Origin of the sequence: Salipiger aestuarii (genome assembly GCF_003259905.1) — a bacterium.
GTDB classification, from domain to species: Bacteria; Pseudomonadota; Alphaproteobacteria; order Rhodobacterales; family Rhodobacteraceae; genus Salipiger; species Salipiger aestuarii.
On the sequence record NZ_QLMG01000006.1, the window covers coordinates 1 to 56478 of the forward strand.

A 56478-nucleotide genomic window follows, 5' to 3' on the forward strand; every position below is an offset into this window, starting at 1 on the left:
ATCCTCGGTGGACAGGATCTCGATCCGGGGTGTGACCGTAAGGTCGACCATAACGTCGGACTTATCATCGCCTCCAACGCCCCGTCAGACGGCCCCCGCCGGAGGGATACAAAGGAAGGCTGCCCCGGTGCGCATCGCACCAGGGACTTGCGCCGCCCCACGCCGCAAGAGACGCGCGGGGCAGCCACGGGCAATTCGGGTCTCCGGTGTCCGGCGCGCCACGGTCCGGGCGGTCGGCGATCCGCACTTGCGCGATCAGCGGCGCATGGTCGGTGACGCGGCGCAGCAGGTCGCCTTGCATGAACGACACATGATCGCGATCGAACGGGATTCCGGGGTTCGGTCAAACACCCGCGGGCGGCGGGGTCTCGGCCTGTTCGACGCGGCCAAGATGATAGCCGGACAGATCGCGGGGGGTATCGGTTCAATCCGGATGGCGATGGCGTCGCGCGCCGCCAGATCGCAGCTCGGGTCGCGGGGCAGGGCGAGGTTGCCGCGCAACGCGTCCTCGGCACCGGAATCCCCGTTATTGCGTCCGGCGTAAGGTGGATCCGTCCGGCCCCGGTGGCTGGCGCATGATCCACCGCGCGCGATGGCGTCGCGCCCCTGCGGACGGCAAGGCGCCGCGCGGCAAGCCCGACCGGATGGGCGTCCGGATCGCCCGGCGTGGTGTTTGTCGCCAGCGTCGAAAGGCCGGTGTCGGGCTGCACCGTCGCACCACCGCCGACGGGCCGGGCTGGCTGCCGGTGCTGCGTGCGCGTCAAAGTCCCTCGGGGGCAGAGGGCACCAACGCCCCCGGCGACTGGATCACCCGCGACGCCAGCCGCATCGCCTGCACTGCCGAATCGGACAGCGTCTTGCCCGTCGCAAGGCCCGCCAGCAGCCCGGCGGCGAAACTGTCGCCCGCCGCCGTGGTGTCGACGATGGGGTCGACCGGATGCGCCCGCACCCGCGATTCGCCCGCCTGCGCCTGCCAGAGCACCAGGTCTCCGCCGCCCTGCTTTACCGCGACCAGATCCGCGCCGTGGTCCCGGTAGCGCCGAAGTGTCTGCGCGGGGTCGGTGTCGCCGAACAGGATCTGTTCCTCGTCGAACGACGGCAGCACGATGTCTGCGGTGCGCGCGCCCATGGTCAGCCCCGCGCGCATCGCCTCGGGGCTTTCCCACAGCTTGGGGCGCAGGTTGGTGTCGAACACGACGATGGCGCCGCGCTTGCGGGCCTTGGCCAGCGCCCCGCAGAACACCTCGCGGCTTTTGGGGGGCAGGATGGCCAGGGTGATGGCCGAGAAATGGATCACGTCGCGCCCCCTGAGCGCCCCGTCGAGCCATTTCAGATCGTCGCCAAGCGTGCGCGCGGCGGACTCGCCGCGCCAATAGGAAAAGCTGCGCTCGCCGTTCTCGGTGGTGATCATGTACAGGCCGACCGTCCGGTCGGGCACCCGGCGAATGGCGGACACGTCGATGCCTTCGCCCGCAAGGAACGCCAGCATCGCATCCGAAATCGCGTCGGTGCCGACGCAGGTGGCATAGCCCACCGTCCAGTCCTGCGGCAGCAGCCGCCGCATGTACCACGCGGTGTTGAACGTATCGCCCGCGAAACCCCGGCGGTACAGCCCGTCGCCCGCATTGGACAGTTCCACCATGCATTCGCCAAGGGCCAGAAAGGCGCTCATTCGTCAGTCTCCGTTCTTGCCCGAAGGCGCAATCGTTTCTGGCAGCATCTTTCCGGGGTTGAGGATGCCGGCAGGGTCAAAGGCTTCCTTGATCCGTGCCATCCAGTCAAGCGCGGGCCCGTGTTCGGCCGACATGTATTTCTGCTTGCCGATGCCGATGCCATGCTCGCCGGTGACCGTGCCGCCAAGCCGCAGGGCGGTTTGCGCGAGGATGCCGGAATAGTCCATGACCTTTGCCACCATTGCCGCATCGGCGGGATCGTAGCGCAGCCCGCAATGAAAATTGCCATCGCCCACATGGCCCACGATGGTGCACAGCAGACCGCGCGCCGCCGCTTGCGCGCGCGCGACGCTGACTGCCTCGGCCAGGCGCGAGATCGGCACGCAGACATCCGTGGACAGGGTCTTTTTGCCTGCGCCGGGATCAAGCGCGGATATCGCGGGCAGGGCGCTGTGGCGCAGGGCCCAGAGTGCGGTGCGGGCCTCGGGGGTGTCGGCCTCTTGCCAGTTGCCCGCCCCGCTGTCGGCGGCAATCTCGCGAAAGCGGGTGACCTGACCGCGCACCGCCTCGGGGGCGCCGTGAAATTCCAGGAACAGATGCGGCTTTTCCGGCAGTCCGGCGTCTTGAGCCAGGTTGAACCCGCGCACCATCATTTCGTCCACCAGCTCGATGCGGGCAAGGGGCAGGCCGCTTTGAATGGTCAGGATCACGCAATCCACCGCATCCGCCACGGTTTCGAAATGGCAGGTGGCGCTGGCGATGGCCTCGGGGATGCCGTGCAGTTTCAGGGTCAGTTCGGTGATCAGGCCCAGCGTGCCCTCGGACCCCACCAGCAGATGGGTCAGATCATAGCCCGCTGACGATTTGCGCGCCGCCGTGCCGGTACGGATGACCGACCCGTCGGCCATCACCGCCTCTAGCGCCAGCACATTGTCGCGCATGGTGCCGTAGCGCACGGCGGTGGTGCCGCTGGCGCGCGTCGCCGCCATGCCGCCCAGCGACGCATCGGCGCCGGGGTCGATGGGAAAGAACAGACCCGTGGCGCGCAGGCCCTGGTTCAGTTGCTTGCGGGTCAGGCCCGGCTGGATCACCACGTTCATGTCCTCGGGGCGGACCTCAAGCAGCTTGTTCATGCGGGCGAAATCGACGCTGACGCCGCCTTGTGTCGCAAGGTGCTGTCCCTCCAGCGAGGTGCCAGCGCCGAAGGCGACGATCGGCACTGAGTGGGCGGCGCAGATGCGCACGATCTGCGCAACCTCCTGGGTGTCTTGGGGAAAGGCGACCGCGTCGGGCAGGATTTCGGGGTAGTGGCCATCGTTCTGGCCGTTCTGGCAGCGCGCGGCATCGGCGGTGGTAAAGCGCGGGCCAAGCAGCTGGGCGAGGGCCTCGAAAGCGGACATGGGGGCCTCCGGGGCCGTTGGGAAGGGGTCTTGCAATCGGGTATACCAAGCCCGAAGAGTGGTGCAAGCAGGCGGAGGGGATAAGGCATGGCGCAGAGGGTTGCGCAGAACATGGCGCAGGGCATCGTGATCACGGGGGCGGGCAGCGGCATCGGGCGGGCCTGCGCGCAGGCATTCCTGGGGGCGGGCTGGCGTGTGGCGCTGGTGGGGCGGCGCGAGGCCAACCTGCGCGAGACGGCGAACGCGGATGCCAATGCGCTGATCGTGCCGTTCGATGTGGCCGATCCGGGCGCGGTGGATGCGGGGTTCGCCAGCATCACCGACAACTGGGGGCGCATTGATGCGTTGTTCAACAACGCGGGCATTTTCAACAAGGGCGCGCCGATTGATGAGATCGCGGTGGACGACTGGCTGGCGCTGTGCGGCGTGAATATCTCGGGGATGTTCCTGTGCGCGCGCGCCGCGTTCGGCCAAATGCGGCGGCAAAGCCCACAGGGTGGGCGGATCATCAACAACGGGTCGATCTCGGCCCATGTTCCGCGCCCCGGATCGGCCCCCTATACCATGTCGAAACATGCGGCCACCGGGCTGACCAAGTCGCTCAGTCTTGACGGGCGGCCCTTTGGCATCGCCTGCGGGCAGATCGATGTGGGCAACGCGATGACGGACATGGCCGCCCCCATGGCGACGGGCGTCACGCAGGCCAACGGCGACACCGCGCCCGAAGCGGTGATGGACGTGGAACACGTCGCGTCGACCGTGCTGCACATGGCGTCGCTGCCCCCGGATGCCAATGTGCAGTTCGTCACGGTGATGGCGACGGCGATGCCGTACATCGGGCGCGGCTGAAACGTGAACGACGCGCCGGTCCTTGCCCAGCAGATCGCCGCGCGGTTGCGCCGGTCGATCCTGCGCGGCACGCTGCCGCCGGGGGCGCCGCTGAAGGAACGTGATACCGCCGCCGCGATGGGGGTCAGCCGCACGCCGATGCGCGAGGCGATCCGCGTCCTGGCGCAGGAAGGGCTGGTGGTGCTGCGCCCCGCGCGCAGTCCCATCATAGCCCGGCCCACCATCAAGGAGGTGTGCGACCAGATCGTCGTCCTGCGCACGCTGGAAACGCTGTCGGCCCGTCTGGCCTGCGCGGCGGCGACCGGGGACGATCTGGCCGACATCGCCCGGCTGCACCGCGCGCTGGCCGAAAACTGCGACGCACTGGATGCGCTGGATGCCTTCGAGCTGGACATGGGGTTTCACCGGCGCATCGCTCAGGCCTCGGGCAATGCGGCGCTGGCCGAAACCCACGACGCGTATCTGGCCCGGCTGTGGCGCGCGCGCTATCTGTCTGCCCGGATGCGCCGCAACCGCGCGCGGGTGGTGGGCAACCACAGCGACTTGCTGACCGCGCTGCTGGCCCGGGACGAGGCCGCCGCGGTGGCCGCCGCCCAGGCCCATCTGGCCGGCATGGAAGACGACATCGTCACGGCGTTGCGCGCCGAGAACCAAGATCAAGGCAAGGAGAACGAGACATGAAACTGATGCGCATCGGCCCCAAGGGGCAGGAACGGCCCGTGGTGATGGACGCGAACGGCGGGCTGCGCGATCTGTCGGGCGTGGTGCCCGATTTCGCCGGGGCCGGCGTGTCGCTGGCCGCGATCGACGCGATCCGCGCGCTGGACCTCACCACGCTGCCCGAACTGCCCGCGGGTGCGCGCATCGGGTCCTGCCTGGCGGGGGTGCCGAATTTCTACTGCATCGGGCTGAACTATGCCAGGCACGCCGCCGAAACCGGCGCGCGGATTCCTGCCGAACCGATCCTGTTCACCAAGGCGGTGTCGTCGCTGTCCGGGCCGAATGACGCGGTCAGCATCCCGCCGGGGTCGACGAAATCCGATTGGGAGGTCGAACTGGGCGTGGTGATCGGCGCGCCCTGCTGGCAGCTGTCCGAGGCTGACGCGCTGTCGCGCGTGGCGGGCTATTGCGTGGTCAACGACCTGTCGGAACGTGAATGGCAGATGGAACGCGGCGGCCAGTGGATCAAGGGCAAATCCGCGCCGGGTTTTGGCCCCTGCGGGCCGTGGCTGGTGACGGCGGACGATGTGCCCGATCCGCAGGCGCTGGCCCTGTCGCTGGATCTGAACGGGGCGCGGGTGCAGGACAGCGACACCTCGGACATGATCTTTGGCGTGGCGCAGATCGTATCGTACCTGAGCAAATTCATGGAACTGCTGCCCGGAGACCTGATTTCCACCGGGACGCCGTCGGGCGTGGGGCTGGGCATGAAGCCGCCGCGCTTCCTGCGCGCGGGCGACACCATGGCGCTGCGGGTCGAGGGCCTTGGCGAACAGCGCCAGGACGTGGTGGCGTAACGCGCGACACAGATGAAAACGCCGCCCCGACGTCGGGGCGGCGCCGAAAGCGCGGCCTACATCGAAAAGCTGGTGCCGCAGCCACAAGAGCTGGTGGCGTTCGGGTTCTCGATCACGAACCGCGCGCCGATCAGCTCATCGGTGAAATCAATCACCGCGCCGGTGAGAAAGGGCAGCGACACCTCGTCGATCACCACGCGCTGGTCGCCCCGGGACAGGACAAGGTCGTCCGACGCGCTGTCGTCGAGCTTGATTTCGTACTGAAAGCCCGAACAGCCGCCGCCCTCGACCGCGACCCGCAGGGCCTTGCCCTGGGCGCCGGCGCCGATTTCTTCTAGCCGCGCATAGGCGCGTTCCGTAACGGTAGGAGGAAGGTTCATGGCCAGTCTCGCAAGTGTTTAATTCCTGACGTAATGGCAATATAGGGATGCGCGCAGCACGCGGCAACCGGGCGTCTTCGGTCGTGCTGTCAGGAAAGGGCATATCATGGCGATCTACGCTTGCGATCCGCAACAGGCGCGCGGACGGCGCGTGCCGGAAGAGGAAAGCGCCTTTCGGTCGTGCTTTCAACGTGACCGCGACCGGATCATCCATTCCTCGGCGTTCAGACGGCTCAAGCACAAGACGCAGGTGTTTGTCGAACACGAGGGTGATTTCTACCGTACGCGCCTGACCCACACGATCGAGGTGGCGCAGGTGGCGCGCACCATGTGTGGCGCTTTGGGGCTGAACACGGACCTGACCGAAGCGGTGGCGCTGGCGCATGATCTGGGCCACACGCCGTTCGGCCACACCGGAGAGGATGCGCTGGCCGCGCTGATGGCCCCTTACGGCGGGTTCGATCACAACGCGCAGGCGCTGCGCATCGTGACCTCGCTGGAACGCCACTATGCGCAATTCGACGGGCTGAATCTGACCTGGGACACGCTGGAAGGCATCGCCAAGCACAACGGCCCGGTGCTGCCGCTGACGCCGGGGGCGGTGCTGCCGGCGGCGCTGGCCGATTACAACGCGCTGCACGATCTGGAACTGCACACCCATGCCAGCGCAGAAGCACAGGTGGCGGCGCTGTCTGACGACATTGCCTACAACAACCACGACCTTCAGGACGGGCTGCGCGCCGGGCTGTTCACCGAAGACGAGATCGCCGAACTGGCCCTGATCGGTCCCGCCTATGCGCAGGTCGACCGGCTTTACGTCGGGCTTGATCCCTATCGCCGCCGTCACGAGGCGCTGCGGCGGGTGTTCGGCTATATGGTGTCCGACGTGATCGACACATCGGCGGCGCGCCTCGCGGCGGCGGCGCCGGACGGGCCGGACGCCATCCGCACCCTCGGGCATCCGGTGATCGCCTTTTCCGACGGCATGCGGGGCAAGATCCGTGAAATCCGGCAGTTCCTGTTCACCCGCATGTACCGCGCCCCGTCGGTGATGGAGGTACGCCAGAAGGTGACGCAGGCGGTGGACGAGCTGTTTCCGCTATACATGGCCGACCCGTTGCTGCTGCCCCAGCGATGGCAAGCCGACATCGCCGCCTGTGCGGGGCAGGCGGCGCTGGCGCGGATCGTCGCGGATTACATCGCCGGGATGACCGACCGCTACGCCTTGCAGGCCCACGCCCGGCTGACCGGAACCGACGTGCTGCACGACCGCCATTGACGGCCCGGTCTGGAGCCCGCGGCGTGATTTCGCGTCATGCCCGGGCGGGCGCTGCCCCCCGCCGCGCCAGTGCCGGGCTAATTCGTGTCCTGCCCGCACCGTGCTCTTGCGCGGGGGGGCGAAACATGCAGCCTCTGGCGCCGGGGCTCCCGGTCAAGGGGTCGTCAGGGCAGGCAAGGGAGCAGGGGTGACGCGCCTTTTCGGAGTGTCGGTGTTTACGGGCAAGGTCGTGCTCGTGTCGGGGGCGGGGCACCCGCTGGGCCGCGCCATGGTGCGCCGCCTGTCCGGTTTTGGCGCCCGCATTGTCGCCATCGATACCGAGGCCCAGGCGATGCACCGGCTGGCCGCGCACCGGCCCGACCGCATCGAACCGCTGGCGCTGGACCTGACCGACCCCGAGGCCTGCATGATCCTTGGCGAAAGCTGGGGGGGCGAACCGTTGCACCTGGTCTACGATTTCTCGGCGCTGAACGCGGGCAAGGGCGGCATCGGGCAGGTGGCCGCGCGCAGCGACGGCCTGCTGACATCCATCGCCCGGGGGCTTCGGGCCGGGCCGGGCCGGGCCATCGTCGGGCTGCCCGACGACGAGGACGGCGCGGTGTCGGGGATGCTCGCCGCCATGGTGCGCCAGTGGAATGCGGCCCTTGCCCCGGCGAAATTGCACGGCGTGACGATTTCCGGGGCGACGAAGCACTGGACAGCGGCGCGTCTCACATCATCTGGTGACCTGATGCTGGCGCTGTCGCACCCGGTCACGCGCGCTCTTGCCGGGGGCGTCGTGATGAAGGATGGCGCCTGGGCCGAGGCCACTGGAAAGGACGACGATGGCGGTTGCTGAAACCGCGGGGCTGGACCCCGTGCTTGGATTTGCTTTGGTGGGCGCGCTTGGCGTGGGGTCGCAGTGGCTGGCGTGGAGGCTGCGGATGCCGGCGATCGTGCTGATGCTGGCCGCGGGGCTGGCGGTCGGGCCGGGCCTGGGCGTGCTGGCCCCGTCCGAACAGTTCGGCGATCTGATGCAGCCGATGCTGGCCATCGCCGTCGCCATCATCCTGTTCGAAGGCGGCATGACGCTGAATGTGCGGTCGTTGTCGGATGCCGCTGTCGGCGTGCGGCGGCTGGTGTTCATCGGCGGCCCGTTGGGATGGGCCGCCTCGGCGGCGGCGCTGCATTGGGCGGCGGGGCTCAGCTGGCAGACCTCGGCGGTGTTCGGCGGCATCATGATTGTCACCGGCCCCACCGTCATCGCGCCGCTGCTGCGTCAGGCACGGCTGCGCAAGCGGCCCGCGGCCCTGCTGCAATGGGAAGCCATCGTCAACGACCCGGTCGGCGCGCTGGCCGCCGTTCTGGCGTTCGAGGTGGTCGTGGTGTTCGGCAACGGCGCCTCGGCGGGGGGCGCGATATTCGACATGGTGACGGGCATCGCCATCGCCGCCGCGCTTGGCGCGGCGGGGGGCTGGGGGCTGGCACAGGCGTTTCGCAACGCGCTGGTGCCGGAATACATGAAGGTGCCGGTGCTGTTCACCCTGCTGCTGGTGGTGTTCGCGGTATCGGATGCGATCCTGCACGAATCCGGCCTGCTGGCGGTCACGGTCATGGGGCTGTGGATCGCCAACGCCGATCTGCCCAGCTACGCCGAGCTGCGCCGGTTCAAGGAACACGCGACGATCCTGCTGGTGTCGGGCGTGTTCATCCTGCTCGCCGCCAACATGGATCGCGCCACGCTGCTGGCGATGGACTGGCGTACGCTGGCTTTCGTGGTGACGGTGATCCTGATCGCGCGGCCCCTGCCGGTTCTTGTCGCGCTGGCCTTTTCCGACATCCCGTTGCGTGAACGGCTGCTGGTGGCCTTTACCGGCCCGCGCGGGGTCGTGTTGGTCGCCGTGGCTGGTCTGTTCGGCGACCTGCTGGTCGATGTCGGGGTCGAGGACGGGGCGCAGGTCACCATGCTGGCCTTTGCGCTGGTGGCCGCGACCGTGGTGCTGCACGGATTCACGCTGACGCCGATGGCGCGCTGGCTGGGGCTGACCGCGACCGAAACGCCCGGCGTGCTGATCGTGGGGGGATCGCGCTGGGCAACGGCGCTGGGGCTGGCTTTTGCCAAGCTCGACCTGCCGGTGATGGTGGCCGATCCCAATCTTGCGCATCTGCGCAGCGCGCGCGACGCGGGTCTGGACACGTTCTGGGGTGACATCCTGTCCGAGGTGGCCGAGCACAAGCTGGACCTTGTGACCTATGACAAGGTCATCGCGGCATCCGACAACGACGCCTACAACACGCTTGTCGCCACCGACCTTGCGCCGGAATTCGGGCGCGAGCATGTGTTCCAGCTCAGGCGTCTGCGCCAGTCGTCGCGCCATGCGCTGCCATCCACCCTGGGCGGGCAGGCCATCGCCGCCGACGAGACCTATTTCGAGGCCAATGCCCGGCTTGCCGACGGCTGGGAATTCCGCGTCACCAAGCTTTCGGATGAATTCACGCTGGAGCAATGGCGCGACAGGCACCCCGACGCGGTGCCCGTCGCAGATCTTGGGCCCGGCGGCACGCTGAGGCTGCTGGGTCCCGACACCAAGGTGAAATCCACCGATGGCACCCGTCTGCTGTTCCTGGGTCCCAAACGCGAGGAACGCAAGGAGGACCGGCGCGATGAGAATGGGCAGGACACGCTGAAAAGTGCTTGAAATCAGAGCAATTACCATTTTAATCGAATATCAGGGTTCCTGACGTCACAAAGGGGTGTGTTGATTGGCCGTGCTAACTGTCGCCACGATCCATGGACCGGTCCTTGCCGGGCGATCCGGTCTCCGCCAGCAGCCTGCGCGGCACACAAGCCGTCGCTGTCGACAGGACGTAAGACGCATGGTGTGGGCCCAATACGCCGCCGTGCTCGTGCTGGCGCTGTCCGGAACGGCGCAGGCCGTAACCGTTTCGCCCGTGGCGCAGTTGCTTGATCCGGCGGGATCTGCGCAGCTACAGGACTGGATCGGCCTTGGCGATCAGGGCTTTACCCGGATCTGGCAGGGCGAGGCCGGGGTTGCGACCGCCGCCGGCTTTCACGCTGCGGTCGACGGGGCCGGGCCGACGGTGTCGATCTTTCGGATCACGCTGCACGACGGCAGCGCTTCCCTGATCGGTGGGCATTCGACCATAGACTGGGGCACGGCGAGCGGCTTTCATGCGGACCCCGACGCTTTTGTGTTCAACCTGACCGCGACCGAGATCCAGCGCCCGCATTCCGGCGTGACGGGCGCGCAGGCCATCTATGTCGACCCGGCGTATTTCCCCACCTTTGGCGGGGGGCACGACCTGATTGGCGGGATCGGCACGCTGGGCGTCGCGGTGCGCGGCAGCAATGTCCAGCAGGACGGGTACAGCTATGCCTACAGCTACGATCCGGGGCAGGGCCAGATCGCGCTGGTTGGCGACAGCGGGTCGGGATGGGGCAATTCGGGCTATGGTTACGACGCCTGGTCGGTCGACGCGCTTGAGGTTTACAGCTATATGCCCCGGATCACCGACCCGACCCCGGACGCCACGCCGGTGCCGCTGCCGGCGGCGCTGCCGCTGCTGGCCGGGGCCGTGCTGGCGGCGGCAGCGTTGCGCCGCCCGGGCTGACCGCGCGGGGCGGGTTTTCCGCCTTTTCCGGTGCGGTGTTTGACCTTGCAGACCGGCGTGATAAGGAACGCCGATGCCAAGGAGACAAGACCGATGAACCTCTTCACCGACATTCGCGCGCTCGTGCTTTCCGCGATCGGAGCGCTTCAGGCCGAGGGCACGCTGCCCGAGGGGCTGAACACCGCGCCCGTGACGGTGGAACCCCCCCGAGACCCCCTGCATGGCGACATGGCCACCAACGCCGCCATGGTGCTGGCCAAGCCCGCCAGACTGAAACCGCGCGACATCGCCGAGGCGCTGGCCACCCGCATCGCCTCGGATCCGCGGGTGAGCTCTGCCGAAGTGGCGGGGCCGGGGTTCCTGAACCTGCGGCTGGCGCCGTCGCTGTGGCAGGCGCTGCCGCGCGCGGTGCTGGATCGGGGCGCGGATTTCGGACGCTCGGGGATGGGGCAGGGCGCGAAGGTCAATGTCGAATATGTGTCCGCCAACCCGACCGGCCCGCTGCATGTGGGGCATACGCGTGGCGCGGTGTTCGGCGATGCGCTGGCCAGCCTGCTGGATTTCGCCGGCTATGAGGTGACGCGCGAATATTACATCAACGACGGCGGCGCCCAGGTCGATGTGCTCGCGCGGTCGGTGTACCTGCGCTATCTCGAAGCGCATGGGCAAGCGGTCGAATTCGCCGATGGCACCTATCCGGGCGAATACCTGATCGCGGTCGGCGAAAAGCTGAAAGAGCGGGTCGGCGACAGGTTCCTGAACACCGGCGAGCAGGTCTGGCTGGAGGAGGTGCGCGATTTCGCCACTGCCGAGATGATGGATCTGATCCGCGAGGATCTGGCGATGCTCGGCGTCCGGATGGACCGGTTCTTTTCGGAAAAATCGCTGTATGGGACGGGCAGGATCGAAGCGGCCATCGAGTCGCTGAAAGACAAGGGACTGATCTATCGCGGCGTGCTGGAGCCGCCCAAGGGCAAGACCCCCGAAGACTGGGAGCCGCGCGAACAGACCCTGTTCAAGTCGACCGAGCACGGCGACGATGTCGACCGTCCGATCATGAAATCCGACGGAGCCTGGACCTATTTCTCGCCCGACATCGCCTATCACTACGACAAGGTGCAGCGTGGCTATGACCAGCTGATCGACGTGTTCGGTGCCGATCACGGCGGCTATGTCAAGCGGATGAAGGCGGCGGTTTCGGCGCTGTCGGACGGCCAGACCCCGCTCGATGTCAAGCTGATCCAGCTGGTGAAGCTGTTCAAGAACGGCGAGCCGTTCAAGATGTCCAAACGCGCGGGCACCTTCGTCACCCTGCGCGACGTGGTCGAAGAGGTCGGCCCCGATGTCACCCGCTTCGTCATGCTGACCCGCAAGAACGATGCCCCGCTGGATTTCGATTTCGACAAGGCGATCGAACAAAGCCGCGACAACCCGGTGTTTTATGTGCAATACGCCCACGCACGGGTCTGTTCGGTGATGCGCAAGGCGGCGCAGGCGGGGGTCGATGTCTCCGACGCGGCGCTGTCGGCGGCGGATCTGTCGGTGCTGTCGCACGAGGCGGAACTGGGTCTGATGAAAAAGCTCGCCGAATGGCCGCGTCTGATCGAGATCGCCGCCAAGGGGCACGAGCCGCACAAGGTGGCGATCTGGCTCAACGAGCTGGCGTCGGATCTGCACGGGCTGTGGAACCGCGGCCATGACGACCCGACGTTGCGTTTTCTTCAGGACGATCCGGCCACCAGCCAGAGCAAAATCGCGCTGGCGCGGGCCGTCGCGGTTGTCATTTCGGCGGGGCTTGGTATCCTTGGCGTGACCCCGATGGAAGAAATGCGCTGAGCCAGCAACGCCGCGCCGCCTCGGGGTCCGACGAGCAGACGAACGGGCAGACGAATGCGCAGATCAGACTGCCGCAGGGGATGCCCTGTGCAGGGCAAGAGGCAGACATGGCGGATTTCACCTATGACGGGCCCGCGCCGGACAAGGCGCAGGCGCCACGGGGGCGCAAGATGGCGAACCTGGCCAATTGGGCGGGGGCTGCGGTGTCGCTTGCGCTTGTCGCTGGCGTCGGGGTCTGGGGCTACAAGCTGTTGGTGCGCGACGTGGCCGGGGTTCCGGTTGTGATGGCAATGGAAGGGCCGATGCGCGTCACCCCCAAGGATCCGGGCGGCACGCTGGCCGATCACCAGGGTCTGGCGGTCAACGATGTCGCGGCCACCGGCCTTGCCACGCCCGTGCCCGACCGGCTGATGCTGGCGCCCGCGCAGCCCGGCCTTTCGGATGAGGATCTGCCGCATGCCGAACTGCCGGTGCCCGTCACGATGCCCGCCACGATGCCCGCCGCGGTACCGGCCCGCGGCACAACCGGCAGCGCCGAGGCGCCGCAGCTCTCCGAAACCGATCCGCCGCGTGCGGTGCCGGTGACCGAAACCGGCGAGATCGACATTCTGGCGCTGGCCGACCAGATCGCCGCGGGCGCCGCGCCGCTGGGCGAGCTTGAAGACGGCGAAGACCCCGACATGCCGGCCATCGAAAGGCAAATGCCCGAGATCGTCACCGACGGCTCCGATCTTTTTCCCGAAAACGAGGACAGCAGCGATGCGGTTTACAAGGCGCCGCCGCCGGGCGCGCTTACACGGTCGCTGCGTCCCAGGGACCGGCCCGCAGTGCTGACGCGGGCGCCGATGGCCGATCAGGTGGCGGCGCTGGTGGCAGCGGAATCGGCGGGGCCGACCGATCTCGACCCCGACACGCTGCCCGCCGGCACGCGTCTGGCGCAGCTTGGCGCCTACGACAGCCCCGAAACCGCGCGCAAGGAATGGGACAGGTTCTCGACCCGGTTCGGCGAGTTCATGGCGGGCAAGGACCGGGTGATCGAACGCGCGACATCGGGCGGGCGGGTGTTCTATCGTCTGCGCGCCGCCGGGTTCCAGGACCTGTCGGATGCGCGCCGCTTTTGCGCCGCGCTGGTTGCGGAAAACACCGATTGCATCCCGGTGACCACGCGGTGAGTCTTCGGTTCGGCGCCACAATACTGGCCCCCGAAGGCCCGGTGCTGACCGACCGCGAAAGCCGGTTCTTTGCGGATGCGGACCCGTTCGGGTTCATTCTGTTCGCGCGCAACCTTGCGGATGGCGACCAGATCCGCGCGCTGACCGCCGATCTGCGCGATGCGGTGGGACGGCGCGCGCCGGTGTTCATCGACCAGGAAGGCGGGCGCGTGCAACGCCTGCGCCCGCCGCTGGCCTCCGACTGGCTGCCGCCGCTGGATGACGTGGCGCGCTTTGGCCCGAATGCCGCGCAGGCGATGCGCCTGCGCTATCGCATCACAGCCGCCGAACTGATGCGCTATGGCATTGATGGCAATTGCGCGCCGATGCTGGATGTGGCGCGCCCGGACACGCATCCTTTCCTGCGCAACCGCTGTTACGGCGAAACCGCCGTCCAGGTGCAGGAAATCGGCATCGCCGTGGCGCAGGGACTTATGCAGGGCGGCGTTCTGCCGGTGATAAAGCACTTGCCGGGGCACGGCTTGGCACAGCTTGACAGCCACAAGGATCTGCCCTGCATCGACGCTTCGCGCAGCGAACTTGACCGCGTGGATTTCGAAGCGTTCCGCCCCTTTCACGACGCGCCCCTGGGGATGACCGCGCATCTGGTGTTCAAGCGGCTGAACACGCAGCCCGCCACCATCGACCCGGCCATGATCGGCCTGATCCGGCGCGAGATCGGCTTTACCGGGCTGCTGATGACCGATGACATTTCGATGCACGCGCTGTCGGGCAGCGTGGCGACGCGGGGCGCGGCGGCGCTGGCGGCGGGCTGTGATTGCGTATTGCACTGCAACGGCGACTTTGCTGAAATGCTGGCGCTGGCGGACGCCGCGGGGGGGATGACGGGGCAGGCACAGGTGCGTGCCGAGGCCGCGCTGGCCGCCCGTACCGTGCCCGCCGAGGTTGACATCGAGGCGCTACAGGCCGAGCGCGAGGCGCTTTTGTCCGGTCGCCCATGATGGCCGGCCCTGATGGACGCCCCTGATGGACGACAACGATTTCGACCCGATCGAGGACACGCTCGGCGTTGCTGACCGGCTTGCCGCAGAGGCGCTGATCGTCGATGTCGACGGCTTCGAAGGCCCGCTTGACCTGCTGCTGTCGCTGTCGCGCACGCAAAAGGTCGACCTGCGCAAGATCTCGGTGCTGGATCTGGCGCGCCAGTATCTGGGCTTTGTGCAACAGGCCAAGGCGCTGCGCATCGAACTTGCCGCTGATTACCTCGTGATGGCGGCGTGGCTGGCCTATCTGAAATCGCGCCTGCTGCTGCCCCCCGATCCCGCCGAGGACGGCCCCTCGGGCGAGGAACTGGCGGCGCATCTGGCGTTTCAGCTGGAACGCTTGCAGGCGATGCGCGACGTCGCGGCCCGGCTGATGGCCCGCGACCGGCTGGGGCGCGATTTCTTCGCGCGCGGCCAGGTGCAGACGGTCGAACGGGTGCGCAAGGTGCGCTACACCGCCACGCTGCTCGACCTGATGCAGGGCTATGCCCGCCTGCGCACCCGCGATGAATTTCGCCCCTTCGTGATGGACCGCGACAGTGTCTATACCATGGAAGAGGCGCTGGGGCGGATGCGCGGCCTGCTCGGCTTTGCCGGGCAATGGACGGACATCGCGGCCTGGCTGCCCGATGGCTGGGATGCGGACCCGGTGAAATGGCGCTCGGCCACCGCGGCGACCTTTGCCGCCTCGCTGGAACTGGTCAAGGAGGGCCATGCCGAGATAAGGCAGTCCGAAACCTTCGCGCCGATCGAGCTGCGCAAACGGGATGGACGGGAATGACCGACAACGACAGCCTTTTCGCCGCACCGCCCATGGCCGAACAGGAACGCATGGTCGAGGCGGTTCTGTTCGCGTCTGCCGGGCCGGTCACCGTGCGCGACCTGGAACAGCGCCTGCCGCATGGTTGCGATCCGGCCGAGGCGCTGATGAATCTGCGCGCCCGCTACGAAGGACGCGGCGTGCGCATCGTGCGCGTGGGTGACGCCTGGGCGATGCGCACGGCACCCGATCTGGGCTGGCTGATGCAAAAGGAAACGGTGGAAACCCGCAAGCTTTCGCGCGCCGCCATCGAAACGCTGGCGATCATCGCCTATCACCAGCCGGTCACCCGCGCCGAAATCGAGGAGATCCGCGGCGTGTCGGTGTCGCGCGGCACGGTGGATCAGCTGCTGGAAATGGAATGGATCCGCTTCGGGCGGCGCAAGATGACGCCGGGGCGGCCCGTGACCTTTGTCGTCACGCAGGTCTTTCTGGACCATTTCGGGCTGGAAAACGCCCGAGATCTGCCGGGGCTGAAGGAGCTGCGCGCGGCGGGGCTGCTGGAAAGCCGGCCCGCATTTGGCGCGTTGCCCGGTGCCACAGCGGCGGATGACGAAGACGAGGCGCCCGGACAGAGCGAATTGTTCGAAGACTGACGTCCGCTGGCCGCGCGTGGCCGGTTTAACAGATCTTCAATGCCGCTTTCCTACAGTTCGGCACGCGGTCGACATGTTTGTTCGTTTTCCGACCGCTGTGCGAGGGGTCGGCAAATTGCCAGAGCAGAAACGGCGTTTTGTGTCAGTCGCAAACCTGCGGGCAGGGGATTCGGGGGTGGTTACGCCAGTCTCGCTGCGCGCGCTGATGTGGATGCGCCAGGGCTGTCTTGGAATCGTGGTCTTGATCTGCCTGATGGCGATCGAAGGCCATGTTTACAGCGTTCCCGCGTTCTATTCCCTGTCCGGCGACGCGGTGCTGTCGCTGCCGACGATCACGGCTACGGCGTTGTGCTGTGCGGCGTTGCTGCTGCAGCGCGCCCTGCGCGGGGTGTCGCGGTGCGAAGCCGCGCTCTGGGGCATGGTGATTGTGATTTGCGGTGTCGTCCCGGTCATGCAGCTTCTGGGGAACAGCATCGGCGAGGGCGAAATGGGGCTGAACACCGGCCTGTCCTTTGTCTGCCTGGGGACGGGGCAGATATTGTTCGCCCGGATGCAAACGCTGCCATTCGTGCTGACGATGGGATCCATGGTGCTGCCGTTCATCGGGATCGTGGGCTATCTGTTCGGACGCACCGAACTGTTCGGGGCGATGTCGCTGCAAACCGGTTTTGTGCTGGTGGCACTGGGGATCGCCAGCGCCGCGCGCTATGCCCGACGGCCCGTGCTGCGCGGGCTGCTTGCCGGTTCCGAGGTGGGAGAGGCTGCGCGTCTGGCGGTGATGGGCTGGATTGCCTGGATCCTGCTTGGGGCGGCGCTGAACTGGACTGCCCCGGCGGATCTACAGGACAGCGCGGTCTTTATCTTTGTCGCGGTCTCGGGGCTTGGGGGGCTGGCCGTCGTGCTGCTGCTGGCGATGATCGCGGAAAATCGGCGCGAGCTGCGCAACCGTGATGCGGTTGCGCTGGGGGCCTTGATGGAACGCGATCCGGTGACGGGGCTGCCCTATAGCGGTCTTGGAAAGCTTTACCTGCGCTGCCATGCGCGCGTCGGGCCGGTGGGAATGATGATGATCGGAGTCGACAACTGGGACTGGATCGTGCGTGAAGGCGGGCGGGAAAACGCCGAACTGATCCTGCGGCGGATGAGCACGGTGATCGGTCGCGCGGCCGGGCGCCGAGACATGGTTCTGCGTTACGACGACCGGCGTTTCCTCGTGCTGTCGCATGGCACGGTCGGGGCCGCGCTTGCACGCAAGGCCGATCGGTTGTGCGGTCTGGTCAATCAGTCTGGCGCGACCGGGACGTGGATGTCCGAATATTCCGCGTCGGTCGGAACGGCGGTGGGACGGGCCGGAGAATTCGCGCTGGAACCGGCGGTCAGTATGGCGCTTGCCGCCGTACGCAACGCCGAGCGCGCAAAGACCGGCGGGCCCGACATGTCATATGCGAAAGACTCAGCCGGTTTTCCGGACGTGGCGCACCCCGGTTCCGGCTGACCACCGCGTGTCAGGCGCGAAAATGCTTGGACAGCTTCAAACCCTGCCCCTGATAGTTCGACGCGATACCGGCGCCGTAAAGCTGGGCGGGCAGGGCGTCCATGTGTTCATACACCAGCCGCCCGACGATCTGACCATGCTCGAGCACAAAGGGCGCCTCGTGGCAGCGCACCTCAAGCACGCCGCGCGACCCGGTGCCGCCCGCCCCGGCATGGCCGAAACCCGGATCGAAAAATCCGGCATAGTGCACGCGGAACTCCCCCACCATCGCCAGATAAGGGGCCATCTCGGCGGCATAGGTGGGCGGGATATGCACCGCTTCGCGGCTGACGAGAATATAGAACGCGTCCGGATCAAGGATCAGTTGGCCCTTGTCCGAATGCAGTTGATCCCAGAAGTCCGCCGGATCGTAATGCGCGATGCGGTCCAGGTCGATGACCCCGGTATGCGGCTTGGCGCGCCAGCCCACCAGCGTGCCCGCGTCGGGGCGCAGGTCGACCGAGAAGCCCAACCCGTGGTCGATCACCGCCGGCCCGCCGGTGACCAGTGTCTCGGCCGCGTGCAGGGCTTGCAGATCGCTGTCGCCGAGCACCGACTGCCCCCTGCGAAAACGGATCTGGTTCAGGCGCATGCCGGTGCGCGCCAGGACGGAAAAGCTGCGCGGGCAGATTTCGGCATAAAGCGGGCCGGTGTAGCCCCCCGGCACACGGTCGAATTCGGTTCCGCCGTCGGTGATGGTTCTGGTCAGAAGATCCAGGCGCCCGGTCGAGCTTTTGGCATTGGCAACCGCGGTCATGTCCTGCGGCAACGCCAGCGATTCCATCAGCGGCACCACATAGACGCAGCCCTTTTCCAAAACCGCCCCCTGGGTCAGATCGACGCGATGCATCTCGAATTCGCGCAGCCGTTCGGCGACGGGACGTCCGGCGCCCGCCAGGAACGAGGCGCGCACCCGGATCGCTTCGGTGCCAAGCCGCAGGTCAAGACTGGCCGGCTGGATCTGCCCATCGACCGGGGGGGCGGCGCAGCGGATGGCGCCCCGCGCGATTAGCTGTTCGATCTGCTGGCTGGCAAGAACGCCTGTCATGCCTGACTCCTGTACTTGGACCGTCCATAGCAAGCCGGCGCGGGGAAGGGAACGTGCCAAAAACAGCACCGCCCCGCGCCTGGGGCTGCGGGGCGGTGATAAGTCGCTGCGGGGTATTTTGGTCGGGCTAGCAGGACTCGAACCTGCGACCTTCCGTCCCCCAGACGGACGCGCTACCAGGCTGCGCTATAGCCCGACTTGTGGAGCCGTTTCATACTTGTTTTCCGGGCGGGGGCAACCCCCGATCCGCGTGTTTTTTCACCGAAGTCGCAGATCATGTGCGGCTGCGTCCGCCGTGACCGTCAAACCACAACCGAAGTGCCGCGACATGCGGTGCGATCCGCCGGCTCTGGGCCGGGCTCAGCCGGTCTGTGCCGGCAAGATGCGCCAGGGTTCCGGGCCGGGCCGTCGGCATATCCTCGGGCGCCGGGATGTCGGGCAGGGTTGGCGGAGCGGCGGGGGCAGGCGCTTTGATGCGAGCGTCCGCATCAACGGGGGCGGGGGACTCGTTGGCCGGTCTGTCGTGCGCGTCGGGGGGCGCGGATTCAGGGACGTTCGATTCAAAGAGTTCGAAGCCGCAGGGCGTCTGCGGTTCTTCCGCCGCATCGCGCGCGGCCTGCGGCTCTTGGGTTTCGGGGGGGGGCGAATCGCCATCCCTGACGGGCTCTGCGGCGTCGGGGGCATCGGCAGGGATCGCGATTTCCTCGCCCGGCGAGTCCGCATCGGCCGAGGCCGGATCGCCTTGCGGGACGATGCCGGTGGTTTCGAAAACGCTTTCGGAGGCGTCGGGCGTTTCGTCCGTTCCGGCGGCCGTCGGGCCGGTCTCCGGGGCGTCGCGGGCGGTTTCTGCGGGAACAGGGGCTTCGGTCGCGGGCGGGCTGACAGCTTCGTGTGGAATGGTATCCGCGTCGTCGCGAAGGGCGCTGCCGTCGATGAGCGTCTCGCCCAACTCCGGCTCTGCATCCGGCGCGGCGGCCGGATCTGCGTTGTCGGTCGCATCGTCGGTTTCCAGACGGGCCGGCGCGGTGGGGAACGTGGCGTCTTCGGTCGCTGTATCTTTTGGGGCGGTGTCTTTTGGGGTGGTGTTTTCGGAATTGATGTCCGCCAGGTCGGCGCCTTTGGGGGCGGTGTCCTGGGGGCCGGTATCTTCGGCATCGGTGTCGTCAGGCACAGGGCCTTTGTCCGCAACCGCCGGGGCGTCGTGGCGTTCGTCCAGCGAGTGGGTCACGAAGTCGGGCAGGGGCGGCGCGGTGTCGGGGGCCGTTTCACAATCTGCCCCGGTGGCCGCTTCCGCTGCGGGATCAGCGGCGGCTTCGCCGAAAAGATCGGCCTGATCGTCGGGATCTGCGGGGTCCGTCGGCGCAGGCGTGTCGCCGGGCGCAAAAGGCAGAACCGTTCCGGTTTCCGGCGCGACCTCGGCAAAGGGCGCATCTTCGATTTCTTCGGCATTGGTGTCTATGGGCAGGGGGACCAGGCTGGAGACATGCTTGACCCCTTGTTCGCGCAGCACTTTTTGCGCGCCCTTGATGGTCAGGCCATCCTCGTGCAGCAGCTTCTTGATGCCGGCCAGCAAGGCGATGTCACCGGGGCGATAATAGCGCCGCCCTCCGGCGCGTTTGACCGGCTTGACCTGGGTGAACTTGCTTTCCCAGAAGCGCAGAACATGCGCCGGCGTGTCCAGCAGCTCCGCCACTTCGGATATGGTGCGGAAGGCATCGCGGGACTTGCTCATGTGTTCTGGTCCTTGTGAGGCCTGCCGGTGCGCGGGGACGGGCCGGCGGCGCAGGTCGCGCCCCGGTTTCAGCTTTTGTTGCCGGAGGCCACGCGGTCTTTCATCAGGTGCGACGGGCGGAAGGTCAGAACCCGGCGCGGCTGGATCGGCACTTCTTCGCCGGTCTTGGGGTTGCGCCCGACCCGCGCCGCCTTGTCGCGCACGGAAAACGTGCCAAAGGACGAGATCTTGACCTGTTCGCCACGCACCAGCGCATCGGACATCTGCTGAAGCACGGCCTCGACCAGCTCGGCGCTTTCGTTGCGCGATAATCCGACTTCGCGGAACACCGCTTCGCTCAGATCCATCCGTGTCAGTGTCTTTTCACTCATGACCGTCCCTCCCGGAGTTTGAAGCAGCATAGGCGCGCGGAATTTTCCGAGTCAATATCAGGGACTTGGATCGCAGCCGCAAGATGCTGAAAAGACCCTGAACGGGGCTACCAGCGGATAACCACCGCGCCCCAGGCCAGCCCGCCGCCGATCGCTTCGGTGACCAGCAGATCGCCGCGCTTGATCTGGCCACGCGTGACGGCAACCGACAGCGCCAGGGGAATCGACGCGGCAGAGGTGTTGCCATGATCCTGAACGGTCACCACGACCTTGTCCATCGGCAGGCCCAGCTTTTTCGCGGTGCCCTGAATGATGCGGATATTGGCCTGATGCGGCACGACCCAGTCGACCTGCTCAGGGGTGACACCGGCCTTTTCCATGGCCGCTACAGCCGAGGCCGCAAGCTTGGCGACCGCGTGGCGGAACACCTCCTTGCCCTCCATCCGCAGGTGGCCGACGGAATTGGTGCTGACGCCGCCATCGACGTAAAGCAGGTCGCGAAAGCGCCCGTCGGAATTCAAATCGACCGACAGCACGCCCCGGTCATCTGCGCTGCCGTCGCCGGTCCCGGATTCAAGGATCAGCGCACCGGCGCCATCGCCGAACAGCACCGCCGTCGAGCGGTCGGTCCAGTCGAGGATTCGCGAAAAGGTTTCCGCCCCGATGATCATCACCCGCCGCGCTGTTCCCGAGGTGATCAGCGCGTTGGCATTGGCCAGCGCATAGACGAACCCGGCGCAGACCGCCTGCACGTCAAAGGCAAAGCCGCGTTCCATGCCGATGCGGGCCTGCACCATCGTCGCGGCGGACGGAAACGTCAGGTCGGGGGTCGATGTCGCGACGATCAGCGCATCCAGATCGTTGGGGCCGAGGCCCGCGTCGTCCAGCGCCCGCTGGGCAGCATGGGCGGCGATCTCAGAGGTGGTTTCACCGTCGGCAGCGATGTGGCGCTGTTCGATCCCGGATCGGGTGCGGATCCATTCATCCGTGGTATCGAGGGTCTTTTCCAACTCGGAGTTGGGAACGACACGCTCTGGCAGATAGTGCCCGACCCCCGCCACCTGCGCCCGTATGGTCATGAATTTGTTCCGTCTTTCTTCTGATCGGTGGGTTCGGTCGTGGCGGCCATCCCGGCGGCGTTCGCCGCAGAGGCGATGCGGGCGGCCAGCCTGTCGCCAAAACCCGATTGCGCCAGATCGTAGGCCAGTTCGACCGCGGCGGCCACACCTGTTGCATCCGCGGCGCCATGGCTTTTCACCACCGTGCCATTGAGACCCAGAAACACACCGCCGTTCTTGCGGCGCGGGTCGATGCGGGCCTGAAGCCGCTTGAGCGATGTCAGCGACAGCAGCGCGGCCACGCGCGACAGCGGGGAGTAGGCAAAGGCCTCGCGCAGGAACTGACCGATCAGCGAGGCGGTGCCTTCGCCGGTCTTGAGCGCGATGTTGCCGGTGAACCCGTCGGTGACGATGACGTCGCAGCGGCTGCCGGAAATGTCGCCGCCTTCGACGAAACCGACGAATTCGAACCCGTTGGCATCGGCCTGCGCGGTGATAAGCTCATGCGCCTGCTTCAGCTCGGCGCGGCCCTTGTGTTCCTCGGTGCCGACGTTCAGCAGACCGACGCGGGGCGTTGGCAGCGACAGCCCGTTGCGGGCATACGAGGCCCCCATCAGCGCGTATTTCAACAGATCCTGCGCATCGGCGCGAATATCGGCGCCTACGTCCAGCATCACGTTGAACCCCTGCGGGTTGCGCGATGGCCAGAGCACGGCGATGGCGGGGCGGTTGACGCCCGGCAGCTTGCGCAGCCGCACCATCGACAGCAGCATCAGCGCGCCGGTGTTGCCGCAGGACACCGCCACGGCGGCCTTGCCGTCGCGTACCGAATCGAGCGCGGACCACATCGACGTGTTCTGCCCGGTGCGCATGACCGAGCTGGGCTTGTCATGCATCGACACGACGCCGGTGGCGTCGCGGATTTCGACCCGTTTGCCAAGCTGGCGCTTGTCCACGAGCGTTTCAAGCTCGGCTGCGGGGCCGTGCAGGATGAATTTGGCCTGCTTGTTGCGTTTCGCAAACAAGGCAAGACCGGCAACGATGGTTGCCGGCCCACGGTCTCCGCCCATGGCGTCGATGGAAAGCACCAGGGGCTTGGCAGCCTGCGTTTTTTCCGAAGCGGATGTCATGCGGTGCGTGCCCTGGGGTCGATTCAGGCCGCGTCTTCTTCCAGCTCGATCTCGTCGACCGATGCCACCACCTCGCGGTCGGCATAGTGACCGCAGGACGGGCACACGTGGTGCGGGCGCTTCAGTTCGCCGCAGTTCGTGCACTCGTTCGGGTTACCGGCGACAAGAGCGTCATGCGCGCGACGGTTGTTGCGGCGCGATTTGGATACTTTGTTCTGTTGGACGGCCATGTCTCAACCTTTTCGCGTTCAGGGGGCAAATCATTGCCCGGTTCCGTTCGGGCGTGCCCGGCCTCATAATCTCAAGGCTGGGGCCGTGGCAACCCGGAATTCCGATGAAGGCGCGAAAATAGGGATTTTGCGCCAAAACGCAAGGACGATTCGCCCGCTAGGGCGTCGCCTTGCCGGTATCGCCATCGGTATCGCCGTCGCTTTCGCCGTCATCAGACCCGGCGCCAAGCTTTGATTTCAGCCCTTCCAGCGCGGCAAAGGGATTCGGACGCTCGTCTTCGGGATCGGGGGCGGCGGCCGCGTCCAGCGATTTGGTCACCTCCCTTGCGCCCGGCGCGTGGGGATAAAGCGGCAGCGCCAGTGCCAGCGCCTCGGTCAGGACGGCGCGCAGGTCGATGACCTCGGGCAGGGGGTCGATGTCGTCGCCCGAAATTTCGATCTCGGCGCCGTCGGTGCGGTCGGAAGGCGCCGCAATGGGGCGCCACACCCGTTCGACCGGCTCGTCGATGCGTGTCGTCACCGGTTCCAGCGTGACGACGCAGGGCTGCGCGACGGTGGCGCCAAGCGTTGCGTCCAGGCGCCAGGCATCGCGGCCTTCGGGAATCAGCGCGCCGCTGAAGCGCAGCTTGCGCAGCGACAGCAGGCCAAGCCGCGCCGCAATGGCGGCGCGCGCCTTGTCGTCGGGGCGCAGATCGAAGACGGTCGGGGTGCCGGTGCGCAAGCCCGCGACGCGCAGCCGCTCGGGGATCGGGGTCGTGCTGTTCATCCGGGGCCTTTCCTTTGCTTGAACGGCTTGGCTCGGTTATGTAATCGGGGATAGAACCCCCGCAAGGGACAAATAGATAGACAGAGAGCAGGGCGCAGTCCATGGCGATTTCCGGAAGATTGGCAGCGGTGACATTCGCAGCCGCGTTCAGCCTGGCGGCCTGCACATCGCAGTATCGAACGCACGGCTATACCCCGACCGAAGAGGATCTGCAGCAGATCGTCCCCGGTGTGGACACGCGCGCCACGGTCGAGGGTGTGATCGGGGTGCCCACAACATCGGGCGTGCTAAACGAGGGCGGTTTCTATTACATCTCGTCCGAGGTCCGGCAATTCGCCTGGCAAGCCCCCGAAGAGGTCGACCGCGAGATCGTCGCGATCACCTTTGACAGCGCCGGCGTGGTCGAGAACATCACCCGCTACGGGCTGGAACACGGCAACGTCGTGCCGCTGTCGCGCCGCATCACCCGCACCTCGGACGGCGAGATCAGCTTTATCCGCAGGCTGTTCGGCAATATCGGCGGGCTGAGCCTCGGCTCGTTCACCGACGATCTGTAGGGCGCGGGGCGTGTCCTCGCCCCGGATTGGCTGCCGGAAGGGCGACATCGTCGAAGCGGAGCCATTGTTGCGGCGGGGGCGCTACCTGGTGCGGCACGCGCGGCCGGGCGCCGACATCGCGGCGGCGCAGGCGTTGCGGGGGCGTGCCTTCGGCCGGGGGGGGGCGGATGTGGACCCGATGGACCCGCTGTGCCGGCATGTGCTGGTCGAATCAGTGGCGGGGGGCGCGCCGCTGGCCTGCTTTCGCTACCTCTGGCTGGACAGCGGCAGTTTCATCGGCACAAGCTATTCGGCGCAATATTACGACCTGACGCGGCTGACGGAGTTTGCGCAACCAATGCTTGAATTGGGGCGATTCTGTATCCGTCCGGGCAAAACCGACCCGGACATCCTACGCCTGGGCTGGGCGGCGATCGCCGGACTGGTGGACCGGGGCGGCGCGGGGATGCTGTTTGGCTGCGCCAGTTTTCAGGGCACCAATCCCGTGCCTTATGCCCCGGCTTTTGCGCATCTCGCGCACCGAGGCGCGCCCGCGCGCTGGCGGATCGGTCGCAAGGCCCCCGAAACAGTGGCGTTGGTGCCCGGCGGCGAGACCCGTGCCGGGCTGAAGCTGATGCCGCCGCTGCTCAGAACCTATTTGTCCATGGGCGGCTGGGTCAGCGATCACGCGGTGTGCGACCATGCGATGGGCACGCTGCACGTCTTTACCGGGGTTGAGGTCGCGTTGATTCCCCCTGCGCGCGCGCGGGCCCTGCGGGCGCTGTCGTCCTAGCGCAGCGCCTGCAACGCTTCGAGGCGGCGCCGAAAGCGCGGCGCGTCCAGTCGCAACGACACGTTGCGGCACAGCATCTTGGCAAGGTTCCTGCGCCCGTCCTTTTCCAGCTTGGCCAAAAGCTTGCGCAGATAGGGCGTGTGATCGCGCCGGGCGCGTATCAGCCGGGCGAAATCCAGGGTGCCCAGATCGCCCGAGGCGGCGGCGGTCAGCAACGGACCGATCAGCCCAAGTTCGATCAGGTCGCCCTGAAGCGCACCGCCCATGAAGGGCATCCTGAACCGCGTCACATTGGGCCGTTCGAACAGGGCCGAATGCATTGCATCCAGCCGTTCGCGCGGATCGTACAGCACCCAGGCGTGGTCCGCCGCGTCCAGCATGTCGGGCGCATAGCCATAGCGCGAGGTGAAATCGACGCGCCGGGCTTCGGCAAAGCGATCGTCCCATTCGGTGACGCGCGGATCAAGCGTGGCCTGGGGTTGCAGAATCACCACCCGCGCGCCCGGCGCGGCGACGGAAAACGCCGCCGCAGCATAACCGCACGGGCCCGCGCCGTAAAAGATCACCTGCTCGAATTCGTCAAAGAACCCGTCATCCATCAGCTGGTCGAAAAACGCATAGATCCGCTCGTCGCGAAACCAGGTGTCGCGGGACGAGATCACCGCCAGCGACGACCAGCCCTCATCCAGCGCCATGCTCCAGCCCAGAGGTGTCGCGGTTTCCGACAGCACCTCGATTCCGGGCAGGGTTTCGAAACTGACCAGCAAGGTGTGGCCGCGTTCCACGAACACGCCGTGATGGCGCCGCCCGAGCGGTTCGGAAAAGCCGTCGGCCTCGCCGATCCGCGATATGGCAGAGATCCACTGACCCCTGCGCAGCCCGGTCAGATCGACCGTCGAAAGATCAGTGTGGTCCTGCATTTCAGCCTGCCGTTCCGGGCGTTCGCCGCCATGTTTCGCCCCGTCGGGCCTCTTGTCATCTGACGCGACCGGCGGGCCGCACCCATTTGTGTTCGGGAAACAATGCCCGGTGGATTGGGCGAAATTGTGCTCGAATAGGGGAAAATTCTAGCGGTCGGCGCTGTCCTGACCCTGGGCGCGGCTCGCGTGGGTGTGCAGAATGCGCGCGATGCCGGGGGACAGCGGCTGGCTGGGGGGCGTCATCATCAGCCGGCCCATAAGCGCGCGATAGGGTTCCTGAAGCATCAGCCGGTCGTAGCGATTGCGCCGCCAGGCCACCGCCGCGCGATGCAGGCTTGCAAGCGGTTCGTCCCGGTCCAGCTCCCGGCGCAACGCCGCCGTCTTGTCCGACAGGGCCAGGATCGAGCGGTCCTCGACCGTGCCGAAATTGCGGTCGGTCCAGTAATCCAGCCCCAGCGCCTGGTCCGAATGCACCGCGCGCCCCCGGTCGGCCTTGAGGATGAAGCTTTCCATAGCGCCGAGCGGGTAATGGTTCAGTTGTGCCAGCTTGTAATTCGATCGGCCATAGGTGGAAAAAACGCGGCGCGTGCGAAATTGCGGCTCCAGCGCGCGGCCTTCGCCATCGTACCAGCGGGCGGCGTCGACGCGGGCCTCGTCGGGATCGCGTGGCCGGTGCACCCCAAGCTTGCGATAGGTGCCGTCGTTGCGAAACAGGGTCTTGAACATCGCGGCGCGCCAGGGCCAGGCCATCACCTCGGGGGCGGCGCGCAGGAATTGCTGCGGGACCGGCTTGTCGCGATAGGACAGCACGCCGGCATTGCCGAACAACCGCCAGGTCAGGGTGATCGCATCCGCCTGCGGCAGCGCCGCGATCAACGCCGGCAGGGTCCGGTCCCCCACATGGACATTGACGTATTCGTCGATATCCAGCGCCAGCAGCCAATCCGCCCCCCGCACGGCGGCGCAGTCATCCGCCAGCTTCAGCGCGGCGAACTGCACCCCGCCTTCATGCAGGCCATCGTTGCGGATATGCGTGACATGGCCCAGCTGCTGCAATCGTTGCAGCATCAGGTCGGTGCCGTCTTCGCAGTCGTTGGACATCGCGACCACATGGCTGACGCCCGAAGCCAGATGATGCGCGAGCCAGTCCAGAACAAAGGCGGCTTCGTTTCTGACACAAAGAACGGCAACGATATTCACTGGTTACCAGCCTTTCCCGAACGTCACGACCTTGGCTTCCGAGGCTTTGGGGAAATAGGTCAGCCCCGCGCGATGCATGGCGTCAAACACCGCCTGCACGCCGTTCTGTCCGATCCACTGCGGGTGCAGTTCGATGACCGCCACCCGCAACCCGGTCCAGTCTGCGGCGGGAAGCAGATCCGCCTCGGCGCCTTCTATGTCGCAGACAAGCACATCGGGGGCCGTTTCGTCCAGCACGCGGCGCAGCCCGTGGCGCGGGATCTGCACGGTATTCGTGATACTTTCGGGGTCCGAAGCGCGGTCCAGCGATGAGCTGAGGAAGTTGCGCCGCAGATGAAACTCGACCGGCGGTCCGTCCTGGGGCGACAGCAGCGCGGTGCGCAGATCCACATTTGTCACGCCATTGGCGGCGTGCACGCTGCGGATGTAGGGAGCCAGCATTGGGTTTGCCTCGTAACTCACGACGGAGGCGACGTTTTTCTTCACAGACAGCAGCGTCGACATATACCCGATGCCGCCCCCCAGTTCGAGCACCCGATCGCCTTTCCGGACCACGCGCATCACCGCGTCGCATTCCTTGCGCTCATAAAGCCCGTCGCGCAGCGCGCCGCGGATGCGTCCGGTGGTGATGTCGGGATGTTTGGGAATGTTCATCCCGCGCGAGCGGATGAACGGGCTTTTGGCGGGGGCATCCATCGTCAACTCTCCATATCCAGGGCAAGCGCGCGGGCGACACGCTCGGCATCGGTCAGCTTGAGGCTCAGGATCCGGCGGTAAAGCTGCGCGAATTCCGCGGTGGCGCGCAGTTCTTCGGCCTTGGCGCGGTGCCAGGCCAGCCCGTGGTCATGCCAGTGGCGCAGCGTGTCATCCGACATGAGCTTTGTCATTTCTTCACGCAATCTTGGAAGGTTACGTCGTATTGTTACATCGCGCGCGCCCGACCAGTCCATCCGCACCCAATAGTTGTATCCGATCGAGCGGTCCACATGCAGGGCCCGCCCGCGCTGACGCTTGACCAGAAAGCTGTCGGCGCTGCGCAGCGCGTAATGGTTCAACTGCACAAGATCGTAGCCGATGGTCTTGCGCGAATTGCGCCAGCCGTTGCGCAGCGCATCCGCAGTCATGTCGCGGCCCGACCCGTTGACCCATTTTACCCTGTCTTCAAACCCTTGCCGCAATTTGTTCGGACGGTGGCACGAGATCTTTTCATAGGCGCCAAGGTTGCGGAACAGCGTCTTGAACCCCCATGCGGTGTGCGGTTTGGGGCAGTAGCTGGGCGCGCATCGGACGAACTGGTCTATGACAGGGCGATTCAGCACCCGCGTGACGCCGCCATGACCGAACAGGCGCCAGGTCATGGCAATGTTGGTGGCATCCTGGCATTGGTCGAACAGATCGTCCAGCGTGCCGTTTCCGCAGCGGATGTTGACGAATTCGTCCACGTCGATATGGGCGATCCAGTCAGCGTTTTGCATCACCGGCTCGCAGAGCGAGGCATCAAGCGCGTGCTGCTGCGGAGACTTCCCCGTCCAGTCGTCGTTGCCGCGATGGACCGCCAGCCCCAACTGGTCGAGCCGTGACAGGATTTGCGTCGTCCCGTCGTCGCACCCGTTTGTATAGATGAGGAAATTGTCAAACCCGATGGCACGGTGATAGGCGATCCACTCCAGAATATAGGGGGCTTCGTTCTTCATGCAGCCGACAATGACGCGGCCGCTGCTGCCAGACGGCAGGGGCGGTCGCGGAATCACCGGATAGGCGGGGGCCGGTGCCGTTTCGTCGACATCGCCAAGCCGGTTGTGCGGGGCAAAGGGCGACCGCCCCGGCGCGGCGCTTTGCGCCACCCCCTGTGGGGGCAGCTTGGCGGGGTCGAAGGGGGGCGCGTCCGTGACCGTCTGAGCCTTTTCTGCGGCCTTGGCGATACGGCTGTCCATTGCCATCAAATACTGCGTGGCGCGAAAACCGCGCGTGGGATCGGCCTCGGTCCAGTCGCCGCAAGGTCTGTCCGGCTCAAGGCGCGCCCTGTCCAGCGCCGGGTGCCGCGTGGCCAGTCCGTCAAGGCCGCTGGCGAACCGCTGTGAAATGCAGGCCAGTTCTCCAGGATCAATTTCGGGGCCTTGTACCTTGATTTGTATCAGCAATCGCCGCCACACCTGACGCGGAAGAGTGTGTTCGCGCAGCGCAAGCAGCCGCGACAGCGCGTCGTTCATCAGGCGGCACCGTGTCAGCCAGGCCGCAGACGGCGCCGCGGGCGCTGTATCGCTGTCCGCCTTGCCGATGGGCGGCACGATGTCAAAGATCTCGCGCAGGATTTCGGTCGCGGCGGGGCCGTATAGGCGGGGCAGGTCAAGCGGGTGGAAGGACACCGATCCGGGTCCGAAGACCGCCTCCCATTCCGCGCATAACCGGTTGTAATCCAGCCAGAACACCGCGCCTTGCGCCTCGGGGAAAAGCCCCCGATGGGGCACGGGCGCGGCGTGGGTTTCAAGCGCCGCCTGCCACCAGTCCGGACGGGACACAAGCGCCAGTTCTTGCGCAAGCGAGCCTGTGCGGCCTTCGAGCAATTGGGCGGCGTAGCGGCGTACCAGCATCCGGGCGGGATCGTCGATTTGCGCGTTGATGCGAATATTGTTCGAAATTGGCTGAAGAATATCTTTTAATCGGCTGATTTCACGGAAAGATGTCAGCGACGTTCCCAATTGGTGCGCGGACAGGATCAGCACATCGGGGCGGGCCTGCGCCACCTCTTTGGCCAGCTGGGCCGCGACCTCGTCCCGCAGCGCCTCTTGCCGGTCAGGCGCGGCATAGCCGCGACTGAACCGCAGCGCATCGACCGGACCGCTTGTCGCCATGAACAGCCGCGTATGGTTGCGCGCGCCGACGCTGCGGGCGTAAAGCACCCCCTTTCCGCGCAGATGATCCCGCTTGGCATCCAGCACCCGTTGCAGCCGGTCAGCCGCCAGCGCGTCGGGCCCGATATGGACATGGATCCTCATACGCGCCCCGCGGTCGACCGGTTTTCGTTGGCCTTGCCCCACCAGGGCAGCGACAGACCAAGATGGGCCTCCAGCAGTCGCGGCGCATCGGGATCGGCGGTGTCGTATTGCAGGAATCGCGGGTCGGTGCCAAACACCCGGTTCAGGAATGCGTAATGCTGGGCGATCCATTGCGCGCGCTGCAAGCGTGTGTCGCCATAGCCGCGTGGCAATCCGGGCACGTTGCCCGCGGGCAGGCGGTCGGTGCCCAGATCGGACCAGCGCAGCATCGAATGCGCCACGTCGTCCGGCGCGCGCCATGACGCGACGAACCGCAGATCCGGATGGCGCGCCCGCAGTGCCTCGATCAGGCCGAAATCGGTTTGCGGCCAAAGGCACAAGCTGCGGTTCAGCACCGAAACCTCGGTCAGGGCGTCAAGCGCGCCAAGCGTCTGCAACGGGTCGCCCGAACCGAAATAGCCGTCATAAAGCTGACGCGCGACAAAGCTGCCGGCGATGGCCTTGTCGGGGCAACTGCCACGCCTCAGCTTGAAATCGCCCACCGTCAGACCGGCGCGGTCAAGCGCCACCCCAAGCGTCGTTGTGCCCGTCTTGGGAAGCCCGAGGTTGATCACGCGCACCGTCATGGCATCAGCCCCAGATCGCGCGCAAGGTCCAGTTCACCCGGAGGCCAGGCAGGCAGCGCGCGCAGGTGATCGCGCAGCGCGGCGGTGGCATTGTCGCGCAACACGTCGGCGGCGCGGCGGCGGTGAGCCCTGACGCAGGCGTCGTGCAGCCGGGCAAGCCTGCCCTGTTTCATCTCGCTCAGCGCGGTTTCCAGCGCGGGCAGGTAGCGCCGGATCGACAGATCCTGCCATGCCGGGTCGTTGCGTTCGCGCCAGTAGCGATCGTCGAAGGCGCGGCCTTCGCGGTTCACGTCCCCCCGGTCGATCTTGACGAGATAGCTTTCAAGCGAGCGCAGCGCATAATGGTTCAACGTCGCGTGGTCACGCGCGCCCGCGACGGGAAAGCGGCGGATCCACTGCGGGGTGGACGCTTCGACGAACCTGGCCGGAACGGCACGACCGGACCCGTCGGTCCATGCCGATGCCGCAGCGGTGGCCTTGGCAAACGGGCGGTGCGCGCCGTAGTAGCGCAGCGGAAAATCCCGGCGCACCAGCGTCTTGACCTCAAGCGTCGTATCGGCGCACCACAGGTCGGGATTATGCGAGCGGGTGAATTGCCCGATCACCGGGGCATCCTGAAAGCGATCCACACCATCGTTGGCAAAGAACTGGAAGCTGACCGAGATCGCCTGGGGCGTGCCGCAGGCCGCGACCAGCGCGGGAATGTCATGCCCGGCGGCATGGATGTTCAGAAATTCGTCCACATCGGCGATCCAGACCCAGTCGGCATTGCGCACCACCGGCTGCCGGGCCGCGTGTTTCAGTGCCTCCATCTGGTAGTTGCGCCCCCGCGCGGGGTTGGGCAGGTGGATCACGCCCCAGGGGGCCAGCGCATCCAGCAGCGCATCGGTGCCATCGGTACAATCGTTGGAATAGATCAGGAAATCGGTCACCCCGATCAGCCGGTTGAAGGCGATCCATTCCAGGATGAACGGGCCTTCGTTCTTGACGCAGGTCACCGCGGTGATGCGCATGCGCGTGGATGTTGTCATGGGCCTGCCCGGTCCGCCTGAACGCCCGAAGGTTGTGCCTTCGTGATCTGTCCCTAGGGCAGAATCATCGCATCTGGGTTAACGCGCGTCAATCGCTGCGATCCAGGGGCGCGATCTTCGGGGGATTGACCGAACCATGCGCAGGGGGCACTTCGGTAGTCAGGAAGAGGAGAAGCCAAATGCAGACCCCCGCGACCATCGACGAGGTGCAGGCCCGGCTGGGCGAGCAAGGATATGTTTGCGGGCGCGCGCTTGCCACGGTGGTGTTTTTGTCGCTGCGGCTGGGACGGCCGTTGTTTCTGGAGGGCGAGGCGGGTGTCGGCAAGACCGAGATCGCCAAGGCGCTGGCGTCGATGCTGGGCCGCCGCCTGATCCGGTTGCAGTGCTATGAGGGGCTGGATGCGTCCTCGGCCGTCTACGAATGGAACTTTCCGGCGCAGATGATCGCGATCCGCACCGCAGAGGCGCAGGGCGGCGCCGATCGCGGCGCGCTGCAACAGGAACTGTTCGGGCCGGATTTTCTGGTGGAGCGCCCGCTTTTGCAGGCGATGCGCCCGGATGAAAACGGCGCGCCGGTGCTGTTGATCGACGAGATTGATCGCACGGACGAGCCGTTCGAGGCCTTTCTGCTGGAGGCGCTGAGCGATTTCCAGGTGACCATCCCCGAGCTTGGCACCATCAAGGCGCCCGAACCGCCCGTGGTCATCCTGACATCCAACCGCACCCGCGAAGTGCATGACGCGCTCAAGCGCCGCTGTCTGTATCATTGGGTCGACTACCCCGATTTCGCCCGTGAGGTCGAAATCCTGCACGCCCGCGAGCCGGCCCTCGCCGACCGTCTCAGCCATGAGATCGTGGCCTTTGTGCAGGGCCTGCGCACCGAGGATATCTTCAAGAAACCGGGCGTCGCGGAAACCATCGACTGGGCGAAATGCCTGCTTGCGCTCGACGTGGTGGATCTGTCGCCCGAGGTGATCTCGGATACGCTGGGCGCGATTCTGAAATATCAGGACGACATCGCGAAAATTCAGGGATCGGGGGCGGCAAAGCTGCTGCGCGAGGCGCAAGCGGGGTTGGAACCGGGCTGATCCGGTTGCACAGTGATCCGCAAAGGGGCATGTGCACCCGATAAACCTGTGCGGAGTGGCGTGATGGCGAAGAAACCCGGCGGCGGCGGTGGCAAGACCCCGAACAGCAAGACTCCGAACAGCAAGACTCCGGCCGGAAAGAACACCTCCGGGCGTGGCCAGCGCGACCTCAAGGTCAAGGTCAAGACGGCGCGCGGGCGCAAGCTGAGCTCGACCATGTGGTTGCAGCGGCAACTCAACGACCCCTACGTCAAGCGCGCCCAGACCGATGGCTATCGCGGGCGCGCGGCCTACAAGATCCTTGAGCTGGACGAAAAATACCGCTTTCTGGTGCCGGGCGCGCGCGTGGTCGACCTTGGCTGCGCGCCGGGGGGGTGGTGTCAGGTCGCCGTGCCTCGGGTCAACGCGCTTGGCGAGCGGGCGGGCAAGGCACAGGGCTACGTTCTGGGCGTCGATCTGCAAGAGGTGGTGCCGATCGCGGGGGCCGAGATCCACCAGCTGGATTTCATGGAAGACGACGCCGACGAGAAGGTAAAGGAATGGCTTGGCGGCGGGGCGACGGTGGTGATGTCGGACATGGCAGCCTCGTCCTCGGGGCACAAGCAGACAGACCACCTGCGCATCATTGCCCTGTGCGAAGCGGCGGCGCATTTCGCCTTTGACGTGCTGGAGCCGGGCGGGACCTTTGTCGCCAAGGTGCTCGCGGGCGGGGCGGAACACGGGCTTCAGTCGCTGCTCAAGCAACGCTTCGAAAAGGTGGCGCATGTGAAACCCCCGGCGAGCCGGTCGGATTCATCCGAAAAATTCGTCGTCGCCACCGGGTTTCGGGGGACTGCGGACTGAAACCCGGCGTGGCGCGGTTTCGGCCGCAGCGCAGACGACCCGGCCGCGCACGCCGAGCGCACATCGCACGGATGCGGCGCGCCGCGACGACCCGGCCGCACGGCCCCGGGCGTCAGACTGGCGGAGGCACCCTGAAAGACGCTGTCGCGGTGGCGCGCAAAGCCGCCGCGACATGGGGAGCCAGCAACCGAACCTCTTCGAAATTCGGGTCGATGTCGCGATATCGCGGCATGGCGGGGGTGTCGCACCGGGGCGCCCGGTGAGGGCTGGAAAAGCGGGGCTGTGGACGCAAAAGCAACGGGGGTGCCGTTTCGAAATCGACCAGGTCTCCGACAGGACGGCAAGGTCTCGTGTCCGCGGCATCCGGCGATGCCCCATCAACCCGCGGCATGCACCCCGGCCGCGCATTCCTGATGTGGGTCAAAGGCATCATCCTCGCTGTCTTCTCGGCATCGTACAGCCTGCATGATGGTACTTTCTGAATCGTTAAACTTTGCACGAACTGCTCTTGTTCCCATTTCTTTCCTGCCGCACCTTGCGTGGGAACGACGGGCGGGGACAAACCATGAGCGCGATCCTTTGCTACGGGGACAGCAACACACACGGCACGCTGCCGATGCGCGTTGCGGGGCTGTCCGAGCGCCTGCCAAAGCGAGACCGCTGGCCCGAGGTCGCGGCGCTGGCGCTTGGTCCCGCGCATGACGTGATCGCCGAGGGCCTGCCGGGGCGCACCACCGTACATGACGATCCCGTCGAAGGCGGCTGCCGCAACGGGTTGGCGGTGCTGCCCGCGATCCTGCACAGCCACAAGCCGCTGGATCTGGTGGTGCTGATGCTGGGGACCAATGATCTGAAACCGCGCTTTTCGGTCGGGGCATGGGACATCGCGCGCTCGGTCGAGCGGCTGGTGATATGCGTGCGCGCCGAACAGGTGGCGCGCGACACGCTGGTCGTCTGCCCGGCGCCGGTGCGGGAAACCGGCACCCTGTCCGAGGTTTTCGCCGGGGCCGAGGCGCGCCAGAGCGGGCTGGAACCCCACATGCGGGCGATGGCGGCACGGCTGGGCTGTGCCTATGTGTCGGCCGGGGATCATCTGACGGTGTCCCCGCGCGACGGTGTGCATTGGGACGCGGACGCGCACGGCCGATTCGGCGCCGCGATGGCACGGGCGATCGCGCAGACGCTGGAGCGGCAGGCATGAGGGGGCTCGCCCTTCTGGTGCTGCTGGCCGCCTGCGCACGGCCTGCCGACCCGCTGCCCCCCTCGGTGCCGGTGCGCAACCCGGCCGCGCCGGTCGCCAGCCAGGCCAATGCATCGCTTGCGCGTTTTGCTGGCGATTGGGTGGTGGTCGAAGGGGCGGGCCTGCGCCCCGGCGCCCGGCTGCGCATCGACAACGGTCTGATGACCGTCGACGGGCGCCCGCAGCCCTTGTCCGACGAAGGCACCGGACGCTTTCGGCTGTCGGGGGACCCGCTTTGGGTCCACTGGCTGGACGCCGACAACCGCACGGCGGCGCTGGGGAGTCCGAACGGCGGCCGGGTGTGGATCATGGATCGCAACGGCGCCCCCGGCGAACGCCTGCGGGCCGCGCATGAGATCCTGACGTGGTACGGCTATGACCTTTCGCAACTTGAGCGATGAGCGGGGCGCCTTTTGTTGCGTCAATCGCGGCGTACCGGTCGAAAAGGGGTCGCAACTTCTTGCACCTTCAAGCAAAACGCGCCCCAATGCCCTGACCACCGCGCCCCTGTGAGCCATAAGAAGACCACATGTCCCGAGACTTTTCACGCCTGTTCAGACCGCGCTCGGTTGCCCTTGTCGGGTCCGAAGGCTGGTGCGGTTCCGTCATCTGCAACCTGCGCGAGATGGGCTTTGTCTGGGACATCTGGCCGGTAGCCGACAGGCCCGTTACCGGAGATCCTGCCACAGGAAATCCCGTCTCCGGCGCGGCCGGTCTGGTCAAGGGGGTGCGCGGCTTCACCAATATCGACGCGCTGCCCGCAGCGCCCGATCTGGCGATGGTCGAAGCGCACGGGCAGGCGGCGGTGGACGCGGTGGCGCTGCTGGCCGCGCGCGGCGCAGGCGCGGCGATCTGCCAGGGGCGCGCGGATGCGGCGGCGCTGGCATCGGCTGCGGGCGACATGATCCTGCTTGGCCCCGAATGTCCGGGGCTGGTGAATGCGCTGGAACGCGCGCCGGTCTGGTCGCGCGACCATGGGCTGCGCCCGCTCAAGCGCGGCGTGGCGATCGTGACCCGCAGCGCCGCATTCGGCGAGGCGCTGTCGATGCAGCGGCGTGGCCTGCCCATTGCCTGCATTGCCGTGCAGACGCCCGGCGCCGCACAGACCGGCATCGCCGCGCTTGCGCAGGCGCTGCTTGAGGACGAACGCATCAGCGCTTTGGGGGTGCAGGCCGAAGACCTGGGCGATCCGCAGACGTTTCTTGACCTCGGGCGGTGCGCGCAGCGATTGGGCAAGTCCGTGGTGGTTCTGCGCGCGGGCGACGAAACCGGAGCCGCCGCGCTGATCGCGCGGGCCGGGATGGCACGGGTGCGCAGCCCCGAGGGGTTTCTTGAGGCGCTCAAGATCCTGCACGTTCTGGGGGTGTTGCCGACCAATGCCTTTGCGTCGTTGTCCTTCAGCGGAACCTCGGGCGCGGTGCTGCGCGATCTTGGAACGGCGGCGGGGCTGCATTTCCCGGCGCTGACCGACCCGCAGAAGGCGGCGCTTGGTGCCGAACTCGCGCCGGACGCGGTGCTGGCCAACCCGCTGGATGCGCGCTCTGCCGCTGCCGGCTCGTCCGCGCGGGCGGCGCGCATCATCGCCGAGGTGATGTCCGGGAGGGCGGTGCTGACGCTGCTGTCCATGGATCACCCGCGCGTGGACCGCAGCAGCGACGGCAACTGGCACACGCTGGTCCAGGCTGCCGCCGCCGCGCGTCGCAAGGTGGGGATGCCGCTGGCGCTGGTGTCGACCCTGCCCGAGGGCATGCCCGAGGCGCGCGCCGAGGCGCTGATGGCGCAAAAGCTGATCCCGCTGTCGGGCTTGTCCTCGGCCCTGGAGGGCCTGCGTGCCTGCGTCGAACTCGGCGGTCCGCAACGCCGCATCGACGATGTCTTTGTGCCCGTACCGGGCGCGGCGGGTTTGCTTGCGGAACCGGCCGGGGCGCAGGCGATGCTGGTGGCGCGGGGGCTGACCGTCCTCGCGACCGACGCGCCGCCCGAGGCGCCGGAGATCAAGGTGGCTGTGACCGCCGGGGACGCCTTTGGTTCTGTTCTGACGCTGCGCCAGGGCGCGCGGCTGGTTTCGGCGCTGCTCCCCCTGCGTGAAGGCGAGGCGCGCGGCATGCTTGAGACGCTCGGGGTTCGCAGGGCCGAGGTCGATGCGGTTGTTCCCGCGCTTCTGTCGGTGCAGGATTACGTCATCGCCCAGGATGGCGCGCTGGCCGAGCTTGAGCTGGTGCTTCGGGGGCAGGATCAGGGCGCCCCGCACGCGTCGGGTCTGCGCATCCGTGCCGCCGGGCGCTGACCGGGTCAGGGGGGCGACCACGGCGGGAGAGCGCGCCACAGCAAGGGGCATTCAGATGCAAGATCACCGCAGTTTCCTTACCGGCCTGTTCGAAACCGCCGTTGCCGCCGCCGACCCGCGCACCGCGCTGGCGCCGGCGCTTCCCGACCACCCGAAGGGGCGCACGGTGGTCATCGGCCTTGGCAAGGGGGCGGCACAGCTTGCCGCCGCCTTTGAGGATCTGTGGGACGGCCCGCTGAGCGGCGTGGTGGTGACCCGCTATGGCTATGCCACGCCCTGTCGCCATGTGACGGTGATGGAAGCCGCGCATCCTGTGCCCGACGCTGCGGGCCTTTTGGCGACCAACGCGCTGTTCGACGCGGTCGGTGGCCTTACCGCCGACGATCTGGTGGTCGCGCTGGTCTGCGGTGGTGGCTCGGCGCTGCTGCCCGCGCCGCCCGACGGGCTGACGCTGGACGATGAACAGGCGCTCAACCGCGCCCTTCTGGCGTCGGGCGCGCCGATCGGGGTGATGAACGCCATTCGCAAACACGCCAGCCGGATCAAGGGCGGACGGCTGGCCGCCGCCTGCGCCCCCGCGCGTGTCGTCAGCCTGATCGTGTCGGATGTGCCTGGCGATGATCCCGCGCAGGTCGCGTCGGGGCCGACGGTGCCCGACGCGGTCGATGCCGCCGCCGCCTTGCGGATGATCGCGGCCTGGGACATCGCGCTGCCCGGCAACGTGCTGGACCACATCCGTTCGCAGGCCTCGCGCGCGCCGCATCCCGATGACGCCTGTTTCGCGCGCAACGAGGTGCGCGTCGTCGCCTCGGCGCGCCTGTCGCTTGAGGCGGCGGCGCAGGCGGCTCGGGCGCAAGGCATCCCGGCGGCGATCCTGTCGGACAGCATCGAGGGCGAGGCCCGCGACATCGGGTTCATGCATGCTGCCATGGCGCGCGAAATCGCGGCCCGTGGCAGGCCGTTCGCCGCGCCGGTCGTGCTGTTGTCGGGGGGGGAAACCACGGTCACGCTGCGCGGTGACGCCGGGCGGGGCGGGCGCAACACCGAATTCCTGCTGGCCTTCGCCCACGCCATCGACGGGGTCGCCGGGGTCCATGCGCTTGCGGCGGACACCGACGGCATCGACGGAACCGAGGACAACGCGGGCGCCTTTGCCGATGGCGGCACCGCCGGGGCGTTGCGCGCAACCGGCGAGGACGCCATGACCCGGCTGGGGCGCAACGATGCGTGGGGCGCCTTCGACGCGGTGGGCGGGCTGTTCGTACCCGGCCCGACCGGCACCAATGTCAACGATTTCCGGGCGGTGCTGATCCACGACGCGGCAGGGTAACCATAGGCGGCGCCAGAGGCCGGGCGTTATTCCGCCGCCTGCTTCCTGCGCGCCTGCCATCGCGCCCAGGCTTCGGGCGTGTCCAGATCGGTCAGGGCGCGCTGGCCGGGCAGGGCGACCTGTCGCAGGCGGTGCGTGTTGGCGGTCAGTACGCCCTTGGCGCCGTGGTCCCCGGTCAGCGCCACAAGCGCGGGAAAGCAATCCGACGGAAACAGCACCGGATGTCCGGGGCTGCCGTCTTCGGCGGTGGCCTGAACCAGCACCGGGCGCGGCGAGCGGCGATAGCCGTCGATCACGACACGCAGATCGTCGGCGTCGATGTCCGGCATGTCCGCGGGCAGCACCATGATCGCCTCAAGCCCGTTCGGCATCAGCACCACGCCACGGCGAAACGACGAGGACATGCCCAGCGCGGCGTCCGGCACTTCGACAACCTGAACCGGCAGGCCGGCGAGCGTGGCAGCGCGGGGGTGGTCGTGGCCCGGAATGGCGACGCACACATGGTTGGCGGCAGCCAAAGCCGCCTCGGCCTGCCGGCGCAGCAGCGGTTTCCCGCCGACGTCGATCAGCAGCTTGTCGGTGCCGCGCATCCGCCGGCTTGCACCGGCGGCGGGAATAAGAATCGCAATGCCTCCCATGCGGGTCTTATAGCGCAGGGGTTCGTGCTTTGGTGGATTTTTTGGTAACGAAAACAATTCAACGTCTTCAGATGTCTCGGCGGCGACCGGGCCTGCGGCGCGGCAGGGGGGATCGTGCCGCGCGCGCGGTGCCAACGGTATCTGCGGTTGACGGGATCGTCGTGATCCTTAAAATCAGGGGCCGGGTGAAAATGATGGGCGGTCCAATGGCAGTCGCACCTAAGGCCTCGAACGAAGAAGAACGGCTGTCCGAGCTGCACAGCTTTGGCGTGCTTGATGCCGCGCCCGATCCGGCGTTCGACGAGGTCGTCGATCTGTTGGCGACGATGCTTGAAGTGCCCGTCGTGCTTATCAGTCTCGTTGACGCGCACCGCCAGTGGTTTCGCGCCCGGCATGGCTTTGTCCCGTCCGAAACGCCGCTGAACCAGTCGATCTGTTCGCATGCCATCCTTGAAGACGGCATTCTGGAAATCGAGGATACGCTGCTGGATCTGCGCAGCGCCGACAATCCGCTGTGCTGTGGTCTGACTGACAACATGCGCTTTTATGCTGGCGCGCCGCTGATCACCCGCAGCGGACACCGCATTGGCACGCTGTGCGTGCTGGACACGCGCCCGCGCCGCCTGACGCCACCGCAGCGCCAGCTTCTGGAGGTGATGGGGCGGCAGGTGATGCGCCAGCTGGATCTGGAACGCGCGCTGCGCAACAAGGAAATCCTGCGCGAGGAAATCGACCACAGGGTGAAGAACTCGCTGCAAACGGTGGCATCGACCATTCGGCTGTATCGCGGGCGCACACGCAGCGAGGACGCGCGCGAGGCGCTGGATGCGGTCGCCCGCCGGGTCGATGCCATTTCGCAGCTTCACGCCGAACTGAACCTGACCTCCAAGATGCATCACCTGCGGCTGGACAGCTATCTTGACCGCGTATCGCAACTGTTGCAACGCAACGCGCCAGCGGATGCCCGTTTCGAAATCGACGCCGCGCCCATCGAAGTGGACAGTCGCGTGGCAACGGCGCTCGGCGTGATCGCCAACGAATTTGCGGCCAACAGTGCAAAATACGCGCTGGCGCCGGACGGGCTGATCGTGCGCTTCGAACTGACGCGGGTCGGTCCGAACCGGATGCAGTTTGTCTGTCGCGACAACGGCATCGCCCGCCATGGCGCGACAGAGGTCGACGTACTGTCTTCGACCTCGCTTGGGGCGCGGCTGATGGAAGCCGCGGCGGCACAGGTCAGCGGAACCCTGTCGGAAGGCCGGGTGGCGGATGGATTCGAACTGCGCGCGGAACTGCCGATCAACCTTGGCGCCGGGGCCGAGGCCGAATCTGGCCAGATCAGTCCGAAGATGTTCGCTGCACGAGGGGTCGCACCCGCAGCCGAGTGATCCGGTTGTTGTCGCGTTCCATCACCTCGAAGCGAAAACCGTGAAAGCTGAACCGCTGGCCGGGGGTCGGGATCATCTGCGCCTCGTGAATCACCAGCCCGGCAAGGGTGTTCGCCTCGTCGTCTGGCAGCGCCCATTCGGTCGCGCGGTTCAAGTCGCGAATGGTCATCGCACCGTCCAGCCAATACCAGCCGTCTTCGCCCGCGCTGACCTGATGCTCGGCATCGGGGTCGTGTTCATCGGTGATTTCGCCGACGATTTCCTCAAGGATGTCCTCAAGCGTAATCAGCCCTTCCAGCGAGCCGTATTCGTCCACCACCAGCGCGAAATGCGTATGCTTGTGCAGGAAATTGCGCATCTGATCGGCCAGTGTCGTGGTGTCGGGCACGAAATAGGGATGCATCATCACATCGGTGATGCGAAAGTCGTCGAGCGCCTCGGGCGCGCGGTCCCCCGCCTTGTCCATGGTTTCGTACATGGCGCGCATCAGGTCCTTGGCGTGGGCGACGCCGATGATGTTCTCCTGCTCGCCGCGGAACACCGGCAGGCGGGTGTACGAGCTTTCAAGACATTGCTGAAGGATCGCGCGCGGCTCGTTGTCCGCATCGACCATTTCGATATTGGACCGGTGCAACATGATTTCCTCGACCGTGCGCTCGGCCAGATCGAGCGCGCCCAGAATGCGGTCCCGGTCTTCCTTTTCGACGACACCCTCGGAATGGCCAAGGTGAAGCGCGCCGGCGATCTCTTCACGCACGGCAAGGATCTGGCTGTCGGGGTCGGTCTGCACGCCGAAAAGTCGCAGGATAAGTCGGACAATCGCGCGGATGGCCCCGACCACGGGCGCAAACACCAGAATGATGACGCGGATCGGGCGGGCAACCCCGGCGGCGGCGGTTTCAGGGTTGGTGATGGCATAGGTCTTGGGAAGGACCTCGGCAAAAATCAGCACCAGCAGGGTCATGATCAGCGTAGCAAGCGCCACGCCGCTGTCGCCGAAAAGGCCGGTGAAGAGCGTTGTCGCAAGCGATGTCGCCAGAATGTTCACCAGGTTGTTGCCCAGCAGAACCGACCCGATCAGCCGCTCGCTGTCCTCGGTGATCTTCAGAGCGGTTTCAGCCCCCCTGGATCCGCGGTCCTGCGCCGCGCGCAGCTTGCCGCGCGACGCGGCGGTCAACGCGGTTTCCGACCCGGAGAAAAAGGCCGACATGACAATGAGCAACAAGATGGCGCCGGCCGTGATCCAGAGGGCGGCATCGGTGGTGGAAGAAGCGTCCATGGTCATCCGTTCGTCTCAGGGTATCATGCCGGTTATGCGGCGGCGCAGGCGGCGGATCAAGGGCCCGGGGCGCGGATCCCCGCGCAAATTCTTCGTCGAAGAATTTGCCACGCGACGCTGACGACGGCGCGCAAACCGTGACGCCGAAGAGAAAATTCTTCGTCGAAGAATTTTCGGGCGCCGGGGTCAGTCCCTGGCAAGCGGGTGGTGGTCAAGCACCAGCTCCTTCAGCCGCTCTTCAAGCACATGGGTGTAGATTTCGGTCGTCGCCACGTCGGCATGGCCCAGAAAGGTCTGGATTGCCCGCAGATCCGCGCCGTTTTGCAGCAGGTGCGTCGCAAAGGCATGGCGCAGCGTGTGCGGCGTCACCTTGGCTGGAGACACCCCTGCCTCGACCGCGAATTCCTTGATCAGCACATAAAACGAATGCCTTGACAGGTGGCCGGCCTTGCCACGCGACGGAAACAGGTGGGTCTGCGACGGCTTGCTATCACTGCGCCGCAGCTCGTCCTGGGCATCGCGCCTGGCGATCCAGGCGCTCAGCGCCGTCCGGGCGGGGGGCGACAGTGGCACCATGCGCTCCTTGCCGCCCTTGCCCCGGATCAGCAGCATGCGCGGATCACCGCGCGCTGCGGACATCGGCAGGGTCACCAGTTCGGTCACCCGCATGCCCGTGGCATACAGCAATTGCATCAGGCAGGCATTGCGCAGCCGGTCGTCTTCGGTGCGCCCATGCGCCGCGCCTGCGGCCAGCAGCCTGTCGACCTCTTGCAGGCTCAGGGTCTTGGGCAGGCGTTTCGACTTGCCCGGCCCCGGTATCTGGATGGCGGGATTGTCGTCCCGCAGCCCCTCTTCGAACGCGAAGCGATAGACCTGTTTGATTGACGACAGGCGGCGTGCGCGGGTGGCGAGCGCGAGCCCCTGGGCTTCGCAATGCACGAGATAGTCTTCGACGTCGCGCCGGTGCGCATTGTCAAGCGCACGGTTGCGTGCCGCGAGCCATCCGGTGAAATCCGCAAGATCGCGCCCGTAGGCGGCGGTGGTGTTGTCGGCGGCGCCGCGTTCGGCCACCTGTGCCTCAAGAAACGCGCCGATCCAGTTTGTTGCGCTCATAGGGGGGCGCCCTCGTCGGACAGAATGAGCAATTGTATCGCCGCACGCCGGGCGGTGTCCTCCAGCCCGACCGCACGCAGCGTGGCCAACGCCTCGGCAAGGTCGTCGTGATTGCCCTCGGCGCCCGAAGAAAACAGAGCGATGGAGCGCAGGATGACCTCGCCAAGGCGTCCTTGGGCCAGCATCTGTTGCAGCACCGCCGGGGGCGTTGCCGCATCGCTCCATGCGCGCGCAACCGCCGCCCGCGGGCCGCCTTCGGGCACGGGATCGGGCGCGGTGCCTGTGGCGATGGCGGCGACCGTGGCCATCAGCCCGTCACGGTCCCCAAGCCGGCGCGCCGCGGATTCGTAGCCGTCCGACAGCAGCTCTGCGCGATCTGCCAGCGTACGCGCGCGGCCCGTCAGGCGGACATCCGTCAACCGGGGGCCAAACAGCTTTGCGAAGGGCACAAGCAGCCCCGCGCTGCGCATCTGCGGCCAGGCCTTGACCAAAGCGGGGCCAATCAGATCCGCGCGCGCTGTGGCGAGGGCCGCGTCAAGCGATTGCACCGCCGACACCCTGTCCCAGACTCCGCCTGAAGCGGCGGGCCGACGGTCGGAATACAGCCCCAGCAGGCGGTTCTCGGCCAGAGCGCCGCGCCGGGCCAGGCGTTCGCCCGCCAGAAGCTGCGCGCGCCACCCGGCGGTGCCTGACAATTCGGTCGCGGCAAAGGCGCGGGGCAGGGGCTGCGTCGGCAGCGCCTCGCCCACCGCCTCGAACAGGCGGAATTGCAGCGGTGTGGGGCGCGCGGGCACCTGCACGGGCGCGCTGCCATCGCCAAGCTCTGGGTCGAGAAATCGCAGAAGCAATGCGCCGTCGCGCTCCGGGATCTGCCCGAGCGCCTGCGCCGTGGTCAGCACCGTGGCCGCGTGAGTCCAGTCGCCCTGACGCGCGTCGCAATAGATGCGGGTCGCAAGATCGCCCGAAAGCTCGGGCTGTGCCTTGAGCGCGGTGCAGGGGGCCTCGTCGTGGCCGGCAAGCAGCGCCAGATCGAACCAGCGCAAAAACAGGGCGGGGCTGGTGACCCGCCCGGCCTGTTCGATCAGGGCCAGGCCGGGGTCGACGGCCCCTTCGGCCAGCAGACGGTCAAGCCGCGCGACCAGAAAGCGCGCGCCGCCGTCGCTGGCGACCGGCGCGTCCGCCTCGGCGAGCAACAGTGTGAACAGCAAGGCCGAAAGCGCCGGCACCCCCGGATCGACGGCGGCCAGCAGCGACGACAGCGTTTCGGTATCGCTGGATGTCCACAGGCTGCGCGGCAAGCCGGTCACCGACATCGGCAGCAATCCGGCCGATCCGGGGGAAGGCGTGCCCAGCGGCAGGACTTCGACCTCGGGGCTGGCCCCGCTGGAGGCCACGGGCGGCTCGTCAAGCCGCGGCGGTGCAAGCGGGCCGGTCGGTCGGCGCAACACCGTCGGCACATTCGCGCTGCCCTCGCCCAGCCAGCCGATGGCCGACATCGGCGCACCCGGTGCCGCGGCAGGCCGGTTTACGGGCGCATTCTGGGCCAGGACGCCGCTGGCGGCGAGGCTCACAAGTGCGGCGAGCGTGATCTTACTGTGCATCTAGCTCCACGGGTTGCCGGATTTCGGTCTGCGGCGGTGAAAAATCGGCGCCGAAGAACGGCCCCACATAAACGTATCCTACCAGCGCGATCGCGCCCAGGATCAGCAGGATAAACAGCCATTTGATGATGCGTCCCATAGTGTCGGTCGTCCTGCCTCGTGATCTTTTCGGGAACTTATAACTGGCCTTTTGGGCAAACTCACGTCATTCACCCGTCGGGAGGAAGAATTGGCGATGGATGGCCGAGATACAAGGGCGCAGGCGCTTGCGCTGAAAAAGACAGTGGTTCTGGTCGGGATGATGGGGGCGGGCAAGACGGCGGTCGGCAAGGCGCTGGCCACCGCGTTGCGCGTGCCGTTTCGCGATTCGGACGCCGAGATCGAATCTGCCGCCAACATGTCGATCGCCGAGATTTTCGAACGCGACGGCGAGCCGTTTTTCCGGGCCCGCGAAACCCAGATCATTTCGCGCCTTCTGGATGGCCCCCCGGCGGTGCTGTCGACCGGAGGCGGGGCCTACATGCGGGCCGAAAACCGGGACATGATCACCCGGCGCGGCGTGGCCGTCTGGCTTGACGCGGCGCTTCCGGTGCTGTGGAACAGGGTGCGCCACAAAAGCACAAGGCCGCTGTTGCGCACCCCCGATCCGCACGCGACCCTGCGCGACATCTACGAGGCCCGCGTGCCCGTCTATCGCCTGGCGGATCTCACGGTGACCTCCGAAACGGGGCGCAGCGTCGAGGACATGGCCGCGCGTGTGATCGAGATGCTGAAGGCGCGGCCGGATGTATTGGCCGACGAGGAGATTTGATGGTGAAAACGGTACATGTCGCGCTTGGCGAACGCGCCTATGACGTGCGCATCGGTGCGGGCCTGCTGGAAACCGCCGGCGCGGCACTGGCGCCGCTGCTGCCGCGCAACCGGGTGGTGGTGGTCAGCGACGCCACGGTCGCCAAGGCTCATCTTGGCACGCTTCAGACCGCGCTCGAAGCCGAGGGTATCACCTGCACCTCGCTGCTGTTGCCGCCGGGCGAGGCGACAAAATGCTGGCGCGAGCTTGAACATGTGGTGGAATGGCTGCTGGCGAAAAAGGTCGAACGGCGCGACGTGGTGGTCGCGCTTGGGGGGGGCGTCATCGGCGACCTTGTGGGCTTTGCCGCGGCGATCCTGCGGCGGGGCGTGCGGTTCGTCCAGATTCCGACCTCGCTGCTGGCGCAGGTCGACAGTTCGGTGGGCGGAAAGACCGGGATCAATTCGCCCTCGGGCAAGAATCTGGTGGGTGCGTTCCATCAGCCCTCGCTGGTGCTGGCCGATATTGCGGTGCTTGACACGCTGACCGACCGGGATTTCCTGGCTGGCTACGGCGAGGTGGTGAAATACGGGTTGCTGGGGGATGCGGCGTTTTTCGACTGGCTCGAAGCCAACGCCGCTTCGGTTCGCCGCCGGGATCGGGCCGCGCTGGCCCATGCGGTGGGCCGGTCGGTCGAGATGAAAGCCGGGATCGTGGCGCGCGACGAGACGGAACAGGGTGAACGGGCGCTGCTGAACCTTGGGCATACGTTCTGTCATGCGCTGGAATCGGCCACGGGGTATTCCGCGCGTCTGCTGCACGGCGAGGGCGTGGCCATCGGCTGCGCGCTGGCCTTCGATCTGTCGGCGCGGCTGGGGCTGTGCGCGCAGGAAGACCCCTCGCGCCTGCGGGCGCATCTTGGTGCGATGGGATTGAAGGCCGATCTTGCGGATATTCCCGGCGATCTTCCAGACGCCGAGGCGCTGTTTGCATTGATGGGGCAGGACAAAAAGGTGGTGGATGGGGCCATTCGGTTCGTCCTTGCGCGCGGCGTCGGTCAGGCTTTCGTAACCGCGGATGTGCCGCGTGAAACCGTCCTGACCGTTCTGGAGGACGGTCTGCGCAACCGCTAAGCCGGGGCGCCCGCACGGGGGGTGCAGCGTGGATTGTTGTGAATTCGTTGCAATATCGTCACGGAAACGCTGTTTCACGATGGCACGCTGGGCGCAAAGCGGCAGACGCCGCCCCCGAACCCACGGCATCATGAGACCGAGGAGCCTGGCGATGATGATGATCAACCCGTTGCGCTTTGTGCTGGCCTGCTGCTTTCTACCGGCGCCGAACGGAATGCTGACCCATTTCTTGCGCAGCCGCCGAGGCTGACGCCGGTTGGAGTGTGCGCAGGCCGGATATCGGGCGTTGTACAGCGCTGTTGCGCAAATCGGATTCTGGCAACAGCGCCGCTTTCCCGGACACACTTGCCCCGCGGCGTTCGTGACGGGGTGGCGAGCCCAGTGAAGCGGTTCATCGCGGCGGCGCGGATTTGAGCTTTCGCGATCTGGCGGTCGCAGTTGCGGGCCATGCACCGCCCGTTCGGGCGCGCGTGCGCTTCGGACTGTAGAACATCTCGATGTCGTCGAACATGCCCTGGGGAGCGTTTTCGCGGGTTCTGTATGTCCGCCGCCAGATCCTCTCGCGCTTGAGCAGGTTGACGAAGGCCTCGACGGCGGCATTGCAGCTCTTCTGTTCGTCAAGCCGCGATTTGCGGCGCCTTCGATGGGCCTGCCGTGGTATGGAAAAAGACGGTGGGCCGTTCATCGGCAAAGCCGACGCTGGTCTGCCGCCTGGAGCCCGGAACAGATCGCGCCGCGTCTGAAGATAGACTTCCCCGAGAACCCGACCATGCGTATCGGCCACGAGGCGATTTGTCAGGCGCTTCACATTCAGGGACGTGGAACCCTGAAGCGAGCGATCCCGGCATGCCTGCGCTTCGGCCGAGCGCTGAGGTTGCCACGCTGGTTGAACCTCCACGCGGTTGATCATGCTTCTACATCTGCCGCGCATGGGGGGCCATGGGAAGCGCCAGGCGATCAAGACTGGCCAGGCCCTTGCAGGTCATGGCGCGCAAGCCGTCCGCAATGCCATCCCCGAGGCCATCATGAGATGGCGGCCCATCCGCGCCGGTCCCTGACCTGGGATAAGGGGGCCGAGATGGCTCAATATGCACAGACAAGGATCGACACAGGTCCGGAAATCTACTTCTGTGATCCTCCGAGCCCGTGGCAATGCGGCGGCAACGAAAACACCGATGGCTTGTTGCGCCAGTACGTTCCGAAGGGCGCCGATCTCAGTCAACGCAGTGCGGATGAACCGAGCGCCGTGGCGCGCCTTAAACACACGACCTTGCAATATACTTGGCTGGCGGACGCCCGCAGAGGCTCTCGAACAGCTGCCCAAACAGAATATAATTGAAGGTGTTGCGACGCCCGGGTGAATCCTCTCAGACGTCGCGCAGTTCTGTGACGGCAGGCCCCTCGTGCCGATCGTGCCCGGATCTGGCATTCATCAACTGGCACAGTCGGGTGATCGGCAAAACGCGATAAACCCCGCCGCGAGACCGAGGAATGCGAAAATCCGCGCCTCTGAGGAGCGCGGTCTTTCAGCAGTTGCCGCAAAGCGGCCGGCTTGGCCGTTCGGATCAGTCCGCGTAGGCGACCGATGGCAGCCATGTGGTCAGCGCCGGGAACCGGAACACGATGAACAGGCCCAGGAGTTGCAAGAGCACGAATGGAATGATGCCCTTGTAGATATGCGACAGCGAAACCCCCGGCGGGCACACCCCCTTGAGGTAGAACAGCGCAAACCCCACTGGCGGCGTCAGGAACGAGGTCTGCAACGTCACCGCCACAAGGATCGCGAACCACACCACCTGCGGGTCGCGCACCTGATCGAACCCCGGCACCGCCAGCTCCAGCCCCTGGATGATCGGCAGCATCAGCGGCATGATGATGATGGTGATTTCGATCCAGTCCAGCAGGAAGCCAAGGCAGAACACGATGAACAGGATGAACCCGACGGTCATGTAGGGGCTGTCAAACGCCGACAGCACCAGTTCCTGCACGATCTCGTCGCCGCCGTAGCGGCGCAACACATAGGCAAAGAAATTCGCCGCCAGAAAGATGCCGACGATGTAGCCCGAGGTGTTGAGCGTGGATCGTGCGACCTCGCGGAACACCTTCCGGTTCAGTTTCCGCGCGAACAGCGCCAGTAACGTCGCGCCCATCGCGCCGAGACCCGACGCCTCGGTCGGGGTGGCAAGGCCGACAAAGATCGACCCCAGCACCAGCAGGATCAGCAGCATTGGGGGCACCACGGCCACGGCCACCTCTTTCAGCTCGGCGACTCCGGCGCGTTGTGCCTTGGCGGGGGCGGGCATGGAATCGGGTGATATCAGCCCGTAGATCACGATGAACAGGATATAGAGCGCCCCAAGGATCAGTCCCGGAAACAGCGCCCCCATGAACAGATCGCCAAGCGAAATCGCCAGTTGGTCGGACATGATGACCAGCATGATCGACGGTGGGATCAGAATGCCCAGCGTGCCAGCGCTGGCGATGGTGCCCGTCGCGATGGGCCTGGAATAGTTCTGCGCCATCATCGCGGGCAGGGCCATCACGCCCAGCAAGGTCACCGACGCGCCGATCACCCCGGTGGATGCGGCAAGGATGATGCCGATCAGCAGCACGGTCAGCGAGAGGCCGCCGCGCAGCCCCCCGAACAGCTTTTGCATCGCGTGCATCATGCGCTGCGCGACGCCCGACTGGTCCAGCATCAGGCCCATGTAGATGAACATCGGCAGCGCCACGAGCACCGGGTTCTTGATGGTGTTGCCAAAGATCCGCCCCGACAGCGCCCGCAACTTGCGATAGTCGATCCCGGTGCTGTCAAAGTCGATCACGCCGCGGAACAGGCTGCGGTACGGGTCCAGCGCGATTTCGGCGATCAGCACGAACACCAGTGACACGCCGACCAGTGCAAAGGCGACCGGGATGCCTCGGAAAAGCATGAAGATGAAGGTGAGGAACATCGCGGCCACAGCGATTTCGTTGAGGGTAAGCCAGTCCATCGCTCAGGCCTCTCTTGGCGCGACAGCGCGCAGGACGGCGATAAGGAGGACGGTCAGGATCAGCGCGCCCAGCACGGTGTAGCGCATGTCATGCGCGCCGAATTCCAGCTCGCCAAAGACCGGCAGGCGACCGACGTCTCGCGACGACGTGTTTTCGCCACGGGTAAGATAGAAAAAGCCGAACAGGGCGTAATACAGCGCCAGGTTCACCGCGTAGGCCACCGACGGAAACGCCCAGAACAGCTGTTTCCACAGCACCGGGCGCGTCAGGTCGCCCAGCAGGCGCACATAAGTCGACCAGACCGCGATGGCGATGAACACGAACGCCAGGTTCATGAAGCTTTTCAGGATCCACAGGTTGTGCAGCCCGTTGGGACTGTCCGAGCCTTCGCCGGCCCGGATCGACGTCAGCGCGTAATCCAGCGTCACGTCCCAGCAGAGGATGATGAACGGCAAAAACAGCCAGACCAGGCCGAAAATGTCGATCCGGACGCGTTTCGCCCGGTCGAAATTGTCATACAGAATGTCGACGCGCACATGGCTGTCGGTCACCACCGCATAGCCGATGCCGACCAGGACGGCGGCGCCGTAAAGCCACCATTGCAGGTCGTCCAGCCAGGCCTGATTGTGCCCGGCCTGACGCAGCACCACCTGCGCACAGATCGCCACCATCAGAACCGGAAACAGCCAGGCCGCGACATTGCCAAGCTGCACCGTAAGGCGGTCCCCGCGATTGTGCTCGGCGCGGCCGTTTTCTCCGGGGTCGCTGATCGCGGCCGCCGCCTTTGTCTGCTCGCTCATCGTGCCTGCCTCCCTTGCGCAAACGTCAGAAAGGCCAGGGCAGCGATGCCGCCCCGGTAGGGTCTGTTGCGGTCGGAGGACCTATTGATCGGCGACCGAGATATAGGGGCGCGGCAGGTAGATGTTATGCCCCCACAGCTTGTAACCTTCGCGAAATTCCTGAAGATCATCCCACACTTCGGAGAAAAACGCGTCTTCGGCCGCCAGTTCGCCCGCGACCTCAAGCCAGGCACGCTCAAAGGCCTGAAGCTGCTCTTCGGACCAGTTCTTGATCTGCACGCCGTGCGCGTCGACGTTTTCCTTCATCGCGGGGAAGTTCTTGGCCTCGCCCTCGGCAAAGTTGTCCGCAAGATTGGCCATGCAGGCGATTTCGATCTGGTTCTGCGCGATCTCGTCCAGGTCTTCCCACTTGTCCTTGTTGATCAGCAGCTCGAACATGGTGGAGGGCTGGTGCCAGCCGGGAAAATAGTTGTATTTAGCGATGTTGTAAAATCCGAGGTTGGCATCGACCAGCGGCATGGAAAATTCGGTCGCATCAATCGCACCGCGTTCCAGCGCCGGGAAAATGTCGCCCCCCGCCAGCAGCGACGTCGACACGCCGAGCTTGGCCATCACCTCGGCGCCCAGACCGAAGAAGCGCATGTTCAGCCCCTTGAGGTCGTCCATCGAGTTGATTTCCTTTTTGAACCAACCGCTGGTTTCGGGCGCGTACATGCCGCACAGCAGCACCTTCACGTTGTAGCCGTTGTCGTCATACATCTGCTGGAAGTATTTCAGCCCGTCATCGTAAAGCATCCAGGCCAGCATCTCGCCCGGTTCGGGGCCAAAGGGCACCGCGGCGAACAGTCCGGCGGCGGCCATCTTGCCCTGCCAGTAGCCGCTGGTCGAATAGGCGGCGTCCACCGACCCGTTCGACGTGGCATCCAGCATTTCCAGCGCCGGCACAAGTTCGCCGGGGTTGAAATGTTCGAACTCCACCTCGGTCGAGATCGCGTTGATCTTTTCGACAAAGGCCACCGATGCGGTGCCGAGGATCGGCAGGTTCTCGGCATAGCCCGATGTCATTTCGAACATCTCCTGGGCGTTGGCGCCGGTCACGACAAAAGAGGCCGCGACTGCGGCTGCGAATACGTTGTTCATGGGTGTCCTCCCTGGGCTCCCTTAGGTCGCGCGCCCCCTCCCAAGGGCGCCCATGGCGGTCTCCACTCCGCCGGTGCACCAGGTTAGCGAGAGATCACGGCGCTGTGAATACGCAATACTGCGCAAGAGGCCGCGGTATTCGCATCCAGGGCGCGCCCGACGCGCCGTCATCATACCGCATCGCGGCGCGCCGGTGATGGTACGGGACCAGCGGCGGGGCGGGGTCACATGGCAACGCAGAACGCGGAAATCATCGTCGCCCCGAAACGTCGGCTGACCTGGCAGTACCGCCGTGAGGTCGGGGTGTCGGTGCCGGCGGCGTGGAACCGGATGATCGCCTCGCCGCCGACCTTACGGAGGCCATTTCGGCGCGGTTCGGCGTCCGGCAGATCGCGGGGGCGCGCCTGCGGTCTTTGCCGCGTAGATTCATCTGACAGAGCAGGCTTTTTCCGCGCGCTGCGCCATCACCGCCGCGTGCACCTCGACTGTATAGGATTCAAGGTCGCGCAGGGCGGTATCGCAAGTGCTGACATCCATCGCCTCGGCGGCATCGACGATCCGGCCATGCAACGCGACGATGCGCGCGCGGCTTCGGGCGGTGAAGGTGATCATGTTCATCAGCGGCTGCATCGCCTCGACCGCGCCCGCCAGTTGCCACGACAGCACCGGGTTGCCCGCGGCATCGACAAGCGCCCGGTGAAAGGCCACGTCGGATGCGCAAAAGGCTTCGTCCGTCAGACCGGGGTCGGACTGGCGGGCGACCTCGGTGCGCATGCATCTCAGCTGGGCTTCGTTGCGCCGGGCGCAAGCCAGGGGCGCGCAGGCGCGTTCCATGGCAAAGCGCGCCTCGCAGGCGACATCGAAGCTGATGGCGTTCATCGACAGCAGCAGCACGCCGGTGGTGATCTGCTGATCGTGGGCGGCGTCGTAGCTGAGGTGATTGACAAAAGCCCCGCCGCTGGCGCCGCGCCGGGTGCGGATCAACGACTGCGCCGCCAGCCGCTTGAGCGCCTCGCGCACGGTGGGGCGCGACACGCCGTACTGTTCGGCCAGTTCGGTTTCCGATGGCAGACGGTCGCCCACCATCAGCCGCCCGTCGACAATGGCGCTGCGCAACGCCGAAGCGATGGTGGACGAGCGATCGGGTACAGGGGGGGTTGCGGGCGGCATGAGGGGCTGTTTAATTGTCAGACAATTGGTTGTCCAGCGCCGAGTCCCCGCCCCGCAAGCAAGGAGGCACCGATGCCAGCCCCCGAGGATGTTCTGATGCTGGCGCGTTACAACGCCTGGCAGAACCGCGAGATGAAAGCCGTGCTTGAGGCGCTGCCGACCGCTGTTCCGCACAAGCCCTGCGGTCTGCACTTTGGCACGATCCTTGCGACGGTGAACCACCTGCTGTGGGCCGATCGGATCTGGATGAGCCGCCTTGCCGACTGGCCGAGGCCCGAGGGCGGCATCGCAAGCAGCGTCGATCTGACGCCGACCCTGTCGGTCTGGGCCCCCGAGCGGTTCCGCGCGGATGCAAGACTGATCGTGTGGGCCGAAGGGCTGCGCGCAGCCAGCCTGCATGGCGATCTGCGCTGGTATTCGGCGGTGACGGGGCGCGAACAGGTCAAGCCGGTGGCGCAATGCGTGCTGCACCTGTTTACCCATCAGGCGCATCATCGCGGGCAGATCCACGCCGCGATCACCGCGCAGGGGGCACAGGGCTGGACATCGGATCTGGTTTTCACGCCGGATGGCGGGCCGTGACTGTGAGCGGCGTGTGCCCCGGCGCCGGCGTGGGTTGTGCGCGCCGAGGGGGCGCTGCCCCCGCCGCGTTGCGGCCCCCCGGAGTTTATCCGGCAAGATGAACGGGCAAGATACAGAAGGAGCACCAACGGATGACCAAGTTTAACGCGCTGATCGTCGACAAGACGGACAGCGGAGAAATCTCGGCGGCGGTGCGCCAGATCGGGCTGGACGATCTGCCCGAAGGCGATGTGACGGTCGCGGTGGAGTATTCGACGCTGAACTACAAGGACGGCCTGTGTCTGGGGCCGGGGGGCGGGCTGGTGCGTCGCTACCCGCATGTGCCGGGCATTGATTTCGCCGGGACGGTCGAGGCCTCGGACGATCCGCGTTACCGCCCCGGTGACAAAGTGGTGCTGACCGGCTGGCGTGTCGGAGAGGCGCATTGGGGCGGGTATGCGCAAAAGGCGCGGGTCAGCGCCGACTGGCTGGTGCCGCTGCCCGACGGGTTGAGTCCGCGCCAGGCGATGGCGGTGGGCACCGCCGGTTTCACGGCGATGCTTGCGCTGATGGCGCTTGAGGATCACGGCGTCGTGCCAGCGCGCGGGCCCGTCCTGGTGACGGGCGCTGCGGGGGGCGTGGGGTCGGTGGCGACTGCGCTTCTTGCCGCGCGCGGGTACGAGGTCGCGGCGGTGACCGGGCGCCCTCGGCAAGAGGCGTATTTGCGAGATCTGGGCGCATCGCGCATCGTGCCCCGCGCGGAACTGGCGGAAACCGTCAAGCGCCCGCTTGAAAGCGAAAGCTGGGCGGGCTGCGTCGATGCGGTCGGCGGCGCGATGCTGGCCCGCGTGCTGGGGCAGATGAAATACGGCGGCGCGGTTGCCGCCGTGGGGCTGGCGGGGGGCGCGCAACTGCCCGCGACAGTGATCCCGTTCCTGTTGCGCGGGGTCAGCTTGCTGGGCATCGACAGCGTCATGCAGCCCTTTGACAACCGCCAGCGCGCCTGGCAGCGGATCGCGCGGGATCTGCCTCTGGACAAGCTGGAGGCGATGATCCACCCGGCTGCGTTGGCGGATCTGCCCGCGCTTGGGGCCGACATCCTCAGCGGGCAGGTCAAGGGGCGGGTCGTGGTTGACGTCAACGGCTGACGATCTTGGGTGGATTGAGCGGTTTTTTTGGGGGGGGTGCGGGGCAGGGGCTCCGCGCCCCTTTTGTTATCCTGATCGTGCTCTGTTGGACGTTTCGGCGCCGCATCTTTTGCTTTCAGCCCGGAAGAGGCTAGCGTAGAGGAGCCCCTGGTGGCCTGCCGGGCACCGCTGAACGCCGGGCAGGATCGTGAGGCGCGTGCCCGTTGCGCCGCCTTGCGCGCCTGTTCGGGGCCGCCGGGCCAGCCCCGGCACAATCGAATTGGGGGCCGGTGTGCCTGGGCGCATCGCGCGGGCCGGCGAAGCTTGGGGCCAGGCCTGGCCCGGCGGACCCGGGCGGGCCGCGTGCCGGGCCGGACCTCTGGACTGGAACGACAAAATGGATAGGGACAATCGTGAATGAGTGAGTCAAGCGACGATCAGGGCATTCCGGCGCCAGAAGGGGCGTCGGGGCTTATTGAGACCGATTACGAAATCGGTCAGGACAATATTGAAAGGAAGATCGGGCCCTTCGGGCTGGATATCCACAACCCGGTTTTTGCGATCTCGGGCATCGCCATCGTTCTCTTCGTGTTTTACACGCTGGCGTTGCCCGAACAGGCCGGATCGGTGTTCACCTGGCTTTTTGACAGTGTGACCAAGGGGTTCGACTGGTTCTTCATCGGCGCCGCCAACATCTTTGTCATCTTCTGCCTGCTGCTGATCGTGACTCCGGCGGGGTCCGTCCGGCTGGGCGGCAAGGACGCGCGCCCCGATTACGGCTATATCGGCTGGTTCGCGATGCTGTTCGCGGCCGGTATGGGCATCGGGTTGATGTTCTACGGCGTGTCCGAACCGATGAGCCATTTTTCGTCGTCGATCGGCGGCGTTTCGGTCGGTGACGACGGGCTGCGCACCGATTGGGCACCGCTTGGCGGGGCCGAGGGAGATGCGCAGGCTGCGGCCCGTCTGGCGTTTGCCGCCACGATCTTTCACTGGGGCCTGCATCCTTGGGCGATCTATGCGGTGGTGGCGCTGGCGCTGGCGCTGTTTTCCTACAACAAGGGCCTGCCGCTGACGCTGCGTTCGGCGTTCTATCCGCTGCTGGGGGAACGTGTCTGGGGCTGGCCGGGGCATTGCATCGACGTTCTGGCGGTTTTTGCCACGCTGTTCGGTCTTGCGACATCGCTTGGGCTTGGGGCGACGCAGGCCAATGCCGGTCTGAACGATCTGTTCGGCGTTCCGGTCAACTCGACGGTCGAGGTCATCCTGATCTCGTGCATCACCGCCATCGCGCTGGTGTCGGTGGTTCGCGGGCTTGAGGGAGGCGTCAAACTGCTGTCGGAAATCAACATGGGCCTTGCGCTGTTGTTGCTGCTCTTTGTGATCTTCACCGGGCCGACGTTGCTGCTGCTGACCGGCTTTGTCGACAACCTCGGGGCGTATCTGCAATATCTGCCGGCGCTGTCGAACCCGGTGGGGCGCGAGGACGTCAACTTCGTGCAGGGCTGGACCGCGTTCTACTGGGCGTGGTGGATCAGCTGGTCGCCGTTCGTGGGCATGTTCATCGCCCGCGTCAGCCGGGGCCGCACCGTGCGCGAATTTCTGGTTTGCGTGCTGCTGATCCCCAGCATGGTCTGCGTGCTATGGATGTCGGTGTTTGGCGGCGCCGCGATCCTGCAGGTGCTCAACGATGGCTACACCGTCGCGCAAGAGGCGGATCTGGCGGTGAAGCTGTTCAAGATGCTGGACGTGATGCCGCTGGCCTCGATCACCTCGCTGATCGGGATCGTGCTGGTGATCGTGTTCTT

The 56478-nt window shown here is 66.4% G+C and carries 52 protein-coding genes, 1 tRNA gene and 3 pseudogenes (1 of these 56 only partly in view); 28 read left to right on the forward strand and 28 right to left on the reverse strand.

The genetic code is table 11. From position 1 onward, the window contains the following. Positions 1-760 precede the first annotated feature (760 nt). Both ATI53_RS04905 and ATI53_RS04910 read right to left on the reverse strand, forming a co-directional pair. Positions 761-1672 (reverse strand): sugar kinase, encoded by a 912-nt coding sequence (locus ATI53_RS04905; RefSeq protein WP_009504187.1) that lies wholly within the window; start codon positions 1670-1672, stop codon positions 761-763. A gap of 3 nt (positions 1673-1675) precedes the next feature. Continuing rightward, a complete protein-coding gene (locus ATI53_RS04910) occupies positions 1676-3073 on the reverse strand; it encodes an FAD-binding oxidoreductase (RefSeq protein WP_111549844.1) in 1398 nt (465 codons plus the stop codon). Between the two features lie 87 nt (positions 3074-3160). Between ATI53_RS04910 and ATI53_RS04915 the strand changes: the two genes are divergently transcribed. Genes ATI53_RS04915 through ATI53_RS04925 form a run of 3 tightly spaced genes read left to right on the forward strand, consistent with a single transcriptional unit; the run spans position 3161 to position 5439 of the window. Next, positions 3161-3922 (forward strand): SDR family oxidoreductase, encoded by a 762-nt coding sequence (locus tag ATI53_RS04915; RefSeq protein WP_240778550.1) that lies wholly within the window; start codon positions 3161-3163, stop codon positions 3920-3922. A 3-nt stretch (positions 3923-3925) separates the two neighbouring features. Further along, entirely contained in the window at positions 3926-4603 is a 678-nt protein-coding gene (locus ATI53_RS04920; RefSeq protein WP_111549845.1) for a GntR family transcriptional regulator, read from the forward strand. After that, a complete protein-coding gene (locus tag ATI53_RS04925) occupies positions 4600-5439 on the forward strand; it encodes a fumarylacetoacetate hydrolase family protein (RefSeq protein WP_009504183.1) in 840 nt (279 codons plus the stop codon). Before ATI53_RS04920 ends, ATI53_RS04925 begins: the two co-directional genes overlap by 4 nt. Before the next feature lie 56 nt (positions 5440-5495). Here ATI53_RS04925 and ATI53_RS04930 read toward each other — a convergent pair whose 3' ends face one another. Further along, positions 5496-5819: a HesB/IscA family protein gene (locus ATI53_RS04930; RefSeq protein ID WP_111549846.1), complete on the reverse strand. Its 324-nt coding sequence runs from the start codon at positions 5817-5819 to the stop codon at positions 5496-5498. 106 nt (positions 5820-5925) lie between these two features. Between ATI53_RS04930 and ATI53_RS04935 the strand changes: the two genes are divergently transcribed. The 10 genes from ATI53_RS04935 to ATI53_RS04980 all read left to right on the forward strand — a co-directional run bounded on the left by ATI53_RS04935 (position 5926) and on the right by ATI53_RS04980 (position 17672). Then, entirely contained in the window at positions 5926-7098 is a 1173-nt protein-coding gene (locus ATI53_RS04935; protein WP_009504181.1) for a deoxyguanosinetriphosphate triphosphohydrolase, read from the forward strand. 187 nt (positions 7099-7285) lie between these two features. After that, the gene (locus tag ATI53_RS04940) at positions 7286-7936 is read left to right on the forward strand and encodes an SDR family NAD(P)-dependent oxidoreductase (RefSeq protein WP_009504180.1); all 651 of its coding nucleotides are present in this window, start codon (positions 7286-7288) and stop codon (positions 7934-7936) included. Then, positions 7923-9776, forward strand: a complete 1854-nt coding sequence (locus tag ATI53_RS04945) for a cation:proton antiporter (protein ID WP_111549847.1) — start codon at positions 7923-7925, stop codon at positions 9774-9776. The genes ATI53_RS04940 and ATI53_RS04945 overlap by 14 nt, the downstream gene beginning before the upstream one ends. Before the next feature lie 178 nt (positions 9777-9954). Further along, positions 9955-10710: a PEP_CTERM-anchored TLD domain-containing protein gene (locus ATI53_RS04950; protein WP_111549848.1), complete on the forward strand. Its 756-nt coding sequence runs from the start codon at positions 9955-9957 to the stop codon at positions 10708-10710. Between the two features lie 93 nt (positions 10711-10803). Then, the gene (gene argS, locus ATI53_RS04955; protein WP_009503203.1) at positions 10804-12546 is read left to right on the forward strand and encodes an arginine--tRNA ligase; all 1743 of its coding nucleotides are present in this window, start codon (positions 10804-10806) and stop codon (positions 12544-12546) included. A gap of 107 nt (positions 12547-12653) precedes the next feature. Beyond that, positions 12654-13718 (forward strand): SPOR domain-containing protein, encoded by a 1065-nt coding sequence (locus ATI53_RS04960; protein ID WP_111549849.1) that lies wholly within the window; start codon positions 12654-12656, stop codon positions 13716-13718. Then, a complete protein-coding gene (locus ATI53_RS04965) occupies positions 13715-14719 on the forward strand; it encodes a glycoside hydrolase family 3 N-terminal domain-containing protein (protein ID WP_170134526.1) in 1005 nt (334 codons plus the stop codon). The genes ATI53_RS04960 and ATI53_RS04965 overlap by 4 nt, the downstream gene beginning before the upstream one ends. A 25-nt stretch (positions 14720-14744) precedes the next feature. Further along, positions 14745-15542, forward strand: coding sequence for a segregation and condensation protein A (locus tag ATI53_RS04970; RefSeq protein WP_009503206.1), 798 nt, complete (start codon positions 14745-14747; stop codon positions 15540-15542). Next, positions 15539-16177: an SMC-Scp complex subunit ScpB gene (gene scpB, locus ATI53_RS04975; protein ID WP_111549850.1), complete on the forward strand. Its 639-nt coding sequence runs from the start codon at positions 15539-15541 to the stop codon at positions 16175-16177. The genes ATI53_RS04970 and scpB overlap by 4 nt, the downstream gene beginning before the upstream one ends. A 175-nt stretch (positions 16178-16352) precedes the next feature. After that, positions 16353-17672: a diguanylate cyclase domain-containing protein gene (locus ATI53_RS04980; protein WP_170134527.1), complete on the forward strand. Its 1320-nt coding sequence runs from the start codon at positions 16353-16355 to the stop codon at positions 17670-17672. A gap of 10 nt (positions 17673-17682) precedes the next feature. On the opposite strand, the gene ATI53_RS04985 is transcribed toward ATI53_RS04980, so the two are convergent. The 8 genes from ATI53_RS04985 to ATI53_RS05020 form a co-directional block, all read right to left on the reverse strand. Beyond that, positions 17683-18759 carry a 2'-deoxycytidine 5'-triphosphate deaminase gene (locus tag ATI53_RS04985; RefSeq protein WP_009503209.1) on the reverse strand — a complete coding sequence of 359 codons (1077 nt, stop codon included), beginning with the start codon at positions 18757-18759 and terminating at the stop codon, positions 17683-17685. 119 nt (positions 18760-18878) lie between these two features. Beyond that, positions 18879-18955: transfer RNA gene (locus tag ATI53_RS04990), tRNA-Pro, on the reverse strand. A gap of 78 nt (positions 18956-19033) precedes the next feature. Further along, on the reverse strand, positions 19034-20491 hold the full coding sequence (locus ATI53_RS23815; RefSeq protein ID WP_111549852.1) for a MerR family transcriptional regulator: 1458 nt from the start codon (positions 20489-20491) through the stop codon (positions 19034-19036). Positions 20492-20559: 68 nt separating this feature from the next. Further along, positions 20560-20862, reverse strand: a complete 303-nt coding sequence (gene ihfA, locus ATI53_RS05000; RefSeq protein WP_009503211.1) for an integration host factor subunit alpha — start codon at positions 20860-20862, stop codon at positions 20560-20562. 107 nt (positions 20863-20969) lie between these two features. Continuing rightward, positions 20970-21941 (reverse strand): beta-ketoacyl-ACP synthase III, encoded by a 972-nt coding sequence (locus tag ATI53_RS05005; protein ID WP_009503212.1) that lies wholly within the window; start codon positions 21939-21941, stop codon positions 20970-20972. Beyond that, on the reverse strand, positions 21938-23050 hold the full coding sequence (gene plsX, locus ATI53_RS05010) for a phosphate acyltransferase PlsX (protein WP_009503213.1): 1113 nt from the start codon (positions 23048-23050) through the stop codon (positions 21938-21940). Before plsX ends, ATI53_RS05005 begins: the two co-directional genes overlap by 4 nt. A 23-nt stretch (positions 23051-23073) precedes the next feature. Next, positions 23074-23280, reverse strand: coding sequence for a 50S ribosomal protein L32 (gene rpmF / locus ATI53_RS05015; RefSeq protein WP_009503214.1), 207 nt, complete (start codon positions 23278-23280; stop codon positions 23074-23076). Between the two features lie 157 nt (positions 23281-23437). After that, a complete protein-coding gene (locus ATI53_RS05020) occupies positions 23438-24046 on the reverse strand; it encodes a YceD family protein (protein WP_009503215.1) in 609 nt (202 codons plus the stop codon). A 101-nt stretch (positions 24047-24147) separates the two neighbouring features. On the opposite strand from ATI53_RS05020, the gene ATI53_RS05025 reads away from it, so the two are divergent. Continuing rightward, on the forward strand, positions 24148-24603 hold the full coding sequence (locus ATI53_RS05025) for an outer membrane protein assembly factor BamE (protein ID WP_009503216.1): 456 nt from the start codon (positions 24148-24150) through the stop codon (positions 24601-24603). Between the two features lie 10 nt (positions 24604-24613). Further along, positions 24614-25375: a GNAT family N-acetyltransferase gene (locus ATI53_RS05030; protein WP_240778549.1), complete on the forward strand. Its 762-nt coding sequence runs from the start codon at positions 24614-24616 to the stop codon at positions 25373-25375. Here ATI53_RS05030 and ATI53_RS05035 read toward each other — a convergent pair. From ATI53_RS05035 to ATI53_RS05060, 6 genes are all read right to left on the reverse strand, one after another. Continuing rightward, positions 25372-26295: a hypothetical protein gene (locus ATI53_RS05035; protein ID WP_009503218.1), complete on the reverse strand. Its 924-nt coding sequence runs from the start codon at positions 26293-26295 to the stop codon at positions 25372-25374. The genes ATI53_RS05030 and ATI53_RS05035 overlap by 4 nt on opposite strands. A gap of 147 nt (positions 26296-26442) precedes the next feature. Continuing rightward, positions 26443-27495 carry a glycosyltransferase family 2 protein gene (locus tag ATI53_RS05040; protein WP_009503219.1) on the reverse strand — a complete coding sequence of 351 codons (1053 nt, stop codon included), beginning with the start codon at positions 27493-27495 and terminating at the stop codon, positions 26443-26445. Between the two features lie 3 nt (positions 27496-27498). Then, positions 27499-28191, reverse strand: coding sequence for an FkbM family methyltransferase (locus tag ATI53_RS05045; RefSeq protein ID WP_111549854.1), 693 nt, complete (start codon positions 28189-28191; stop codon positions 27499-27501). A 2-nt stretch (positions 28192-28193) separates the two neighbouring features. After that, positions 28194-30491 (reverse strand): glycosyltransferase family 2 protein, encoded by a 2298-nt coding sequence (locus ATI53_RS05050; protein WP_111549855.1) that lies wholly within the window; start codon positions 30489-30491, stop codon positions 28194-28196. Then, on the reverse strand, positions 30488-31117 hold the full coding sequence (locus tag ATI53_RS05055) for a sulfotransferase family protein (protein WP_009503222.1): 630 nt from the start codon (positions 31115-31117) through the stop codon (positions 30488-30490). Before ATI53_RS05055 ends, ATI53_RS05050 begins: the two co-directional genes overlap by 4 nt. Continuing rightward, entirely contained in the window at positions 31114-32130 is a 1017-nt protein-coding gene (locus tag ATI53_RS05060; protein WP_111549900.1) for a glycosyltransferase family 2 protein, read from the reverse strand. The genes ATI53_RS05055 and ATI53_RS05060 overlap by 4 nt, the downstream gene beginning before the upstream one ends. Before the next feature lie 197 nt (positions 32131-32327). On the opposite strand from ATI53_RS05060, the gene ATI53_RS05065 reads away from it, so the two are divergent. The 6 genes from ATI53_RS05065 to ATI53_RS05090 all read left to right on the forward strand — a co-directional run bounded on the left by ATI53_RS05065 (position 32328) and on the right by ATI53_RS05090 (position 38936). Continuing rightward, positions 32328-33236, forward strand: coding sequence for an AAA family ATPase (locus tag ATI53_RS05065; protein ID WP_009503224.1), 909 nt, complete (start codon positions 32328-32330; stop codon positions 33234-33236). A 63-nt stretch (positions 33237-33299) separates the two neighbouring features. Further along, entirely contained in the window at positions 33300-34079 is a 780-nt protein-coding gene (locus tag ATI53_RS05070; protein WP_111549856.1) for an RlmE family RNA methyltransferase, read from the forward strand. A gap of 565 nt (positions 34080-34644) precedes the next feature. Then, positions 34645-35280, forward strand: a complete 636-nt coding sequence (locus tag ATI53_RS05075; RefSeq protein WP_009503226.1) for an SGNH/GDSL hydrolase family protein — start codon at positions 34645-34647, stop codon at positions 35278-35280. Continuing rightward, the gene (locus ATI53_RS05080; RefSeq protein WP_111549857.1) at positions 35277-35720 is read left to right on the forward strand and encodes a lipocalin/fatty-acid binding family protein; all 444 of its coding nucleotides are present in this window, start codon (positions 35277-35279) and stop codon (positions 35718-35720) included. The genes ATI53_RS05075 and ATI53_RS05080 overlap by 4 nt, the downstream gene beginning before the upstream one ends. Before the next feature lie 128 nt (positions 35721-35848). Continuing rightward, on the forward strand, positions 35849-37606 hold the full coding sequence (locus tag ATI53_RS05085; RefSeq protein ID WP_111549858.1) for a CoA-binding protein: 1758 nt from the start codon (positions 35849-35851) through the stop codon (positions 37604-37606). A 55-nt stretch (positions 37607-37661) separates the two neighbouring features. Further along, a complete protein-coding gene (locus tag ATI53_RS05090) occupies positions 37662-38936 on the forward strand; it encodes a glycerate kinase type-2 family protein (RefSeq protein WP_111549859.1) in 1275 nt (424 codons plus the stop codon). A gap of 26 nt (positions 38937-38962) precedes the next feature. Here ATI53_RS05090 and ATI53_RS05095 read toward each other — a convergent pair whose 3' ends face one another. Continuing rightward, positions 38963-39574: a nucleotidyltransferase family protein gene (locus ATI53_RS05095; RefSeq protein ID WP_111549860.1), complete on the reverse strand. Its 612-nt coding sequence runs from the start codon at positions 39572-39574 to the stop codon at positions 38963-38965. Positions 39575-39780: 206 nt separating this feature from the next. Between ATI53_RS05095 and ATI53_RS05100 the strand changes: the two genes are divergently transcribed. Beyond that, the gene (locus ATI53_RS05100; protein WP_009503232.1) at positions 39781-40962 is read left to right on the forward strand and encodes a sensor histidine kinase; all 1182 of its coding nucleotides are present in this window, start codon (positions 39781-39783) and stop codon (positions 40960-40962) included. Here ATI53_RS05100 and ATI53_RS05105 read toward each other — a convergent pair. From ATI53_RS05105 to ATI53_RS23190, 4 genes are all read right to left on the reverse strand, one after another. Further along, positions 40913-42241, reverse strand: coding sequence for an HlyC/CorC family transporter (locus ATI53_RS05105; protein ID WP_009503234.1), 1329 nt, complete (start codon positions 42239-42241; stop codon positions 40913-40915). The two genes, ATI53_RS05100 and ATI53_RS05105, sit on opposite strands and share 50 nt — an antisense overlap. A gap of 186 nt (positions 42242-42427) precedes the next feature. Next, positions 42428-43354 carry a site-specific tyrosine recombinase XerD gene (locus tag ATI53_RS05110; protein ID WP_009503236.1) on the reverse strand — a complete coding sequence of 309 codons (927 nt, stop codon included), beginning with the start codon at positions 43352-43354 and terminating at the stop codon, positions 42428-42430. Next, positions 43351-44955 carry a hypothetical protein gene (locus ATI53_RS05115; RefSeq protein WP_223865898.1) on the reverse strand — a complete coding sequence of 535 codons (1605 nt, stop codon included), beginning with the start codon at positions 44953-44955 and terminating at the stop codon, positions 43351-43353. The genes ATI53_RS05110 and ATI53_RS05115 overlap by 4 nt, the downstream gene beginning before the upstream one ends. Then, positions 44945-45094 (reverse strand): hypothetical protein, encoded by a 150-nt coding sequence (locus ATI53_RS23190; protein ID WP_009503239.1) that lies wholly within the window; start codon positions 45092-45094, stop codon positions 44945-44947. Before ATI53_RS23190 ends, ATI53_RS05115 begins: the two co-directional genes overlap by 11 nt. Before the next feature lie 96 nt (positions 45095-45190). Here ATI53_RS23190 and ATI53_RS05120 point away from each other — a divergent pair, with 96 nt between their 5' ends. Beyond that, positions 45191-45766 carry a shikimate kinase gene (locus tag ATI53_RS05120; protein ID WP_009503240.1) on the forward strand — a complete coding sequence of 192 codons (576 nt, stop codon included), beginning with the start codon at positions 45191-45193 and terminating at the stop codon, positions 45764-45766. Further along, a complete protein-coding gene (aroB, locus tag ATI53_RS05125) occupies positions 45766-46878 on the forward strand; it encodes a 3-dehydroquinate synthase (protein WP_009503242.1) in 1113 nt (370 codons plus the stop codon). Before ATI53_RS05120 ends, aroB begins: the two co-directional genes overlap by 1 nt. Before the next feature lie 353 nt (positions 46879-47231). On the opposite strand, the pseudogene ATI53_RS24340 reads toward aroB, so the two are convergent. Both ATI53_RS24340 and ATI53_RS23820 read right to left on the reverse strand, forming a co-directional pair. Next, positions 47232-47333: pseudogene (locus tag ATI53_RS24340) on the reverse strand (IS5/IS1182 family transposase); the annotation flags it as partial. Beyond that, a pseudogene (locus ATI53_RS23820) lies at positions 47333-47479 on the reverse strand (IS3 family transposase); the annotation flags it as partial. The pseudogenes ATI53_RS24340 and ATI53_RS23820, both read right to left, overlap by 1 nt. 30 nt (positions 47480-47509) lie before the next feature. On the opposite strand from ATI53_RS23820, the pseudogene ATI53_RS23825 reads away from it, so the two are divergent. Next, a pseudogene (locus ATI53_RS23825) lies at positions 47510-48239 on the forward strand (IS30 family transposase); the annotation flags it as partial. 204 nt (positions 48240-48443) lie between these two features. Here the strand turns inward: ATI53_RS23825 and ATI53_RS05135 are convergent. From ATI53_RS05135 to ATI53_RS05150, 4 genes are all read right to left on the reverse strand, one after another. Next, positions 48444-49871 carry a TRAP transporter large permease gene (locus ATI53_RS05135; protein ID WP_111549862.1) on the reverse strand — a complete coding sequence of 476 codons (1428 nt, stop codon included), beginning with the start codon at positions 49869-49871 and terminating at the stop codon, positions 48444-48446. Between the two features lie 3 nt (positions 49872-49874). Then, positions 49875-50672, reverse strand: a complete 798-nt coding sequence (locus ATI53_RS05140; protein WP_009503247.1) for a TRAP transporter small permease subunit — start codon at positions 50670-50672, stop codon at positions 49875-49877. 81 nt (positions 50673-50753) lie between these two features. Continuing rightward, entirely contained in the window at positions 50754-51812 is a 1059-nt protein-coding gene (locus tag ATI53_RS05145; RefSeq protein WP_111549863.1) for a TRAP transporter substrate-binding protein, read from the reverse strand. A gap of 426 nt (positions 51813-52238) precedes the next feature. Next, positions 52239-52982, reverse strand: coding sequence for a FadR/GntR family transcriptional regulator (locus ATI53_RS05150; RefSeq protein ID WP_111549864.1), 744 nt, complete (start codon positions 52980-52982; stop codon positions 52239-52241). Positions 52983-53054: 72 nt separating this feature from the next. On the opposite strand from ATI53_RS05150, the gene ATI53_RS05155 reads away from it, so the two are divergent. The 3 genes from ATI53_RS05155 to ATI53_RS05165 form a co-directional block, all read left to right on the forward strand. Further along, on the forward strand, positions 53055-53564 hold the full coding sequence (locus ATI53_RS05155) for a DinB family protein (protein ID WP_111549865.1): 510 nt from the start codon (positions 53055-53057) through the stop codon (positions 53562-53564). Between the two features lie 131 nt (positions 53565-53695). Continuing rightward, the gene (acuI, locus tag ATI53_RS05160; RefSeq protein ID WP_111549866.1) at positions 53696-54691 is read left to right on the forward strand and encodes an acryloyl-CoA reductase; all 996 of its coding nucleotides are present in this window, start codon (positions 53696-53698) and stop codon (positions 54689-54691) included. A gap of 396 nt (positions 54692-55087) precedes the next feature. After that, a protein-coding gene (locus ATI53_RS05165; RefSeq protein ID WP_009503252.1) for a BCCT family transporter crosses the window boundary here: on the forward strand, positions 55088-56478 show its 5' portion. The gene runs 253 nt beyond the window's last position; the window shows 1391 of its 1644 coding nt (coding positions 1-1391); its start codon is at positions 55088-55090; the stop codon falls past the right edge of the window.

Coding starts and splice junctions, on each gene's coding strand:
- ATI53_RS04905 (WP_009504187.1), bottom strand. CDS start 1,672: ATGAGCGCCTTTCTGGCCCTTGGCGAATGCATGGTGGAACTGTCCAAT.
- ATI53_RS04910 (WP_111549844.1), bottom strand. CDS start 3,073: ATGTCCGCTTTCGAGGCCCTCGCCCAGCTGCTTGGCCCGCGCTTTACC.
- ATI53_RS04915 (WP_240778550.1), top strand. CDS start 3,161: ATGGCGCAGAGGGTTGCGCAGAACATGGCGCAGGGCATCGTGATCACG.
- ATI53_RS04925 (WP_009504183.1), top strand. CDS start 4,600: ATGAAACTGATGCGCATCGGCCCCAAGGGGCAGGAACGGCCCGTGGTG.
- ATI53_RS04930 (WP_111549846.1), bottom strand. CDS start 5,819: ATGAACCTTCCTCCTACCGTTACGGAACGCGCCTATGCGCGGCTAGAA.
- ATI53_RS04935 (WP_009504181.1), top strand. CDS start 5,926: ATGGCGATCTACGCTTGCGATCCGCAACAGGCGCGCGGACGGCGCGTG.
- ATI53_RS04945 (WP_111549847.1), top strand. CDS start 7,923: ATGGCGGTTGCTGAAACCGCGGGGCTGGACCCCGTGCTTGGATTTGCT.
- ATI53_RS04950 (WP_111549848.1), top strand. CDS start 9,955: ATGGTGTGGGCCCAATACGCCGCCGTGCTCGTGCTGGCGCTGTCCGGA.
- argS (WP_009503203.1), top strand. CDS start 10,804: ATGAACCTCTTCACCGACATTCGCGCGCTCGTGCTTTCCGCGATCGGA.
- ATI53_RS04960 (WP_111549849.1), top strand. CDS start 12,654: ATGGCGGATTTCACCTATGACGGGCCCGCGCCGGACAAGGCGCAGGCG.
- ATI53_RS04970 (WP_009503206.1), top strand. CDS start 14,745: ATGGACGACAACGATTTCGACCCGATCGAGGACACGCTCGGCGTTGCT.
- scpB (WP_111549850.1), top strand. CDS start 15,539: ATGACCGACAACGACAGCCTTTTCGCCGCACCGCCCATGGCCGAACAG.
- ATI53_RS04985 (WP_009503209.1), bottom strand. CDS start 18,759: ATGACAGGCGTTCTTGCCAGCCAGCAGATCGAACAGCTAATCGCGCGG.
- ATI53_RS23815 (WP_111549852.1), bottom strand. CDS start 20,491: ATGAGCAAGTCCCGCGATGCCTTCCGCACCATATCCGAAGTGGCGGAG.
- ihfA (WP_009503211.1), bottom strand. CDS start 20,862: ATGAGTGAAAAGACACTGACACGGATGGATCTGAGCGAAGCGGTGTTC.
- ATI53_RS05005 (WP_009503212.1), bottom strand. CDS start 21,941: ATGACCATACGGGCGCAGGTGGCGGGGGTCGGGCACTATCTGCCAGAG.
- plsX (WP_009503213.1), bottom strand. CDS start 23,050: ATGACATCCGCTTCGGAAAAAACGCAGGCTGCCAAGCCCCTGGTGCTT.
- rpmF (WP_009503214.1), bottom strand. CDS start 23,280: ATGGCCGTCCAACAGAACAAAGTATCCAAATCGCGCCGCAACAACCGT.
- ATI53_RS05020 (WP_009503215.1), bottom strand. CDS start 24,046: ATGAACAGCACGACCCCGATCCCCGAGCGGCTGCGCGTCGCGGGCTTG.
- ATI53_RS05025 (WP_009503216.1), top strand. CDS start 24,148: ATGGCGATTTCCGGAAGATTGGCAGCGGTGACATTCGCAGCCGCGTTC.
- ATI53_RS05035 (WP_009503218.1), bottom strand. CDS start 26,295: ATGCAGGACCACACTGATCTTTCGACGGTCGATCTGACCGGGCTGCGC.
- ATI53_RS05045 (WP_111549854.1), bottom strand. CDS start 28,191: ATGGATGCCCCCGCCAAAAGCCCGTTCATCCGCTCGCGCGGGATGAAC.
- ATI53_RS05050 (WP_111549855.1), bottom strand. CDS start 30,491: ATGAGGATCCATGTCCATATCGGGCCCGACGCGCTGGCGGCTGACCGG.
- ATI53_RS05055 (WP_009503222.1), bottom strand. CDS start 31,117: ATGACGGTGCGCGTGATCAACCTCGGGCTTCCCAAGACGGGCACAACG.
- ATI53_RS05060 (WP_111549900.1), bottom strand. CDS start 32,130: ATGCGCATCACCGCGGTGACCTGCGTCAAGAACGAAGGCCCGTTCATC.
- ATI53_RS05065 (WP_009503224.1), top strand. CDS start 32,328: ATGCAGACCCCCGCGACCATCGACGAGGTGCAGGCCCGGCTGGGCGAG.
- ATI53_RS05070 (WP_111549856.1), top strand. CDS start 33,300: ATGGCGAAGAAACCCGGCGGCGGCGGTGGCAAGACCCCGAACAGCAAG.
- ATI53_RS05075 (WP_009503226.1), top strand. CDS start 34,645: ATGAGCGCGATCCTTTGCTACGGGGACAGCAACACACACGGCACGCTG.
- ATI53_RS05080 (WP_111549857.1), top strand. CDS start 35,277: ATGAGGGGGCTCGCCCTTCTGGTGCTGCTGGCCGCCTGCGCACGGCCT.
- ATI53_RS05085 (WP_111549858.1), top strand. CDS start 35,849: ATGTCCCGAGACTTTTCACGCCTGTTCAGACCGCGCTCGGTTGCCCTT.
- ATI53_RS05090 (WP_111549859.1), top strand. CDS start 37,662: ATGCAAGATCACCGCAGTTTCCTTACCGGCCTGTTCGAAACCGCCGTT.
- ATI53_RS05095 (WP_111549860.1), bottom strand. CDS start 39,574: ATGGGAGGCATTGCGATTCTTATTCCCGCCGCCGGTGCAAGCCGGCGG.
- ATI53_RS05100 (WP_009503232.1), top strand. CDS start 39,781: ATGGCAGTCGCACCTAAGGCCTCGAACGAAGAAGAACGGCTGTCCGAG.
- ATI53_RS05105 (WP_009503234.1), bottom strand. CDS start 42,241: ATGGACGCTTCTTCCACCACCGATGCCGCCCTCTGGATCACGGCCGGC.
- ATI53_RS05110 (WP_009503236.1), bottom strand. CDS start 43,354: ATGAGCGCAACAAACTGGATCGGCGCGTTTCTTGAGGCACAGGTGGCC.
- ATI53_RS05115 (WP_223865898.1), bottom strand. CDS start 44,955: ATGCACAGTAAGATCACGCTCGCCGCACTTGTGAGCCTCGCCGCCAGC.
- ATI53_RS23190 (WP_009503239.1), bottom strand. CDS start 45,094: ATGGGACGCATCATCAAATGGCTGTTTATCCTGCTGATCCTGGGCGCG.
- ATI53_RS05120 (WP_009503240.1), top strand. CDS start 45,191: ATGGATGGCCGAGATACAAGGGCGCAGGCGCTTGCGCTGAAAAAGACA.
- aroB (WP_009503242.1), top strand. CDS start 45,766: ATGGTGAAAACGGTACATGTCGCGCTTGGCGAACGCGCCTATGACGTG.
- ATI53_RS05135 (WP_111549862.1), bottom strand. CDS start 49,871: ATGGACTGGCTTACCCTCAACGAAATCGCTGTGGCCGCGATGTTCCTC.
- ATI53_RS05140 (WP_009503247.1), bottom strand. CDS start 50,672: ATGAGCGAGCAGACAAAGGCGGCGGCCGCGATCAGCGACCCCGGAGAA.
- ATI53_RS05145 (WP_111549863.1), bottom strand. CDS start 51,812: ATGAACAACGTATTCGCAGCCGCAGTCGCGGCCTCTTTTGTCGTGACC.
- ATI53_RS05150 (WP_111549864.1), bottom strand. CDS start 52,982: ATGCCGCCCGCAACCCCCCCTGTACCCGATCGCTCGTCCACCATCGCT.
- ATI53_RS05155 (WP_111549865.1), top strand. CDS start 53,055: ATGCCAGCCCCCGAGGATGTTCTGATGCTGGCGCGTTACAACGCCTGG.
- acuI (WP_111549866.1), top strand. CDS start 53,696: ATGACCAAGTTTAACGCGCTGATCGTCGACAAGACGGACAGCGGAGAA.